The organism is Limnobaculum allomyrinae (genome assembly GCF_016649425.1).
GTDB lineage: Bacteria > Pseudomonadota > Gammaproteobacteria > Enterobacterales > Enterobacteriaceae > Limnobaculum > Limnobaculum allomyrinae.
The window spans coordinates 1-57671 of record NZ_JADRCR010000003.1 but is presented as its reverse complement, the minus strand read 5'-3'; the positions used below and the strand labels follow the sequence as shown (position 1 = coordinate 57671).

At 46.6% G+C, this 57671-nt stretch carries 42 protein-coding genes and 3 pseudogenes; 14 read left to right on the top strand and 31 right to left on the bottom strand.

Features of this window, described 5'->3' with window-relative positions; genetic code table 11:
• The first annotated feature begins 5 nt into the window (after positions 1-5).
• Positions 6-2801: a DNA polymerase I gene (gene polA / locus I2494_RS07955; protein ID WP_218467549.1), complete on the top strand. Its 2796-nt coding sequence runs from the start codon at positions 6-8 to the stop codon at positions 2799-2801.
• A gap of 372 nt (positions 2802-3173) precedes the next feature.
• Here the strand turns inward: polA and yihA are convergent, their stop codons facing one another.
• Positions 3174-3824, bottom strand: a complete 651-nt coding sequence (gene yihA / locus I2494_RS07950; RefSeq protein WP_218467548.1) for a ribosome biogenesis GTP-binding protein YihA/YsxC — start codon at positions 3822-3824, stop codon at positions 3174-3176.
• A gap of 696 nt (positions 3825-4520) precedes the next feature.
• Between yihA and yihI the strand changes: the two genes are divergently transcribed.
• Entirely contained in the window at positions 4521-5069 is a 549-nt protein-coding gene (yihI, locus tag I2494_RS07945; protein WP_218467547.1) for a Der GTPase-activating protein YihI, read from the top strand.
• A 205-nt stretch (positions 5070-5274) separates the two neighbouring features.
• Positions 5275-6648: an oxygen-independent coproporphyrinogen III oxidase gene (gene hemN, locus I2494_RS07940; RefSeq protein ID WP_218467546.1), complete on the top strand. Its 1374-nt coding sequence runs from the start codon at positions 5275-5277 to the stop codon at positions 6646-6648.
• Positions 6649-6915: 267 nt separating this feature from the next.
• Here the strand turns inward: hemN and I2494_RS07935 are convergent, their stop codons facing one another.
• The 5 genes from I2494_RS07935 to glnA all read right to left on the bottom strand — a co-directional run bounded on the left by I2494_RS07935 (position 6916) and on the right by glnA (position 11772).
• Positions 6916-7350 carry a GFA family protein gene (locus I2494_RS07935; RefSeq protein ID WP_218467545.1) on the bottom strand — a complete coding sequence of 145 codons (435 nt, stop codon included), beginning with the start codon at positions 7348-7350 and terminating at the stop codon, positions 6916-6918.
• 51 nt (positions 7351-7401) lie between these two features.
• Complete coding sequence (locus tag I2494_RS07930) at positions 7402-7524, bottom strand: YshB family small membrane protein (RefSeq protein ID WP_140920480.1); 123 nt, start codon at positions 7522-7524, stop codon at positions 7402-7404.
• Between the two features lie 207 nt (positions 7525-7731).
• Positions 7732-9156 carry a nitrogen regulation protein NR(I) gene (gene glnG / locus I2494_RS07925; RefSeq protein WP_218467544.1) on the bottom strand — a complete coding sequence of 475 codons (1425 nt, stop codon included), beginning with the start codon at positions 9154-9156 and terminating at the stop codon, positions 7732-7734.
• An 8-nt stretch (positions 9157-9164) separates the two neighbouring features.
• Positions 9165-10214, bottom strand: a complete 1050-nt coding sequence (gene glnL, locus I2494_RS07920) for a nitrogen regulation protein NR(II) (protein WP_218467543.1) — start codon at positions 10212-10214, stop codon at positions 9165-9167.
• A gap of 148 nt (positions 10215-10362) precedes the next feature.
• Positions 10363-11772: a glutamate--ammonia ligase gene (gene glnA / locus I2494_RS07915; protein ID WP_130590003.1), complete on the bottom strand. Its 1410-nt coding sequence runs from the start codon at positions 11770-11772 to the stop codon at positions 10363-10365.
• Positions 11773-12137: 365 nt separating this feature from the next.
• Here glnA and typA point away from each other — a divergent pair, with 365 nt between their 5' ends.
• Positions 12138-13964 carry a ribosome-dependent GTPase TypA gene (gene typA / locus I2494_RS07910; protein WP_130590004.1) on the top strand — a complete coding sequence of 609 codons (1827 nt, stop codon included), beginning with the start codon at positions 12138-12140 and terminating at the stop codon, positions 13962-13964.
• A 255-nt stretch (positions 13965-14219) separates the two neighbouring features.
• Here typA and I2494_RS07905 read toward each other — a convergent pair whose 3' ends face one another.
• Positions 14220-14624 (bottom strand): YidB family protein, encoded by a 405-nt coding sequence (locus tag I2494_RS07905; protein ID WP_218467542.1) that lies wholly within the window; start codon positions 14622-14624, stop codon positions 14220-14222.
• A 346-nt stretch (positions 14625-14970) separates the two neighbouring features.
• On the opposite strand from I2494_RS07905, the gene yihX reads away from it, so the two are divergent.
• The 4 genes from yihX to fabY all read left to right on the top strand — a co-directional run bounded on the left by yihX (position 14971) and on the right by fabY (position 17990).
• Complete coding sequence (gene yihX / locus I2494_RS07900; RefSeq protein ID WP_218467541.1) at positions 14971-15564, top strand: glucose-1-phosphatase; 594 nt, start codon at positions 14971-14973, stop codon at positions 15562-15564.
• A 122-nt stretch (positions 15565-15686) separates the two neighbouring features.
• Positions 15687-16586, top strand: coding sequence for a virulence factor BrkB family protein (locus tag I2494_RS07895; protein ID WP_218467540.1), 900 nt, complete (start codon positions 15687-15689; stop codon positions 16584-16586).
• Positions 16583-17017 carry a D-aminoacyl-tRNA deacylase gene (gene dtd / locus I2494_RS07890; RefSeq protein ID WP_218467539.1) on the top strand — a complete coding sequence of 145 codons (435 nt, stop codon included), beginning with the start codon at positions 16583-16585 and terminating at the stop codon, positions 17015-17017. The genes I2494_RS07895 and dtd overlap by 4 nt, the downstream gene beginning before the upstream one ends.
• 64 nt (positions 17018-17081) lie before the next feature.
• The gene (gene fabY, locus I2494_RS07885) at positions 17082-17990 is read left to right on the top strand and encodes a fatty acid biosynthesis protein FabY (RefSeq protein WP_218467538.1); all 909 of its coding nucleotides are present in this window, start codon (positions 17082-17084) and stop codon (positions 17988-17990) included.
• Positions 17991-18064: 74 nt separating this feature from the next.
• Here the strand turns inward: fabY and I2494_RS07880 are convergent, their stop codons facing one another.
• Positions 18065-19849 carry an AsmA family protein gene (locus tag I2494_RS07880; RefSeq protein ID WP_218467537.1) on the bottom strand — a complete coding sequence of 595 codons (1785 nt, stop codon included), beginning with the start codon at positions 19847-19849 and terminating at the stop codon, positions 18065-18067.
• 168 nt (positions 19850-20017) lie between these two features.
• The gene (locus I2494_RS07875) at positions 20018-21427 is read right to left on the bottom strand and encodes a uracil-xanthine permease family protein (RefSeq protein ID WP_218467536.1); all 1410 of its coding nucleotides are present in this window, start codon (positions 21425-21427) and stop codon (positions 20018-20020) included.
• 749 nt (positions 21428-22176) lie between these two features.
• Here I2494_RS07875 and I2494_RS20680 point away from each other — a divergent pair.
• Together I2494_RS20680 and I2494_RS07865 are read left to right on the top strand one after the other, a co-directional pair.
• Positions 22177-22353, top strand: a pseudogene (locus I2494_RS20680) (hypothetical protein); the annotation flags it as partial.
• A 751-nt stretch (positions 22354-23104) separates the two neighbouring features.
• Positions 23105-23902 carry an aspartate dehydrogenase gene (locus I2494_RS07865; RefSeq protein ID WP_218467534.1) on the top strand — a complete coding sequence of 266 codons (798 nt, stop codon included), beginning with the start codon at positions 23105-23107 and terminating at the stop codon, positions 23900-23902.
• Here the strand turns inward: I2494_RS07865 and recG are convergent, their stop codons facing one another.
• Genes recG through gmk form a run of 5 tightly spaced genes read right to left on the bottom strand, consistent with a single transcriptional unit; the run spans position 23903 to position 29779 of the window.
• The gene (gene recG / locus I2494_RS07860) at positions 23903-25984 is read right to left on the bottom strand and encodes an ATP-dependent DNA helicase RecG (RefSeq protein WP_218467533.1); all 2082 of its coding nucleotides are present in this window, start codon (positions 25982-25984) and stop codon (positions 23903-23905) included.
• A gap of 1 nt (position 25985) precedes the next feature.
• Positions 25986-26693, bottom strand: a complete 708-nt coding sequence (gene trmH, locus I2494_RS07855) for a tRNA (guanosine(18)-2'-O)-methyltransferase TrmH (protein ID WP_140920493.1) — start codon at positions 26691-26693, stop codon at positions 25986-25988.
• 5 nt (positions 26694-26698) lie between these two features.
• Entirely contained in the window at positions 26699-28810 is a 2112-nt protein-coding gene (spoT, locus tag I2494_RS07850) for a bifunctional GTP diphosphokinase/guanosine-3',5'-bis pyrophosphate 3'-pyrophosphohydrolase (RefSeq protein WP_130590015.1), read from the bottom strand.
• Between the two features lie 15 nt (positions 28811-28825).
• A complete protein-coding gene (rpoZ, locus tag I2494_RS07845; RefSeq protein ID WP_218467532.1) occupies positions 28826-29101 on the bottom strand; it encodes a DNA-directed RNA polymerase subunit omega in 276 nt (91 codons plus the stop codon).
• Between the two features lie 54 nt (positions 29102-29155).
• Positions 29156-29779, bottom strand: a complete 624-nt coding sequence (gene gmk / locus I2494_RS07840; RefSeq protein WP_218467531.1) for a guanylate kinase — start codon at positions 29777-29779, stop codon at positions 29156-29158.
• Between the two features lie 285 nt (positions 29780-30064).
• Here gmk and ligB point away from each other — a divergent pair, with 285 nt between their 5' ends.
• Positions 30065-31765, top strand: a complete 1701-nt coding sequence (gene ligB, locus I2494_RS07835; RefSeq protein WP_218467530.1) for an NAD-dependent DNA ligase LigB — start codon at positions 30065-30067, stop codon at positions 31763-31765.
• Here the strand turns inward: ligB and I2494_RS07830 are convergent.
• Positions 31753-32289 carry a GNAT family N-acetyltransferase gene (locus I2494_RS07830; protein ID WP_218467529.1) on the bottom strand — a complete coding sequence of 179 codons (537 nt, stop codon included), beginning with the start codon at positions 32287-32289 and terminating at the stop codon, positions 31753-31755. The genes ligB and I2494_RS07830 overlap by 13 nt on opposite strands.
• Positions 32290-32847: 558 nt before the next feature.
• A complete protein-coding gene (gene acrD / locus I2494_RS07825; protein WP_218467528.1) occupies positions 32848-35967 on the bottom strand; it encodes a multidrug efflux RND transporter permease AcrD in 3120 nt (1039 codons plus the stop codon).
• Between the two features lie 251 nt (positions 35968-36218).
• Between acrD and I2494_RS07820 the strand changes: the two genes are divergently transcribed.
• Positions 36219-37244 carry a LacI family DNA-binding transcriptional regulator gene (locus I2494_RS07820; RefSeq protein ID WP_218467527.1) on the top strand — a complete coding sequence of 342 codons (1026 nt, stop codon included), beginning with the start codon at positions 36219-36221 and terminating at the stop codon, positions 37242-37244.
• A gap of 58 nt (positions 37245-37302) precedes the next feature.
• Here I2494_RS07820 and I2494_RS07815 read toward each other — a convergent pair whose 3' ends face one another.
• From I2494_RS07815 to I2494_RS07755, 13 genes and pseudogenes are all read right to left on the bottom strand, one after another.
• Positions 37303-38298 (bottom strand): OmpG family monomeric porin, encoded by a 996-nt coding sequence (locus I2494_RS07815; protein WP_218467526.1) that lies wholly within the window; start codon positions 38296-38298, stop codon positions 37303-37305.
• A gap of 140 nt (positions 38299-38438) precedes the next feature.
• Positions 38439-39524, bottom strand: coding sequence for an ABC transporter ATP-binding protein (locus tag I2494_RS07810; protein ID WP_218467525.1), 1086 nt, complete (start codon positions 39522-39524; stop codon positions 38439-38441).
• 11 nt (positions 39525-39535) lie between these two features.
• A complete protein-coding gene (pgmB, locus tag I2494_RS07805; protein WP_218467524.1) occupies positions 39536-40219 on the bottom strand; it encodes a beta-phosphoglucomutase in 684 nt (227 codons plus the stop codon).
• The gene (locus tag I2494_RS07800) at positions 40219-41349 is read right to left on the bottom strand and encodes a glycerate kinase (RefSeq protein WP_218467523.1); all 1131 of its coding nucleotides are present in this window, start codon (positions 41347-41349) and stop codon (positions 40219-40221) included. The genes pgmB and I2494_RS07800 overlap by 1 nt, the downstream gene beginning before the upstream one ends.
• Positions 41327-43582 carry a glycoside hydrolase family 65 protein gene (locus I2494_RS07795; RefSeq protein WP_218467522.1) on the bottom strand — a complete coding sequence of 752 codons (2256 nt, stop codon included), beginning with the start codon at positions 43580-43582 and terminating at the stop codon, positions 41327-41329. Before I2494_RS07795 ends, I2494_RS07800 begins: the two co-directional genes overlap by 23 nt.
• The gene (locus tag I2494_RS07790) at positions 43579-44619 is read right to left on the bottom strand and encodes a Gfo/Idh/MocA family protein (protein WP_218467521.1); all 1041 of its coding nucleotides are present in this window, start codon (positions 44617-44619) and stop codon (positions 43579-43581) included. The genes I2494_RS07795 and I2494_RS07790 overlap by 4 nt, the downstream gene beginning before the upstream one ends.
• A 33-nt stretch (positions 44620-44652) precedes the next feature.
• Positions 44653-45441: a sugar phosphate isomerase/epimerase family protein gene (locus I2494_RS07785; RefSeq protein WP_218467520.1), complete on the bottom strand. Its 789-nt coding sequence runs from the start codon at positions 45439-45441 to the stop codon at positions 44653-44655.
• A gap of 29 nt (positions 45442-45470) precedes the next feature.
• Positions 45471-46523 carry a zinc-dependent alcohol dehydrogenase gene (locus I2494_RS07780; RefSeq protein WP_218467519.1) on the bottom strand — a complete coding sequence of 351 codons (1053 nt, stop codon included), beginning with the start codon at positions 46521-46523 and terminating at the stop codon, positions 45471-45473.
• Positions 46524-46555: 32 nt separating this feature from the next.
• Positions 46556-47398 carry a carbohydrate ABC transporter permease gene (locus I2494_RS07775; protein ID WP_218467518.1) on the bottom strand — a complete coding sequence of 281 codons (843 nt, stop codon included), beginning with the start codon at positions 47396-47398 and terminating at the stop codon, positions 46556-46558.
• Positions 47388-48266 carry a carbohydrate ABC transporter permease gene (locus I2494_RS07770; RefSeq protein WP_218467517.1) on the bottom strand — a complete coding sequence of 293 codons (879 nt, stop codon included), beginning with the start codon at positions 48264-48266 and terminating at the stop codon, positions 47388-47390. The genes I2494_RS07775 and I2494_RS07770 overlap by 11 nt, the downstream gene beginning before the upstream one ends.
• A gap of 27 nt (positions 48267-48293) precedes the next feature.
• Positions 48294-49586 carry an ABC transporter substrate-binding protein gene (locus tag I2494_RS07765; RefSeq protein ID WP_218467516.1) on the bottom strand — a complete coding sequence of 431 codons (1293 nt, stop codon included), beginning with the start codon at positions 49584-49586 and terminating at the stop codon, positions 48294-48296.
• A gap of 15 nt (positions 49587-49601) precedes the next feature.
• Positions 49602-51284, bottom strand: coding sequence for an alpha-amylase family glycosyl hydrolase (locus I2494_RS07760; protein WP_218467515.1), 1683 nt, complete (start codon positions 51282-51284; stop codon positions 49602-49604).
• A gap of 439 nt (positions 51285-51723) precedes the next feature.
• Positions 51724-51942: pseudogene (locus tag I2494_RS07755) on the bottom strand (NAD(P)-dependent oxidoreductase); the annotation flags it as partial.
• Positions 51943-52168: 226 nt separating this feature from the next.
• Here I2494_RS07755 and I2494_RS07750 point away from each other — a divergent pair.
• The gene (locus I2494_RS07750; protein ID WP_218467513.1) at positions 52169-53260 is read left to right on the top strand and encodes a GGDEF domain-containing protein; all 1092 of its coding nucleotides are present in this window, start codon (positions 52169-52171) and stop codon (positions 53258-53260) included.
• A gap of 79 nt (positions 53261-53339) precedes the next feature.
• Here I2494_RS07750 and I2494_RS07745 read toward each other — a convergent pair whose 3' ends face one another.
• Together I2494_RS07745 and I2494_RS07740 are read right to left on the bottom strand one after the other, a co-directional pair.
• A complete protein-coding gene (locus I2494_RS07745) occupies positions 53340-54392 on the bottom strand; it encodes an autotransporter outer membrane beta-barrel domain-containing protein (RefSeq protein ID WP_218467512.1) in 1053 nt (350 codons plus the stop codon).
• Positions 54389-56011 carry a hypothetical protein gene (locus tag I2494_RS07740; RefSeq protein WP_218467511.1) on the bottom strand — a complete coding sequence of 541 codons (1623 nt, stop codon included), beginning with the start codon at positions 56009-56011 and terminating at the stop codon, positions 54389-54391. The genes I2494_RS07745 and I2494_RS07740 overlap by 4 nt, the downstream gene beginning before the upstream one ends.
• Positions 56012-56558: 547 nt before the next feature.
• Between I2494_RS07740 and I2494_RS07735 the strand changes: the two are divergent.
• A pseudogene (locus tag I2494_RS07735) lies at positions 56559-57671 on the top strand (hypothetical protein); the annotation flags it as partial.

Genomic DNA, 57671 nt, shown 5'->3' with positions numbered 1-57671 from the left:
ATTTTATGGCTAAGATTGCAGAAAACCCACTGGTGCTTGTTGACGGCTCCTCTTATCTTTACCGTGCGTTCCACGCATTTCCACCGCTAACTAACCGTGAAGGGGTTCCTACCGGTGCGATGTATGGCGTACTGAATATGTTACGTAGTCTGATAGTTCAATGTCAGCCTAGTCATATTGTCGTGGTATTTGATGCCAAGGGAAAAACCTTTCGTGATGAACTGTTTGCTGAGTATAAATCTCATCGCCCACCTATGCCGGATGACCTGCGTGCCCAGATAGAACCATTACATCAAATGGTAAAAGCGATGGGGATACCACTATTGGTTATTCCTGGTGTAGAAGCGGATGATGTTATCGGTACCCTGGCATTGAGTGCCGCAGCAAAAGGGCGGGATGTATTAATCAGTACCGGTGATAAAGATATGGCGCAGTTGGTTACGCCGCAAGTTACGCTGATTAACACCATGAACAACACCATTCTCGGCCCTGAAGAGGTATGCGAAAAATATGGTGTACCACCTGAGCTGATTATCGATTTTCTCGCATTAATGGGCGACTCTTCCGATAACATTCCTGGCGTTCCCGGCGTTGGTGAAAAAACGGCTCAGGCATTACTGCAAGGGCTGGGCGGGTTAGATACCTTATACAGCCAACTGGATAAAATTGCTGATTTAAGTTTTCGCGGTGCGAAAACCATGGCGGCAAAGCTGGAACAGCATAAAGATGCTGCCTACCTCTCTTATAAGCTGGCAACCATTAAAACCGATGTGGAGCTGGAGGTTAATGAGCAGGATCTGGCACTGCGTGAACCTGAAGTTGATGAGTTACGTGAGCTGTTTGCCCGTTATGAGTTTAAGCGCTGGCTGGCCGAGCTGGAAAGTACCGGCACCCTGAAAGCCGGTAACAAGAGCAGTGTGGCAGGTAAACCGGCTCCGGTTGCCTATCAGGCTGCGGCTGCCGCACCGGAGGTTTCCGCCACCTTATCCCAGGAAGGTTATGAAGTTATCCTCGACGGGGATAGTTTTAATCGCTGGTTAAAGCAGCTGGAGCAAGCTGAACTGTTCGCTTTTGATACTGAGACTGATGGTCTGGATTATATGAGTTCCAATCTGGTAGGCGTCTCTTTTGCTATTGAAGCGGGTAAGGCAGCCTATGTACCTTTCGGTCATGATTATATTGGCGCGCCGGATCAACTGAATGCTGAAGAGGTATTGAAAGCCCTGAAGCCGCTATTAGAAAGTGAAAAGGCGTTGATTATTGGTCAGAACCTGAAGTTTGACCAAAGTATGCTGGCCCGTTATGACATTAATTTACGCGGTATTGAATTTGATACCATGCTGGAGTCATATGTGTTGGACAGCGTTGCCGGACGTCACGATATGGATAGCCTGGCAAACCGCTACCTGAATCATAAAACCATCAGTTTTGATGAGCTGGCGGGAAAAGGTAAAAATCAGTTAACGTTTAACCAGCTCGCCATTGAACACGCAGGGCCTTACGCCGCTGAAGATGCCGATGTGACATTGCAGCTGCATCTGGCGATGTGGCCTAAGCTACAGCAAGAGCCGAGTCTGGAGCGGGTTTTCCGCAAGATTGAGATGCCACTGGTTCCGGTTCTGTCACGTATGGAACGTACTGGTGTGTTGATTGATGCTCAGATTTTAAATCAGCATTCGGCTGAATTAGCTCAACGATTAAAAGAGCTGGAAGATCAAGCTCATGAGCTGGCAGGTGAGCCGTTTAATCTCTCTTCTACCAAGCAGCTACAGGCAATTTTCTATGAAAAGCAGAAATTGCCGATACTGAAGAAAACGCCGGGTGGCGCACCTTCTACTAATGAAGAGGTGCTGGCCGAGCTGGCGCTGGATTACCCACTGCCTAAAGTGATTTTGGAACATCGTGGTTTAGCCAAGCTGAAAACAACCTATACCGATAAGCTGCCGCTTATGGTGAATGCGGTTTCTGGTCGGGTGCACACTTCTTATCATCAGGCGGTGACGGCAACCGGGCGCCTCTCTTCCAGCGATCCTAACCTGCAGAACATTCCTGTACGTAATGAAGAAGGGCGTCGTATTCGTCAGGCATTTATTGCACCAGAGGGTTACCGGATTATGGCGGCTGACTATTCTCAAATTGAACTGAGAATTATGGCTGATTTGTCCGGTGATAAAGGGCTACTGGATGCTTTCGCACAGGGTAAAGATATTCACCGGGCAACGGCAGCAGAAGTATTTGGAACCCCACTTGAGCAGGTTAGCGGTGAACAGCGCCGAAGCGCGAAAGCCATTAACTTTGGTTTGATTTACGGCATGAGCGCATTTGGTCTGGCGCGTCAGCTGGGGATCCAACGGGGCGAAGCCCAACGCTATATGGATCTCTATTTTGAGCGTTACCCGGGGGTACTGGAGTATATGGAGCGCACTCGCGTACAGGCTTCTGAACAGGGCTACGTTGAGACACTGTTTGGTCGCCGCCTATACCTGCCGGATATTAAAGCCAGCAATGGTATGCGCCGTAAAGGGGCAGAACGGGCAGCCATAAACGCACCAATGCAGGGTACCGCGGCAGATATCATTAAAACCGCCATGATAGAAGTGGATAACTGGCTGCAACAGCAAGACAAACCACTGGTGAAGATGATCATGCAAGTACACGATGAACTGGTGTTTGAAGTTCATGAGTCGGTGCTGGATGCTTCAGAACAAACCATCCGCCAGCTTATGGAGCAGTGTGTAAAACTCGCTGTGCCAATGAAAGTGGATGTTGGGGTTGGAATGAACTGGGATGAAGCGCACTAATCACGCACTGAACGCGTCATAACTGACTGCTTAAACTGGCTCCAATGTGATAAACATTGGGGCTTTTTTTATCTTCAAACATCTACATAGATAATGACTTTTCATATCACCGGTGTGGATATCTATGTAACTAAACTACATAAACTCTATTTTTTTGTGATAATAGTCTCGGTATGCAATCAAAGTGCTTGTAATTTTATTACAAAAATTACTTTTCCCAGTGTGAGAAATGGAGTAGAGTTAGCGCTGTAGGGTACAGAGGTAAGATGTTCTATTTTTCAACCCTGTAATAGGATTGGCTTTATATTAGCCGCCCCATTCGTTTGAATGGGGCGTTTTTTTATCTGAAATTCAGGAAAGAAAAGGCGGGGTTTACTCGGCGGGCTGATCGTCAAACTCTTCATCACTACGATCAAAATCCAGATTAAACCATTCATCCAGTTTCAAGCGCAGCTTATCAACTCCCAGCTTCTTCAGGGATGAGAACATCTCGACCTGTATATCCCCCTGAAACGGTAAAATTGCTTCGCGTACCATATTAAGTTGAGCTTTACGGGCGCCGGAGGCCAGCTTGTCGGCTTTAGTCAGTAAAATCATGACCGGTAGCTCTACGTCTACTGCCCATTGAATCATCTGTTGATCCAGATCTTTTAGCGGATGGCGGATATCCATCAATACCACCAGACCTCTGAGGCATTCACGCTTTTGCAGATATTCACCCAGCGCGCGCTGCCATTTACGTTTCATCTCTTCCGGCACTTCGGCATAACCATAGCCCGGTAAATCCACTAAATGAAGATTCTCTTCAACCTGAAACAGGTTAATTAGCTGAGTTCGTCCCGGTGTCTTACTGGTGCGCGCCAGGTTCTTTTGATTGGTCAGCGTATTCAGGGCGCTGGACTTTCCGGCATTAGATCGACCAGCAAAGGCGATCTCAATACCAAAATCAACAGGCAAATGGGTAATGTCCGGAGCGCTGGTGACGAAATGTGTCTTATGATAGTTAAAGTTTTTCAGTGTCAAAACGTTCGTCTCCGCGAATAGCAAATTTGGCTGGCAATTATACTGCCTTCCGTAAGAAAGGGTGAGTTTATTGTCAATTTTCACGCTAGCTAGCAGATATTGTAGTAATAGCCAGCTAACCCTTGTGAGACATTTGCCATAGAAAAGTAGGGCAATGTCCTCTTTTTTAATTAGCCCTGTAATTTAACATGTTTATTATCAGCCAGTTATTTTGTAGGACAGAAAATACCTAGTATTAATACCAGTTAGTTACTTGTTTAGCTGGAGCAGAATAGTAAAGTACACATCAAGCAAGGGGATGCATCAGGACAGAAATTCACAGGATGTGAATCTCATGGAAACATCAGGATGATGTTTACAGAGTCAGAGGGAAATACCTAACGGAATTAGGTAGCGTGATACAGGATAGTAACACGGATAAGGACGTCAGGATACGCAGAAGCGTAGTTCAGGAAGAGCAAGAGCTAAGGACAGCACCAGGGATGAGCATGTTTCTCCAGGAAGAGAACAAGGGCACTACCAGGGACTGGAAAAATAACAAAAGGATAGACCGGGACGTTGTTTGTTCACAGGGATGAGATTAGGAAATAATTTTTCCTTTAATGGTTCGACACTAAGGCGACAGATAACTCTGTCGCCTTTTTTCTTGGTTTCTGCTAGATTCCGACCCAATATCTCCACTTTAGAGAATTCGCTATGAAGCAGCCGCAAAATACCGCTAAGGGCAACAATAAAGTTGTCAAAGCAAAGCGTAAAAGTCGTGAAGAAGTTGATGCCGAGGCTCGGGCGCGTAAGCGTGCGAAAAAACACCGGGGTAATTCAGCGGGTGCGCGTACTAATGTTGATTCCCAGTCCGGGAAAAATCAGAAATCCGGCGGGGCTTTTAAAGATCCTCGTATCGGCAGTAAAACGCCGGTTCCGTTGATTGTTGAAGGTAATCAGGCTGTGGTGGCTAAGCCTAAGGCACCTAAACCGCCAAAAGCGACCAGCGTACCGCCAGAGCAAGAATTAGCCCTGCTGGAAAATGACGATCGCCTGAATGAGTTACTTGATGCGATTGATGATGGCAAAAAACTGTCGGCTGAAGATCAGCGCTACGTCGACAATACCCTCGATCGTATTGATGAGCTGATGTCTATTTTAGGGATAGATTTAGGCGATGATGAAGACGATATGCTGGATGAACCTCAAGAGCAGAAAGAAGATATTGTCAAACTGCTCAAAAGAAACAGTCCCCAAGAATAAATAACCAAAAAATGCAGTTAGTATTCCTGTTACCAGGTGTGATGCTGGCATGTTATCTGGTCTGGTTATTAGGTAGACTATTATGGCTGAACCAACTGAAACACCGTTGGCGTTCAGCCAAAACCCCCGGTATTAGAAAAAGCAGTACTATAAAAAACGTAAATAAACGATCGGGGAGACAAAACAAATAAGACGGAGTGAGCAAATGTCGACGCAGATGATTGATTGGGATCTGGCCCTTATTCAGAAATATAACTATTCCGGGCCCAGATATACTTCTTATCCAACGGCGCTTGAATTTAGTGAGCAGTATGGAGAAAGCGATTTTCTGTCGGCGGTTGCCCGATATCCTGAGCGCCCTCTCTCTCTTTATATTCATATTCCTTTTTGCCACAAGCTCTGTTATTTCTGCGGCTGCAACAAGATTGTCACCCGTCAGGGGCATAAAGTTGAGCAGTATCTTGAGGTACTGGAACAAGAGATTCGTCATCGCGCTCCGCTGTTTGCTAACCGCCAGGTCTCGCAGATGCACTGGGGCGGAGGCACGCCAACCTATTTGAACCAACAGCAAATTACCCGACTGATGGGAATGCTGCGCCAGCATTTTAACTTCCAACCGGATGCTGAAATTTCTATTGAAATTGACCCACGGGAAATCGAGCTGGATATTCTGGATCACCTGCGTTCAGAAGGTTTTAACCGTATGAGTATGGGCGTACAAGACTTTAATAAAGAAGTGCAGCGTCTGGTAAACCGCGAACAGGATGAGGAGTTTATTTTTGCTCTGATCAATCGCGCTAAGGCACTGGGTTTCCGTTCCACCAATATTGACCTGATTTATGGATTACCCAAGCAGACGGCGGAAAGCTTTGCCTTTACGCTACAGCGCGTGGCTGAACTGAGCCCGGATCGCCTGAGTGTATTTAACTATGCACATTTACCCAGCCGTTTTGCGGCACAGGTAAAAATTAAAGATCACGATTTACCTTCGGCAAATGAAAAGCTGGAGATCCTGCAGGAAACCATCAGTTCATTAACCAACGATGGTTATCAGTTTATTGGAATGGACCACTTTGCTCGTCCGGATGATGAACTGGCTATTGCTCAGCGAGAAGGGCATTTGCACCGCAACTTCCAGGGATATACCACTCATGGTGACAGCGATTTACTGGGCATGGGTGTATCTTCCATCAGTATGATTGGTGATACTTACGCTCAGAATCAGAAAGATTTGAAGGCTTACTACGCCAGCGTTGAAGAGAAAGGCAATGCGCTGTGGAAAGGTCTGGCAATGACGGAAGATGACTGCATCCGCCGCGACGTGATTAAAACCCTGATTTGTAACTTCAGCCTGGATTTTGCTCCGATCGAGAAAGCGCACAATATCCGCTTTGCGGAATATTTTGCCGAAGACCTGAAACTGCTGCTCCCGCTGGAAAAAGATGGGTTAGTCACAATCGATGACAAAGGTATCGACGTAACCGGCAAAGGCCGCTTATTGATCCGCAATATCTGCATGTGTTTTGACGTTTATTTACGGCAGCAAGCACGGCGGCAACAGTTCTCGAGGGTTATTTAACTTATTGTTATAGAAATTCAAAGGCATTTGAATTTAGCTCGGAGTAAATTTCATCCACTAACAGAGCAGTGTTTTAATTGGCTGTAGGGTAAGTGGCCGAGCAGGGGCGTTAAGCGAACGCCCCTGCACTGATTCGCTCCCGGCGAAGCAGTGCCTCGCCAAACATCCATGTTTGGCGTGCTACCCTCTCTCAGTTGTCGGCTGAATTCCAGTGCTCAATAAAAGGTCAAGAGATAACACCATGTAGTAAGCACTGAGGACGTAAAACTAAATTTCTTTATTCTCTTGCAGGAGTTTCATCACGTCCTCCCCCGTTAACCTCTTCGTCTTATTCCCAAAACAATAAAACTTCGGTTGGTTATCAACAAAGATCTCGGCGGTCAGTTTTAGCTTATCCAGTTCCGATTCACTCAGTTCCAGAGAAGAGTAAGTCACATAGGTCTGCTCACCGTCTGCGGTTTGCCAGAACAGAGAGGTTCCGCAGTGTTCACAAAAACCGCGCTGCCCCCAGTCTGAGGATTTATAGTGTTTTAAACCTGACGGGTCTCGAATAACAAGAGAGTTTTTGACATCAAGAGAGAGGAAAATTCCTCCAGCCCAGCGACGACACATTGAGCACTGGCAGGCAGATACCTGATAATCTTCCAGAGAAACTTCAAATTTTACGCTGCCGCACAGGCATGTTCCGTTGACCTTTCCCATTATTTTTATCTTCTGTTAATCCTGTTTATCCTCCAGTGAAACAAGAGGAAATCAGGAGAATAGAACAAACATAATCACGCACAAGATAGCTGCAAAAGCGGTTTGAGGTGACTGCCCTGTCATTGCACCGACTTCGGTGCTGAAGTTAAATAAATTAGCTAAGTTTTCCAGCATGATCCTGCTCCGTACTGACCTGGAGAAATAATATTGTCGTCATAATACGCAGGTGATGAAATCTGTAAAGTACAAATTTTCACCAGAAGTATCTGAAGTGTAGGTTTGATGATTTGCGCCAAGAATATCAGAATTTGACGGAAAAAATGCGGACTGGATTACATTAAAAAAACTTTTTAATCCGGCATCCATGCCGGTCAGAACCGGTTATTCAATATCCAGTTCTTTCAGTTTACGCGTTAGAGTATTTCTGCCCCAGCCAAGTAGCTGAGCCGCTTCTTGTTTATGCCCGTGAGTATGGCGCAAAGCAACTGATAACAACACGCGTTCCATATCGGGCAACGCCTCGGACAACAGATCTTCTTTGCCGGAAGAGAGGGCTTGCTCGGCCCATTTTTCCAATACTACTGTCCAGTGGCCATCGAATGTGGCGGCGGAGGCGTGGGATTCCGGGGCCTGCTCATCATAAACAAACAACTCTTCCGGCAAGTCCTGCGGCAATACCTCTTTGCCAGCGGCCATTACCGTTAACCAGCGACAGGTATTTTCCAACTGACGAACGTTACCTGACCAGGTCATTTGGCTCAGGGCCAGTTCGGTATCCGGATGTAGAATTTTGGCCTCAACCCCCAGCTCCTGTGCAGTAATCAGCAGGAAATGGCGTGCCAGACGTGGGATATCTTCTCTGCGCTCACGTAATGGAGGCAAATGGATGCGGATAACATTAAGGCGATGGAACAAATCTTCGCGGAATTTATGTTCTTTGACTAACAGTTCCAGATTCTGGTGGGTCGCGGCAATAATGCGTACATCGACTTTGATAGGTTCATAGCCGCCTACGCGGTAAAACTGTCCGTCAGCCAGAACTCGTAACAGACGAGTTTGAACTTCCAGCGGCATATCACCAATTTCATCTAAAAATAAGGTACCACCATCGGCTTGCTCAAATCGCCCCTGACGAACCTGACCAGCACCGGTAAATGCGCCTTTCTCATGACCGAACAGCTCTGATTCAATCAGATCCTTAGGAATTGCTGCCATATTCAGAGCGATAAATTTACCGTTGGCGCGAGGGCTATGGCGATGCAAAGCATGAGCCACCAACTCTTTACCCGTACCGGACTCACCGTTGATCAAAACACTAATAGATGACAAAGAAAGACGACCAATAATACGGTATACGTCCTGCATGGCAGGGGCTTCACCAATAATATCAGTGGTGGGACGGCTGTTTTGAATTTCCCGTTCCGGCTGGCGAGTCTCCCGGTAGTGGCTGATTGCCCGCTCGGTTAGCGCAACGGCTTCATCAATATCAAAAGGCTTAGGCAAATAGTCGAAGGCGCCAAACTGATAGGCGCTGACAGCCGCATCCAAATCAGAATGCGCCGTCATAATAATAACCGGTAGCAAAGGGTGCTTTTGTTTGATGGTTTGCAGCAATGCCAGCCCATCAATACCCGGCATGCGGATATCAGATATCAATACATCCGGTGCTCGCTTTTCCAGCGCAATCAGAACTTCGTCAGCAGAATCAAAGCTGGTGCACTGCATATTGGCGCCGGTTAGTGCCCGCTCCAATACCCAGCGAATGGCGCTGTCATCATCAACAATCCAGGCTGTACCTTGACTCATAGTAACCCTCACTGACGAATGGGCAGGAACACCGAAAATTCGGTGTGGCCTGGCCAACTGTTAAACTCAATTTTTCCCCGATGTTGATCAATCAGACTACGGGCAATGGATAAACCAAGGCCGGTGCCGCCTTCACGTCCGCTAACCATCGGGTAGAAGATAGTATCTTGTAACTGTGGCGGAATACCGGGGCCGTTATCTTCAATATCAATTCGGGCACATAAGCGATAGCGAATGCCGTGCAGCGTCATTTGTGAGGCCGTGCGGGTTCTTAAGGTAATGGAACCACCGGATTGCCCCAGCGCCTGCATGGCGTTTCTGGCGATATTTAACAGCACTTGTTCAATTTGTTCCGGGTCGTGGATTAGTTCCGGCATACTTGGGTCATAATCGCGAACGATAGCGACATTATCCGGCTTTTCCAGTACCAGTAACTGATACACTCGTTCGGAGACCTGATGAATATTCTGTACTACCCGTTGACCCGGATGCTGTGGCCCAAGCAACCTGTCTACCAGGTTACGCAGCCTGTCAGCCTGTTCAATGATAACTTTGGTATATTCTACCAGTGCAGGGTCGGGTAAGGCTTTCGCCAGCAGTTGAGCCGCCCCGCGAAGTCCCCCTAATGGATTTTTAATCTCATGAGCCAATCCACGTACCAGCTCTCTTGCTGCGGTTTGTTGTGAGTGCTGCAATTGTTCCTGACTCAGACGTCGGTGATTATCCAGCGCCGACAGTTCCATCAGAATATGCTCATCTGCCAGAAGTTGGGCGCTGAGGGTCAGTACATGGAGATGGCTGTCCACCACCATAGTCACTTCGTTATCGGTAAACCCCTGGCCTTCGCGCAGGCTTGACCACATCAGATCAACATCTAATGAAAGATAATCGACCAGATTGGGTAGTGGGGTACCAAACAGCTTACGGGAACTTTGCACCAGCAACTGCTGAGCAGCAGGGTTGGCGTATTGAATGGCTAATGAAAAATCCAGAATTAATACACAGGTGATCTGTGAGTTAAGAATTTGCTCGGTATCCGGCAGCGCTGGGTTTTCCATTAGTGGCTCCTTTGCACTAAATTGGGGCATCATTTGATAAGCTGTATTAAACCTTCAAAAAAGCCCCGCAATGTGGTCAGGTGAAAAAAGCCCATCAAATGATGGGCTCAAACCCTAACGTAGATAACAGCGATATGATACTTCGCTATTACACACTGTAGTACAGTTCAAACTCCAGTGGATGCGGAGCCATACGTACGCGGTTCATCTCTTCTTGCTTCAGCTCGATATAAGCGTCGATAGCATCGTTAGTGAACACACCGCCACGGGTTAAGAATTCACGGTCAGCATCCAGCGCGTTCAGGGCTTCTTCCAGAGAGCCTGCAACGGTAGGAATGTTTTTCGCTTCTTCTGCTGGTAAGTCATACAGGTTCTTATCCATGGCTTCACCCGGATGGATCTTGTTGATGATACCGTCAAGACCGGCCATCAGCAGCGCAGCAAATGCCAGATATGGGTTAGCCGCAGGATCCGGGAAACGCACTTCAATGCGGCGCGCTTTCGGGCTGGCAACGACTGGAATACGGATTGATGCAGAACGGTTACGCGCTGAGTAAGCCAGCATAACCGGTGCTTCGAATCCTGGAACCAGACGCTTATAAGAGTTGGTGGTTGGGTTCGCCAGTGCGTTAATCGCTTTAGCATGTTTGATAACACCACCGATATAGTACAGCGCCATTTCAGACAGGCCGCCGTATTTGTCGCCGGCAAACAGGTTAGTGCCGTTTTTAGCCAGTGACATATGGCAGTGCATACCTGAACCGTTATCGCCCACTAATGGCTTAGGCATAAAGGTGGCTGTTTTACCAAACGCGTGAGCAACGTTATGCACCACGTATTTGTAGATTTGGGTTTCGTCAGCTTTTTTGGTCATGGTATTGAAGCGGGTAGCCACTTCGTTCTGACCAGCGGTTGCGACTTCGTGGTGGTGAGCTTCAACTACCAGACCCATCTCTTCCATGGTCAGACACATGGCAGAGCGCAGATCTTGTGATGAATCAACCGGTGGAACCGGGAAGTAACCACCTTTAACCATAGGACGATGGCCTTTGTTGCCACCTTCGTATTTGGTGCCGGTATTCCACGCCGCTTCGATATCATCGATATGATAATAAGCACCGGCAATAGAGTTGCCGAAACGAATATCATCAAACAGGAAGAACTCAGGTTCTGGCCCGAACAGTACGGTGTCGGCAATACCGGAAGAACGCAGGAAATCTTCAGCACGTTTAGAGATGGAACGCGGGTCACGCTCGTAGCCTTGCATGGTGCCTGGCTCAAGAACGTCACAGCGAATAATCAGCGTTGTGTCGTCAAAGAATGGGTCGATAAGTGCAGTGCTTGGATCTGGCATTAATACCATGTCAGATTCGTTGATACCTTTCCAGCCGCCAATGGATGAGCCATCGAACATTTTTCCGTCTTCGAAAAAGTCTGCATCAACCTGATGAGCCGGGATAGTAATATGTTGCTCTTTACCTTTAGTATCGGTAAAACGCAAATCGACAAACTTCACTTCGTGCTCATTAAGCATCGTCAAAACATGTTCTGTGGACATTGGTGTTCTCCCGCTGGCTGTTATTATCGAGTCATAATTTGGCATCGGTGCCATGGGCTAAAGTTATGCTATAATCGTGCCAGTTTTTATTCCGGTCGATTAAATAGCAGTCTGTAGCGGCTATGACTTCTGAGTATGAACGAAAAACAATTTTTTGCACCAAATAATGCACTAAATTAGTGCATTGACCATGACTCATGACTTAATTTGGTGCAAATCGCTTTTTATATAGACATTTTCTACCGTGAATGAGATCACAAACTGTCCAGCCGTTGGTTGTTTTTGACAGATCTTTGTGATCTTGTTTAGTAGTTCGTCTAAAGTGTGTACAATAACGCGCTATTTCTAATGCCTGAGGCAAATCTGTGATTGAGAATCTACGTAACATCGCTATTATCGCGCATGTAGACCACGGTAAAACGACCCTGGTTGATAAGCTACTACAAATGTCAGGAACTTTAGGGGAACAACGTAACGAAGCTACCGAGCGCGTTATGGACTCCGGTGACCTCGAAAAAGAACGTGGGATCACCATTCTGGCTAAAAACACCGCCATTACCTGGAACGGTTATCGCATCAATATCGTTGATACTCCGGGACACGCCGACTTCGGTGGCGAAGTAGAGCGCGTAATGTCAATGGTTGACTCGGTGTTGCTGGTTGTTGATGCAATGGACGGCCCAATGCCGCAAACGCGTTTCGTGACCAAAAAAGCATTTGCTAACGGTCTGAAACCTATCGTGGTAATTAACAAAGTTGACCGTCCTGGCGCGCGTCCTGACTGGGTTGTTGATCAGGTGTTTGACCTGTTCGTTAACCTTGACGCCACCGACGAACAGCTCGATTTCCCGATTATTTATGCTTCTGCATTAATGGGTATCGCGGGTAACGACCATAACGAAATGACGGACAACATGGATCCCCTGTTTGAAGCCATCGTTAAACACGTTGCTCCACCGGACGTCGATAGTGACGGTTCGTTCCAGATGCAAATTTCCCAATTAGACTACAACAACTATGTTGGCGTTATTGGCATCGGTCGTATCAAGCGCGGTAAGGTTAAACCTAACCAGCAAGTCACTGTTATTGACAGTGAAGGTAAAACTCGCAATGGTAAAATCGGTAAAGTACTGGGCCATATGGGTCTGGAACGTATCGAATCGCAAGTTGCTGAAGCGGGCGATATTATTGCTATCACCGGTCTGGGTGAACTGAATATTTCTGATACCGTTTGTGATGTTCAAAGCGTAGAAGCTTTACCAGCACTGTCCGTTGATGAACCAACCGTTACCATGTACTTCTGTGTAAACACCTCTCCGTTCTGTGGTAAAGAAGGTAAGTACGTGACTTCACGTCAAATCCTCGACCGCTTAAACAAAGAGTTGGTGCACAACGTTGCACTGCGCGTTGAAGAAACTGAAGATGCTGATGCATTCCGCGTATCAGGCCGTGGTGAACTTCACCTGTCAGTTCTGATCGAAAATATGCGTCGTGAAGGTTTCGAAATTGCTGTTTCTCGTCCTAAAGTTATCAACAAGGTAATTGATGGTCGTAAACAAGAGCCGTTCGAAAACGTGACGCTGGATATTGAAGAACAGCATCAGGGTTCAGTCATGCAAGCCATGGGTGAGCGTAAGGGCGATGTGAAGAATATGGTTCCGGACGGCAAAGGTCGTATTCGTCTGGATTATCTGATTCCGGCTCGTGGCCTGATTGGCTTCCGTACTGAATTCATGACCATGACTTCAGGTACCGGTTTACTGTACTCAACCTTCAGTCATTATGATGATGTGCGTCCGGGTGAAATCGGTCAGCGCCAGAACGGTGTACTGATCTCTAACGGTCAGGGTAAAGCAGTCGCGTTCGCACTGTTCAGCCTGCAGGATCGCGGTAAGTTATTCCTGGGTCATGGCGCAGAAGTGTATGAAGGCCAAATCATCGGTATTCACTCACGTTCTAACGACCTGACAGTGAACTGCTTAACCGGTAAAAAACTGACCAACATGCGTGCGTCAGGTACTGATGAAGCAACAATTTTAGTTCCTCCTGTGAAGATGTCTCTGGAGCAAGCTCTGGAATTCATCGATGATGATGAACTGGTTGAAGTAACACCGACTTCTATACGTATTCGTAAACGTCATCTGACTGAAAACGACCGTAAACGTGCTAACCGTGGCCCGAAAGAAGACTGATTAGTTACCTGATTATCGGTTGTTCAAATAGCGGCAATGAATATTGCCCGAAGTATTAAATCTGAAGGGGCAATATTTATTGCCCTTTTCTTTTTTTAATTTTTTTTCGCGAACAGCAATCACCACTCTTTCACCAAACAGATTCAGGTATACGCAGTGATATTATGATTTTTGGGAGGAATAGAGGTGATGTAGCGAAGGAAGGATTTCGTTGCGGCAAGTATAAACCTATACCGCAACGATGATTCAGTTGAATTAACCGAATAGTTTGCTTTTCAGCAGGCTCATACCCAGAGACATTAAGTCAGGGTTAGCGGGTACCTCGCCTTTTGGCGACAGTTTATCAACAATATCCGGTAAGAATTGAGCAATAATGCCGGAAGTTTCCTGACTGCCCATACCTAACTTAGAGGATAACTGCTGCAAAGCGACCTTGCTGATAATATCCTGAACTTGCTGTCCGGAGATTGGCAGGTTAGCCCCAGTACCGATCCATGACTGAACCACTTCAGACAGGCCGCCCTGACGGAATTTGTCTAACAGGCCGGAAATGCCGCCTTGCTGTTCAACCCACTGAAGAATTGCCATGTAATCAACGGAACCGCTATTGTTACTGCTGTTACCGCCCAGCATACCGCCTAATTGATCTAACAAACCCATTACCTGTTACTCCTGAATTATATGAAACCGTGGGTATAAACCAGTGCGGAGTTATACCCTAATCATCCTTAATTTGTCCGTGTGGTGCCTGTATTGCACTCAAATTAACCTATCTTGAGTCACCCCATGGAGCGAGTATTAATTATATCCTAACGAGCCAATATGCATTAATTATTATCGCTAAATAATTAATCCGGATGATTTACTCTTGTCTGACTAACCAACTAATATAAATAGAAAGATTACTGATTTTTATTTAGATTTTACTGACATTGTCATGCTCAGTTAGGGATAACTGTGGTAGCGTAGTATTGGGACAAACCATCAAATCATGCAGGTGCACATCATGTTGTATATCTTTGATTTAGGGAATGTGATTGTCGATATAGACTTTAAACGCGTACTGGGAGTTTGGAGTAACTTAAGCGGTGTGCCTTTAGCCACCTTAAGCGAGCGTTTTACTATGGGTAAACCGTTTGAGTTGCACGAACGTGGTGAAATCAGTGATGAAGAGTTTGCATCACAATTGTGCGAAGAGATGGGACTAACGCTAAGCTTCGAACAGTTTGAAGCGGGTTGGCAAGCTATCTTTATCGGTCAGCGTGATGAAGTGCTGGAGATTATGCGTCGCCTGCGTAAAGAGGGTAATCGGGTGGTCGTTTTATCGAACACCAACGCGTTGCATTGCCGCTATTGGCCGGAACAGTACCCGAAGGTGAGTGAATCTGCCGATCGTGTCTATTTATCTCAGGAATTAGGCATGCGTAAACCTGAGGTTGATATTTATCGTCATGTTTTACAACAGGAAGGCGTTGCTCCTCAGCATGCGATTTTCTTTGATGATAACTACGATAATATTATTGCTGCCGAAGCGCTGGGAATTAATACCGTGCATGTGGTTGATAAGACAGTTATCCCGGAATATTTTGGCACAAATTAAGTTAATATCTTGAATGCTAAACGGGTCAGTTTCTTTACCTTATTGGTGAAGTAAGCTGGCCTGTATCGTCATTATCCGACTATCTTAAAGGAAAAGGCGATTCGATAGAAAGCGAGTATCTTATGTCACATCTATCCCATGTCCGGGGTCCAAAGAGAATTAAACCAATAGTTGCTTATGCGCAACTGCTTTGGGCCAGGGCCAATGAAGATCGCCTGCAAATGATGGCAGGTAATTTAGCCTATGTTTCCCTGTTGTCTCTGGTACCACTGATTACTGTGGTGTTTTCTCTGTTTGCCCTGTTTCCGATGTTTGCTGAAGTGAGTATTCAGCTTAAAGCCTTTGTGTTTAATAACTTTGTTCCTGCCGCCAGTGAGACAATTCAGGCCTATCTGGAACGGTTTGTGGCTAACTCTAATAAAATGACGGCAATTGGTATCTGTGGATTGATTGTCACCTCACTGCTATTGATTGGCTCGGTAGATACGGCACTCAATGCAATTTGGCACAGTGAACGTCAACGGCCGATGATCTATTCTTTCGCTGTGTACTGGATGGTTCTCACCCTCGGGCCGTTAATGGCAGGGGCGAGTATGGCGATCAGTTCTTACTTCCTTTCCCTGAGCTGGTTTCATGATGGTGATATGGGTAGCATCGTCGATCGGATATTGCGAATTTTTCCGCTGATCCTCTCTTTTGTTTCATTCTGGATACTGTATTGCATTGTGCCAACGGAACGGGTTCCTACCAGAGATGCTGGCATTGGTGCACTGGTAGCCGCACTACTGTTTGAACTGGGGAAGAAAGGGTTTGGTATGTATGTCACCATGTTCCCTGCCTACCAGTTGATCTATGGCGTGCTGGCCGTGATTCCGATTTTATTTGTTTGGGTATACCTTAGTTGGTGTATTGTACTTTTTGGTGCAGAAGTGACAGTTACGCTAGGGGTATATCGCAAGCTGCGTGAAGATTATGAAGCCAATAACAACACTAATAATGATTCAGGAACAACAGAGCAATGATGGCATTAATTCAACGGGTAACTCGTGCTGATGTGGTGGTCGGCGGTGAGGTGGTCGGCGCAATAAATAAAGGGCTGCTGATATTACTGGGTGTAGAAAAAGACGATACCAATGAAAAAGCGGAACGTCTGTGCGAACGAGTATTAGGCTATCGTATTTTCAGTGACGATCAGGGCAAAATGAACCTTAACGTACAACAGGCTGGTGGTAGCGTATTGGTCGTTTCTCAGTTTACGCTGGTGGCTGATACCCAGAAGGGCATGCGGCCCAGTTTCTCTCGTGGCGCGACTCCACAGGATGCTGAACGGCTATATAACTACTTCTCAGACTGCTGTCGCCGAATTATCACTACTGAAACCGGTATTTTCGCCGCAGATATGCAGGTATCGTTAGTGAATGATGGGCCAGTCACTTTCAGCCTTCAGGTTTAGTATCAGCAGTTATTGATGAAATAAAGCATTTCACTATAAAACAGATAAAACTAAGAGAGCTTTTATGTACCACCTGCGAGTACCGCTAACGGAACAGGAATTAAATGACTACTATCAGTTTCGCTGGGAGATGCTGCGAAAACCATTGAATCAACCGGTCGGCTCTGAAAAAGATGGCTACGACATGATAGCTCACCATCAGATGGTGGTGGATACTCAGGGTAAAGTGGTTGCCGTTGGCCGTTTATACATTAATGCCGATAATGAAGGCTCTATTCGCTTTCTGGCCGTGGCAGCCAATGTACGCGGTAAAGGGTTAGGAACCTTGATTGCGATGACTCTGGAGTCTATTGCGCGTCAGGAAGGGGTAAAACGGATCGTCTGTAGTGCCAGAGAAGAGACAGTGACCTTCTTTGATAAACTGGGATTTACCAATCAGGGTGAGATAACTACCCCGCAAACCACGCCAGTACGCCATTTCCTGATGAGAAAACCTATTGTAACGCTGGATGATATTCTTCATCGCCCGGACTGGTGTGCCCAACTGCAAAATGCCTGGTATCAAAATATTCCCCTGAGCGAAAAAATGGGGGTTCGTATCAGCCAGTATACCGGCCAGCGTTTTATTACTACTATGCCGGAAGGGGTAAATACCAACCCTCACCATACGATTTTTGCCGGTAGTCAGTTCTCTTTAGCCACGTTAACCGGCTGTGGATTAATCTGGTTGCTGTTACAGGAGCGCCAATTAGGAGGCTCTATCGTGCTGGTGGATGCCCATATTCGCTATCAGAAACCGGTCGTCGGTCGACCAACGGCAGTAGCCAGTCTGGATTCAATGAAGGGGGATCTGGATCGACTTGCCCGTGGACGCAAAGCCCGGGTTCAGTTAGAAGTAACGGTTTCTGGTGAACAAGATGTAGGTTGTGTGTTTGAAGGAACCTATATGGTTTTACCGGAAGGGCATGAATAATTTAAATTTTATAACAGAATACCGGGATTCAGCCGACAGCTGGATCCCAGTGTTTTTGTAAATAGGGTAGAGAATTACCCAAACGGCGAGGCCTCCGGGGTATCCTGCTCTGGTACTGGCGCTACCGGAGGATCAATAATCGGTGCTGGCGTTACCACCTGAGGCTCTTCGGGAATATCCTTCTGTCCTACCGGATATTGCGTTAGTTGTTGCCCGGTATCATTAGTCATTTTCAAACTGCCTTTCAACTCGGGTTTTCCACTTTGTTTATCAATCAAATCACCGTTGAGCTGCAGGGCAATAGTACCGTTGCCCTGTAGTGGGATGGCCTGCCATCCCCAGCTTTGCAGAATATCAACTGGTACCGAACGACCATTAAGGGTCAGGCTCAGTGCTCTTTCCGGCTGTTGACTGAGCGTGGCGTTTGCTTCGATTAATCCTTCTTTAGTGAAAGCACTTACGTCACTGATAGTAATGGTTTCTGGCGTAGCGTTAAGGGTGAAAGATGGGTGACGCAGGTCGATCTTATTTAGCGTGGCATCAGAGGCGTTAAAACTTAGCGTACCTCCCCATAGCCCTACCTGACGGTTTTTCACCAGATACAGGTTACTGCCGTTACTGTCGATGGAGGTGAACTGGAACGGGAAGTCAGGGGTAATATCAATCAGGATATTGCGGTTTGCCGCCAGCTTAGTGATGTGTAGTTCACGCAACCATTCAGGCTGAACCTGTTTTAACTGGCTCAGCCACGCTTTAGGCAAGGTATAAAGTAATGCGGTAAACGCCACGTCATCCAGCGTCAGAGTTTGGGTATCCCGCTGCCAGTTACCGGTCGCGCGCACTAAACCATCCTGCCAGCGGCTGCTAAACTGTTTGATTTTGACACTGTTATTTTCCAGCTCGAGGCTAAGCACCGGACTGACCAGATGATTATCGTTATAGATCATGTCAGCGGCGTTCATTAACGCACTACCGGATGTTGCCTGCCAGCGGCCTTTAATAAACTCCAGGTCTTTCATCGACAGCGTGAAATCACTGAATGCCCATTCCGGCCCCTGAATATTGGTATTAATCAGGTCTAAACGGTTCAGGCTAATATCGGTATTACTGATACGCTGATTAATCTGATCCAGTAATTGCTCTAACTCCAGATGGCTCTGATATTTCACTTCGCTAAGGCGCAGACTCTCTATCTGCCATTTGCCATCGGCGGTGCGTTTTCCGTTGCCAGTGAGCTGCCCGTTAGCTAAATCAGCGCCAACGTTGTTAAACAGAATCTGACGGTCTTTTACTTCACCCTGAACCAGAACTTTATGGGTATCAATACCGTTAACGACCAGCGTATCGGCGCTAAACTCAAAGCGATTATCTTTTTCTGGCAAAAAGTTATTGGTTAATGTCCAGGGAATAATACCGCCGTTGACCTTCTCCCCTTGCAGGCTGAGCTCAGGACTATCAACATTTAACGTCATATTTCTTAGCTGGAAGCGATCGCTGCCGGGTGCCAGTTCGATGGCATTTTTAGACGATAAATTTAGGGTGCCATCTTCCAATTCCAGCGCGGAAAAGTACATTGGTGTTTGCCAAAATGATGAAGTCAGTTCCAGCGTTACTTTTTTTGCTTTTAATAGTGGTGACTGTTTTTGTTGGCTGAACTCAACATCATTGAGCACTAACTGATAGGGGGAGGTAATACTGTAATCCAGATGGTCCAGTGAGAGTTGGTAAGGGGTATTGTCGGTTACCCACTGGCTGACCCATCTGGCGGCATAAGAGGTCTGGGCAATAAAGTAGGTAGCAATTGCCAGCACCAGAATCAGGGCCAGTAGGGTATACAGTGATTTCCGAATAAATCTCATGGTCTGAATCCGTATGACAAAATTAAGCAAGGTCTCTTTATGCCGTATTTACTCTACAATCTCAATGAAAATAGTAAGAAATATGCGTTAAGACATATTATGAATCATGCGCCTGAATAAGCAAAAAGCCCACCGTAAAGGTGGGCTTGATACAACATATTCTGTCGGTTACTTCTCGTGAGGGAATACCAGATTCAGCACGATTGCCGTAATACCACCGGCAGCGATACCGGAAGATAACAGCGTTTTTAACCACTCTGGGGCAAACTGCAGAATCTGCGGCTGTTGAGAAACGCCAAGGCCAACGGCCAGAGAGAGCGCCATAATCATAATTGCCCGGCGATTCAACGTCTCACGGGAGACGATACGTACTCCGGAAGCAGCAATGGTACCAAACATTACAATGGTAGCTCCGCCTAATACCGGCTCCGGAATGCTTAATACAAAGCTACTGACAATAGGGAACAGACCCAACAGTACCAGCATCAGGGAAACCACATAACCCACATAGCGGCTGGCAACACCAGTCAACTGAATAACGCCGTTGTTCTGGCCAAAACAGGAGTTAGGGAAGGTGTTAAACACCGCTGATAGCATGGAGTTCAGACCATTAGCCAGCACGCCACCCTTCAGACGCTTCATATACACAGGGCCCGCCACCGGTTGCTCTGATACATCGGAGGTTGCGGTAATATCGCCAATAGTTTCCAGTGAGGTGATCATAAATACCAACATCAGAGGGATAAGCAGCGTCCAGTCAATGCCAAGGCCATAGTAAAGCGGAGTGGGCACCATAATCACTTCGCTCTCTACATTGGCACGCTCTGGCAACATACCCATAGCCCAGGCCAACAGATAGCCAATCGCCATGGCGATGACCAGCGAAGAAACGCGCAGGTAAGGATTACGCTGGCGGTTAAGTAAAATAATCGTGGCTAATACGACGCCCGCCAGCAACAGATTACTGGGTGAGCCAAAAGTATTATTGGTTTCTGACATGGCGCTGTAGCCACCGCCAATAGAAATAAGGCCAACCTGAATCAGCGACAGGCCAATAATCATCACCACAATACCGGAAACCAGCGGCGTAATGACGCGTTGAGCCAGATGCAGAACACGCGACAGGAAAATCTCGGTACAGGAGGCCAGCATCAGAGTGCCAAACAGGGTTGCCATCATGGTGGGAACATCGGCTCCGCCATTTTTCAGCGCGGTTCCACCCATAATCAATGGTGCAACGAAGTTAAAGCTGGTGCCCTGAATGGACAATAAGCCAGAACCCACCGGGCCCCAGGTGCGAATTTGCAATAACGATGCTAAACCTGAAGCAAACAGCGACATACTGATAATGTGTTGAGTATCTTTTGCCGGCAGACCAAGCGCCTGACAAATCAACATAGCCGGCGTGATAACAGCAACGAACATCGCCAACAGGTGCTGAAGTGCGGCAAACAGCGTTTGCGGTAGCGGTGGGCGATCTTCAAGATGATAAATCAGTTCACTGTTGGAAGCCGGTGCTGGCGTACTGATTTTTTCGGCATTACTGACAGCATCGTGTGCGGGATGTAGGCTGGTCATGATAAAAGTGAAGAACCTCTGAAGCTGCAAAGAGCGCATTTTAATGATTTTAAAATTTATCGCAACCGTTTGCGTTATCGTTTGCTTATGATTGTTTATTCAAACTGTCATCTTGATTACCTACAACAGATTAAAAGGCAGGTATAGTGCAGCCTGTACAGCACCCTACGTATTGGATCAAAGCGAGTTTCCCCATGAAAAAAATCATGATGATTGGTTTTGGTGCCATGGCTCGTTTGTTGCGATGTATGATTGTTGGTTGAGCTAAACTGTATTTCTATTGGATTGTGCTACTACATTTTATTTTGCTGCGAGTGTTTATATTGCAAAATTGATATATAATTCTTTGGATAGTAATGGGGGATAGAAAAATCAATTAAGGATATCGTCTTGTGAAAGTTATTGAGTATATAAAAAAGGATTTATCTCGTTATGTTGGTCCTGAAAACGTAAATATTAGAAATTTTCTTAGATATTATTTTTTTAACTCAGGATTTAAATTTATAGTTTGGCTAAGGTTAGGGCGAGCAAACAATAGTATTTTGAGAGCTATCGCGAAAATTCAGAATAAACGATTTAAAGTAAAGTATTCATTAGATATTCCGATTGAAACTACAATCGGTTATGGTTTCTATTTGGGGCATGGCATGTCTATTGTAATAAATCACACTGCGATTATTGGGAATAATGTTAATCTCAGTCAGTTTACTACAATCGGTTCAAATAAAGGAAAAGCAGCTACTATTGGCGATAATGTTTATATTGGTCCGTCAGTATGCATAGTTGAAGATGTTGTCATTGGTAGCTATGTAAAAATAGGAGCAGGCTCTGTTGTTACTAAGGATATCCCAGATAACTCAGTGGCGGTGGGTGTCCCTGCCAAAGTGATAAAACAAAACACAGTAAGCGTTCGGAATCCTGCATAATTATAGTATCTGGTATAGTCGTTGTAATAAATCGCATGGTAGTTATTGATAATCATGTAACTATAAGTCAATTTACTGCGTTCAGTTTAAATAAAAGAAAGATCGCGACTTATTGGTGATTACACTTATATCGGCCGGTTTGTATGCATAGTTGAAGATGTAATAATTGATAGTAATGTAAAGCAGGGCAGGTTTGTTGTAAAAAAGGAAATATAAGGTAACTCTGTTGCGACAGGGATTCCGGTAAAAGTGATAAAAACAGATGTTAGATGAGTGTTGATATTTTTATTTAATTAGATAATTTGAATTTAACTTTAAATAGGCCCTATTCAATGGGGCATTTATCTGGATGTGAGTAATGGTACCAGATATAGATAAAGTGGCGAGAGTGGAATGTGCTTCAAATATTTTTAGTCTTGGTACCTACTCTATGGATTTTGTTTCTCTTTTTCCCTTCATTGTTTTTCTGGTTGTAATCTTATTTTTAGCGTTATCCGTTCAGAGCGTACTTTTGGCTTTTAACCTAATAGTCAAAGATGAGCTTGTTAAGTAATTAAGCTCTCAGTGAACGCTAGTAAAAGGAACTAATTATATTTTTGTAATACACTATTCCGGTTTATGCGTACTTGCACAGGAACATGTTGATTTGAAAGCAGGAATAGTTATTGCAGTTTCCCTGAGATAGTAAAAATACAGGTATAGTGTTGTTTTTACGTCTCCTAAGTGGCATTGAAACAGAAGCGAGTTCCCCATGAAAAAAATAATGATGATTGGTTTTGGCACCATGGCTCATGAAGTTATGGCCCGTTTGCCTCAGGGAGTCAGTGTGGGTTGGATTGTTGCTCGCCCCCATCACCATCAGGTCATTTCACAGCTATGTGATGGTCAATCAATACCATTAGCGCATCCTGATGAGTGCCAGGGACAACCGGACTTGGTGTTGGAGTGCGCCAGCCAGAAAGCGGTAAGTGAATATGGCGAGTCAGTGTTGAATAAGGGTTGGAAGCTGGCACTCATTTCTACCGGTGCACTGGCTGATGCTGGGCTATTCCACCGACTGCGTCAGGCAGCACTTCAGGGTAATGGGGAGTTGATTATCTTATCCGGTGCCGTTGCCGGTATGGATGGCCTGTCTGCTGCGCGTGAAGGTGGATTGGATAACGTAACCTATATCTCCCGCAAAAGTCCCGCGAGTTGGCGAGGAAGCCCGGCAGAGCAGCGGGTTGATTTGGATAAGGTCTCTCAGGCAACGGTATTTTTTGAAGGGAGTGCTCGCGAGGCTGCCAGCTCTTTTCCGGCGAATGCTAATGTGGCGGCAACCATTGCGTTAATGGGTATCGGTATGGATAAAACCCGGGTGCAAATGATTGTCGACCCCCATACCCAAAAGAATACCCATAATATTCATGTCGCTGGGCGTTTTGGGGAATTTGATATTGAGTTGAATGGTCAGCCTTTGGCGACGAATCCGAAAACCTCTACGCTGGCAGCATTAAGTGCGGTACAGATTTGTCGACGTTTGGTCAGCGATGGTCTGGCTGATGAATAATCAGGCGTGAGTGTATCTTGAACTTTCTGGCAGCCAGCGCTCAATAAGTGCCTGAGCGTGCTGCGGATGTTTTTGGTGGATGTAGCGGGCGGTGCGTTGTACTTCCGGGATCATACTTTGATCCCGCATCAGGTCGGCTACTTTAAATTCGGTAATACCGGTTTGACGGGTGCCTAATAGCTCACCGGGGCCGCGGATCTCTAAGTCTTTCTGGGCAATAACGAAACCATCATTACTGTCGCGCAGTACCTGAAGGCGCTTCTGTGCAGTTTTACTCAGAGGAGCTTTATAGAGCAGGACACAGTGAGAGGCGACGGCACCACGACCAACGCGACCACGCAACTGGTGAAGCTGAGCCAGGCCTAAACGCTCAGGATTTTCAATGATCATCAAACTGGCGTTTGGTACGTCAACACCAACTTCAATGACGGTGGTGGCAACCAGCAGTTGAACTTCGCCCCGTTTGAAAGCATCCATCATATCCTGCTTTTCCTGCGCTTTCATACGGCCATGAACCAGACCAATATTCAGCTCCGGTAGCGCTATTTTGAGCTCTTCCGTTGTTGCCTCTGCGGCCTGAGCCTCCAGCACTTCCGATTCTTCAATCAGGGTACAAACCCAGTAAGCCTGACGACCTTCCTGCTTACAGGCATCTCGTACCCGGCTGATAATCTCTTCCCGTCGGGAGTCAGGGATCGCGACGGTAGTGACAGGCGTACGGCCTGGTGGCAGCTCATCAATAACGGAGGTGTCCATATCTGCATAGGCCGTCATCGCTAGCGTGCGGGGAATAGGGGTGGCGGTCATCACCAGTTGATGAGGATGAAAACCTTGCTCTTCACCTTTCTCCCACAGTGCTAATCGCTGATGCACACCAAATCGATGTTGTTCATCAATAATGACCAGCGCCAGACCGGAGAATTTCACCTGCTCCTGAAAAATCGCGTGAGTACCAACAACCATAGATACTTCACCGGTAGCAATCGCCTCCATTTGCTGTTGGCGTGCTTTACCTTTTTGTTTACCGGCTAACCAGCCTACATTAATCCCCAGCGGTTCAAACCACTGGCGGAAATTATTGGCATGTTGTTCTGCCAGCAATTCGGTTGGAGCCATCAGGGCGACCTGCTTACCGTTTTCAATGGCAACCAGTGCAGCCAGTGCAGCAACCAATGTCTTACCTGAACCAACGTCCCCCTGTACCAGACGCATCATGGGTACCGGTTTTGCCATATCCTGCTCAATATCAGCCACTACCCGGCTTTGTGCTCCGGTAGGTTTAAACGGCAGAGAGGCCAGCATGTTTGATTTCAGGGAACCATTGTCAGTTAGCGGCCAGGCGCTATAGCTTTGTGCTCCGGCGCGTGCGGCCAGCATACTCAGATTATGCGCCAGCAATTCTTCCATAATCAGACGGCGTTGGGCTGGATGCCGCCCTTGCTCCAGATCGGTAAGCTGAGTATCTGGTGGTGGACGATGCAGTATGCTTAGCGCTTCCGGCAGGCTCATCAGTTTACCGCTCAGTTCTGCAGGCAATAATTCACTGATAGCACAGGTTTCCAGCAGTTTTAATGCCTGATCGGTTAGCTTACGCAGTGTTGCCTGACGAACACCTTCGGTGGTCGAGTAGACCGGTGTTAGTGTATCTTCCAGTTGGATAGCGCCGTAATCGCCCTGAATACTGTATTCCGGATGGATTATCTCTGCATTATGGCTACCGCGTTTCACTTCGCCGTAGGCTTTCACCCGTTTGCCTGCGGACAGGCTATTTTTCATGGCGGCGTTAAAGTTAAAGAACCGCAGGGTTAGTACTCCCGTACCATCGGTAATCTGGCAGGTCAGCATCCGGCGGCGGCCAAAGGCGATATCACTACGGATCACTTCCCCTTCCACGGTGACATGTAAGCCGGGCAGTAAGTCACCGATAGGATAGAGTTTGGTGCGATCTTCATAGCGAAGTGGAAGATGGAATAACAGATCCTGAATGGTAAACAGGCCAATTTTGGCCAGTTTTGCAGCCTGACTGGCGCCAACCCCCGAAAGGGTATTCAGCGGCACGGCGTCCAACAGGCGGCCTTTCATCTCAGGCCTCTTGAGCTTTAGGTTTCAGCGCTTGCATCGCTGTCCACCAGGCTTCATCGGCAACGATTTCACCGTTGTCATCAATATGTGGACGCGGCAGATTTTTGCGTTTGGCAACGTTAGCCAAGACCGGATAACCGCCTTCAAACAGAAAACGCTGTTGTTCCTGATAGCTTAAGGGGCTGCCTTCCCGCTGATACATACCGGCCGCCTGACGCTGACGTTGTGCTTCATACAAAATCAGGGCAGAGGCTACGGAAACGTTCAGCGACTGAACCATGCCAATCATTGGAATAATAATATCGCTATCGGCCAGTGCCAGCGCTTCGGCGGTAATACCGGTTTTTTCCTGACCCAACAGAATACAGGTTGGCAGGGTATAGTCGATCTCGCGGAAGTCCACCGCCTTTTCTGACAGATTAGTCGCCAGAATTTGCATTCCCTGTTGTTTCAGATGGCTGACGGCAGAATGAATATCGCGATGAGTTTTGACTTGCACCCAGCTGTTGCTGCCGGCGGCGCTGGCAACCTGAGTTCTCATTCGTTCATGGGGCCAGACGGCGTGAACTTCATGTACGCCAACGGCATCCGCAGTGCGGATAATGGCGGAAACATTATGAGGTTTATGTACCTGCTCCAGACAGACGGTTAAATCAATCTGTCTGGTTGCAAGCATATGGCGGATCCGGGCGTAACGTTCGGGCGACATAGCAATTAATTTCGGTTGCGGGTGACTTTAATCACATCCGGCATGATGCGAATTTTACGCATAATATTAGCCAGATGAACGCGGTTGTGCGTGGTTAAGCGAATGTAGGCAATATAAACCCGGCCGTCTTTCTCTTCCGTATTCAGGCTCTGAATATTGGATTTTGCCGAGTTGATCTCAGCGGTCAGATTGGCCAGCACGCCCTGGTGGTTAAACATCTCGACTTTGATCTCAGCAATAAACTCTTGCTCAGTATCTTCTGCCCACTCAACGGCCATGAATTTTTCGGGCTCTTTCTGGTAACCGCGGATGTTGCGACAAGATTCATGGTGAATAACCAGACCTTTCCCCGGACTAACGTGGGCAATGATCGGGTCACCGGGAATCGGGCGACAGCATTTGGCAAAGGTCAACAGAATACCGTCCGCGCCACGAATCGCCAGTTTACGACCATTAACCGCCGGTTCATCATCGCTGTTAGAACCGTCATTGAGCAGGTTTTTGGCAATCATTACGCTCATCACGTTGCCTAAACCTACTTCTGCCAGTAAATCATCAAGGGTTGCCAACTTCAGGCGCTTCAGCTCCCGACTCAGGTTCTTCGGATCGATATCGGTGACTTTACGCCCCTGACCCAGAGCATGGTTCAGCAGACGGCGCCCCAACCCGATAGAGTCATCGCGCTTCAGGTTTTTTAACATCTGGCGAATTTTGGTACGGGCTTTAGAGCTGACAACAAAGTTCAGCCAGGCTGCATTCGGGCGAGCACCCGGCGCAGTAATAATTTCGACGGTTTGGCCGTTATGCAGCTCTTGCGATAGCGGATAAGGCTGGCGATCTACTCGCGCCCCAACGCAGGCATGGCCGATATCGGTGTGCACCGCATAGGCGAAGTCAACCGGCGTAGCCCCAGCCTGAAGTTCTACAATACGGCCTTTTGGCGTAAACACGTAGATTTCATCCGGGAACAGATCGGACTTCACGCTTTCAATAAATTCAAACGAACTACCGGCGCTTTGCTGTAGTTCAAGCAGGCTTTGCATCCAGCGCTGGGCGCGGATTTGTGCTGCGGTTCCGGACTCACCTTGCTCTTTATAGGCCCAGTGAGCCGCGACCCCCATTTCTGCCATTTGATCCATGTCTTCGGTACGAATTTGTACTTCAACCGGTACACCATGTGGCCCAATCAGAGAGGTGTGCAGCGACTGATAGCCGTTAGCTTTTGGAATGGCGATATAGTCTTTCACTCTGCCGGGACGCGGTTTATACAGGCTGTGTGCCTGACCCAATGCCCGATAACAGGTATCGACTTCATTAACGATAATGCGAAACGCATAGATATCCATAATCGAGTGAAAACGCTGCTCTTTATGGTGCATTTTCCGATAAATGGAATAGAGATGCTTTTCCCGACCACTGACGCGGCAGGGAATACCCGCCTCTTTCAGACGACCATCGATTTCTGACAGGATCTTTTGAATCATCTCTTTACGGTTACCGCGAGCGGCTTTCACCACCTCTTTGAGTACGCGATAACGGTTAGGATAGAGCGCTTCAAAACCAAGCTCTTCCAGCTCGATTTTTAAGTGATGAATGCCGAGACGGTGGGCCAAAGGGCTATAGATCTCGAGGGTTTCACGGGCAATACGCCGACGCTTGTCCGGACGTAGCGAACCAAGGGTACGCATATTGTGCGTACGGTCGGCCAGTTTGATCAGAATGACGCGGATATCTTGCACCATCGCCATGATCATTTTGCGAAAGTTTTCTGCCTGAGCTTCTTTCTTGTCGCGAAACTTAAGCTTATCCAGTTTGGATACGCCATCCACCAGTTCAGCAACGCTTTTTCCAAAGCGTTGTTCTACATCCTGATAAGTAACGGATGTGTCTTCAATAACATCGTGTAGCAGCGCAGCTATCAGCGTTTCATAATCCAGCCGCATGCCTGCCAGAATGCAGGCCACAGCAACAGGATGGGTGATATAAGGTTCACCACTGGAACGTGATTGCCCTTCATGGGCATCGCGAGCAACAACGTATGCCTGTTTGAGGCACTCAATTTGCTCATCCGGCAAGTATTGTTTAGCCAGTATATTAAGGCTTTCAAACAGGTACAAAATAGGCAGCCTTGATTAACGACGACCTTCAGCAATCGCGGTGACAGCGTGCATTTCTGCGGCATCCTGCTCTTGCTGTTCCTGACGAGCGTGAGAATCCAGAATCTGAGCGTTGATCAGACCTTCTTCAATTTCACGCAGTGCAATAACGGTATATTTGTCGTTCTCTTCAGGAACCAGAGGATCTTTACCCTGAGTCTGGATTTGACGAGCCCGACGTGCTGCGACCAGAACCAGGTCAAAGCGGTTACCAATTTTTTCAACAGCGTCTTGTACGGTTACGCGTGCCATAAGTGTGTAGCTCCACAGATAAAGAAAAGACTGGGCATGATACTGAAACCTGCTTCAGTCTGCCAATAATTTGCTGATTAATGCTTCATTTCGCATTTTTTGGCGGTCTAAACGCAAACGTTCAGTACGAATGATTGCTTTCAGGTCGTGTAATGCCAAATCAAAGTCATCATTAATGATCAGATAATCATATTCATCATAGTGAGAAATTTCCTGTACTGCTTTATTCATGCGGTTAGCAATAATTTCATCACTATCTTGTCCACGCCCCTGAAGGCGACGGACTAATTCGTCTTTTGACGGAGGTAAAATAAAAATGCTGCGGCTTTGCGGCATTTTTTCCCGAATCTGACGTGCTCCCTGCCAGTCAATATCGAGAAATACGTCAATTCCCTGAGAGAGAACCCGTTCAATCATTGGCCGGGAAGTCCCGTAATAATTACCAAAAACTTCGGCGTACTCTAAAAATGCATCTTCTGCGATTAAACGCTGAAACTCGTCCACAGAGACATAATAGTAGTGCTCACCTTCCGCTTCACCAGGGCGTTTCTCTCTGGTGGTATGAGAGATCGACACTTGCATATCGTAAGTCGGTTGCGTTTTTAACAGCGCCTGAATAAGGCTGGATTTTCCCGCACCGCTGGGTGCCGAAATAATATAAAGAGTACCTTTAACCATTATGATGTCTGTTTACTGTCGTTGAATTATCAGAAAAGAAGCGTACAAAATCCCTGCATAGTATACACCGCTGCCGTCTGGCTTACATCCTTGTCACACCATAACGGATCAATTTTATTTATTGTTGGGTTGATTAAAGCTATTTCGAGCCCCCTCACAAAATAATTATCCATTGCAGAAAGAATTAATCCTTTTCTCGAGTTTGTTTCCAGAGCTTACGTTTGGTGCTGTTTTTGATTTTCGTTTCCCGTTGAAATGAGCCTTCTTGTATGGAGGGTAAATGGAATGTTTTTTCTTATCAAACTGTTAGTTGGATGGTTATTGCTCTATCTGAGCGGAGGTATAGCCTGGGGGCAAGCTTTAACCAAGTGTCCGGAGTGGGATAATGTTCAGGCAGTACGTGAAGTTAAGGCATTAGATGCTGAATTACATCGCTGGAATGAAGCCTACTATTTTCAGGGTATCTCGTTAATTGATGACAATATTTATGACCATTTGCTTGAGCAACGACGCCAGTGGGCTACTTGTTTTCCTGATGTTGTGGAGAACCCGGTATTTAGCGAAGAGGAGCGAAACCTGCCAATGTTTCATCCCGTTGTACAAACCGGGCTGATAAAACTGGCTGACAGGCAGGCAGTTGCGGATTGGATGAAATCTCGAACTAACCTGTGGATACAGCCAAAAATTGATGGTGTGGCGGTTACGCTGGTATATCAAAACAGTCACCTGGTGTCTGCTATCAGTCGGGGTGATGGTATTAAAGGGGAGGACTGGACCGCCCATGCTTTGAATATCAACGGTATTCCCCGACGAATTAGTACTGATTTATCAAGAGTGGTGGTTCAGGGAGAGTTGTTTTGGTATCTGGCGGATCATATTCAACATCGGGATGGCGGGCAGAATGCCAGAGCTAAAGTTGCCGGAGCTATGATGGCGAAAGCGTTGTCACCACAGGCAGCGGCGAATATTGCTTTTTGGGCCTGGGATTGGCCTGATGGATCGGAAGATATGGTATTTCGTCTGCAACAGTTAAAAAGAATGGGGTTTGAGTATGGGCCAGATAATACCCACCAGGTGGCAAATGTTGATGAAGCGGAAAGCTGGTATCAATACTGGTTCGATAATCCTTTGCCGTTTGCCCGTGATGGGGTTGTTATTCGTCAGGGGACTCGTCCATCGGGCAGTCGTTGGCGAGCTCAGCCACCTCTTTGGGCTGCTGCGTGGAAATATCCGACAGAAAAGGTCATCGCTGAGGTGCAGGCCATCAATTTTAATATTGGGCGTACCGGTCGAATCTCGGTGGTAGCACAGTTAAAACCCGTCAAAATTGATGATAAAACGGTACGCCGAATTGCTTTAGGGTCGATAGCACGCTGGAAAACATGGAATATCGTTCCCGGCGATCGGGTGGTGGTGACGTTAGCGGGTCAGGGGATTCCAAAAATAACCGAAGTGGTCTGGCGTGTAGCTGAGAGAATTCCACCGGAAATTCCGAACCAAGAACAGCATCATTCTTTAAGCTGTTGGAACACAGAAGGGGAATGTGAGCAGCAGTTTATCGCCCGACTGGTATGGCTTAGCGGCAAGAAAGGTTTGGATTTGAAAGGCATAAGTCAGAAAACCTGGCAGCGATTATTGATTGCAGGAAAAGTTACGGATTTAACATCGTGGCTCTGGTTATCAGAAGCTGACCTGTTGGCGATACCCGGTTTTGGCAAGGCCAGCTCCCGGCGTGTGCTGCAACAAATTGCCATTGCCCGTCAGCGTGATGCTGCCCAATGGTTGGCAGGATTGGGGATGACGTTTATTTCTTCGGAAATCATACGGAAAGTGGGTTGGGATAATGTACTTCGCTGGACAGCAACCGACTGGCAACAGAACGGGATGGGAGAAAAAAGTGCCAAGCGGGCAGTAGAATTTGTTCACTCCCCACCGCTGTTAGATTTAGTTGCGCAGCTTAAAGCGGCAGGTGTTCAGGGTTTCTGACTTAAATTATCGCCAATAGAATTATTAACGTCCTGATACATGTAGCAGGCATTCTCGCCATACGCTGCAAGTTTTTCGCTAAGTTGTGGTGTCTGATCAACGGGTAGATAGCCCTGACTGCGCCAGTAGCTGTTTGCCTGAGCCAGAGATACCAGACTGGTATGCTGAAAACCTTGTTCCAGTGCGTTTTCTTTTGCAGAGGTAAACAGTGTCTTACCAACGCCGAGCCCCTGAGCGACAGGAGAAATAGCGCAGTCGTGCACAAACCAGCTGTCGGCTTCTTGAGGCAGGTTATTTAGCATACCATCGAGAGAAGGTGGGAAAGTACGAATCCATGGATAAGATACCAGATAGCCCAATAAACGGTCTGGTGTAGCAGCAACCCAGCAGGTTTCTGCGGACAGCGCCAGACGGTTTTCAAAAAATTCGGGACTTTCCAGAATATCGGAAGGATAAACCGATGCCTGAATATCAAGAATGGCGTCCAAATCAGACGGGTTCATACTGCGAATATGGTAAAACACGAAAAAGCCTTTATAAATTAATTCTATAGGTAAATTCTGAAGCCAGTATACCTGATTTTGGCGGTAGTTTGGACAGGGAGTTTCTCTTTAGATCGCCATAAAGAATATTTTGCAGCTAAATATGGCTTTTTCCCGACGGTATCAGGGTAGGTTTAAGCACCTTACTTTTAAGGGTGGCGTTACTGTAGATACCCATTTATTCGGATTGTGATTAATCTGACGTAAAACCCGATAGTTTAGTTTTATACCTTGAGATAGCTAATCGTTGGGAGGGACGGGTGTTGGGGTCGCAGCAGCTTTAGCTGCCGGACAAACAGGCAAAGCCTGTTTGAACAACGCTTGCGTTGGCCCAAAGGGTGAAACACCGTCAGGTGTTTCATAACTGCCCCTAACCCGGCCAGGCCCAACGCTCTCAGTAGCTGAATACTGATGGTTTACCGACCGTTCCCTGTGCAGATATAAGCATAGTGTTTTTACGGTCGGAATATTCACAAGTGCTGATTTGTCTGGTTTATGAAGTACCTTCCAAATCACCACCCGTAATACCCCATAACCCAATTACTCTTCAGCAATATATTTTCTTCCCGGAAATCTTTTTCGTACCAGCACAAAGAATACCGGTACAAAGAATATAGCCAGGAAGGTGGCGGTTACCATGCCGCCCAGTACGCCAGTACCAACAGCATGTTGGCTGCCGGAGCCTGCGCCGTTGCTGATAGCCATTGGCAGAACGCCAAACATAAAGGCCAGCGAGGTCATCAGAATTGGGCGTAATCGATAGCGGCAGGCTTCAAGGGTGGCAGAGATGAGATCTTTACCGCTACGATTCAAGTCATTAGCAAACTCGACAATCAGGATAGCATTCTTTGCCGATAGGCCGATGATGGTCAAAATCCCTACCTGGAAGTAAACATCGTTCTCCAGCCCTCGCAACCAGGTGGCACAAATAGCACCCAGAACGCCTAACGGAACCACCAGCATAACGGAGAATGGAATCGACCAGCTCTCATACAGAGCGGCCAGACAAAGGAATACCACTAACAGGGAAATCGCATACAGCGCTGGTGCCTGGGAGCCGGATAAACGTTCCTGATAGGACATGCCGGTCCACTCCAGTCCAAATCCTTCGGGTAGCTGAGCCACCAGTTTTTCCATGGTGTCCATGGCTGTACCGGTACTGACACCCGGTGACGCTTCACCTACAATTTCTACCGCAGAACTACCGTTATAGCGTTCTAATCGTGGCGAGCCGTAAGTCCAGGTGGAAGATGCAAATGCCGAGAAGGGAACCATTGCTCCATTGCTGTTATTCACATACCAATGGTTGATATCTCCTGGCTGCATACGGTAAGGCGCATCACTTTGAACGTAGACTTTTTTCACCCGACCACGGTCGATAAAATCGTTAACGTAAGTAGAGCCCCAGGCGGTTCTCAGAGTACTGTTGATATCATCAATTTTTATGCCTAATGCCTGAGCTTTTCGCTGATCGATATTAACCTGCAACTGTGGGCTGTCATCCAGACCATTATGGCGAACCCGAGTCAGACTGGGTTCTTTAGCGGCTAATTGCAGCAGGGTATCACGAGCCTTCATCAAGGCATCATGACCCAGACCTGCATGATCTTCCAGCTCCATATCAAAGCCTGATGAACTGCCCAATCCAGAGATAGCCGGAGGGCTGCTGGCGAAAACACGGGCTTCGGTGATTTGGCTAAAGGCTTTAGTGGCGCGTTCAATAATGGCGAAAGAGCTGTCTTCGGAGGCAGTACGTTCTTTCCAGTCCTGCAGGCGAACAAACATTCGTGCTACGTTTTGCCCGTTACCGCCCGGGCCGGCACCAACAATGGAAAATACCGAGCGAACATTTTTCTTCTCGTCTTCCATCAGATATTTTTCAACTTTCTCTACCACTTTCAGCGTTTGTTGCTGAGTGGAACCTACCGGTAGCTGAATTTGAGTCATGAAGACGCCACGATCTTCCAGTGGCAGGAAGGAGGTCGGGAGCTTCATAAACAGCCAGGCCATACCGCCAATAATCAAGATATAGACCAGAATTGTGCGGCTGCTGCTGCGAATAACCCTGGCGACTCCCCGCTCATATTGGCTGGCGCTACGTTCAAAGGAGCGGTTAAACCAACCAAAGAAACCCCGTTTGGCATGAAGCTGGCCCTGAGGAATCGGTTTTAGCATGGTGGCGCAGAGTGCGGGTGTCAGAATCAACGCCACTAACACAGATAGCACCATGGCGGAAACGATGGTGATAGAGAACTGCCGGTAAATAGCCCCGGTGGTACCGCCCATAAAGGCCATAGGAACGAAAACAGCAGACAGAACCAGGGCGATACCAACCAGAGCACTCTGAATTTGCCCCATTGATTTTCGGGTTGCTTCTCTGGGTGATAACCCTTCAATTGCCATAACCCGCTCTACGTTTTCCACCACCACGATGGCATCATCCACTAACAATCCAATGGCCAGCACCATGGCGAACATGGTTAGGGTATTTACACTAAAACCAAAAGCATACAGGATGGCAAAAGTACCCAGCAACACCACCGGTACGGCGATAGTTGGAATCAACGTGGCACGGAAGTTCTGTAAAAACAGATACATCACCAGAAACACCAGTAAAATAGCTTCCAGTAACGTTTTTACCACGTCTTTTATTGATGCCTGAACAAAGGGCGTGGTTTCATAGGCATATTCAGCTTTTAGCCCGTGGGGGAAGTAAGGGGAGAGTTCTTCTATCTTCTGTTTTACCAGTTTATCGGTTTCTAATTCGTTGGCGCCGGAAGCCAGTCTTATCCCCATACCAAAGGCAGGCATGCCGTTATAACGGCTTAAATAATCGTATCTTTCTGCACCCAGCTCTACGGTAGCCACATCAGCCAGAGTGACAACAGAACCATCCTGATTAACCCTTAACGTAATCGCGCGAAACTGTTCCGGTGTTTCTAACTGCGCCTGAGCATTCATGGTGGCGTTTAATGTTTGTCCGGGTACCGATGGCGTACCGCCAACCTGACCTACCGCAATTTGCTGGTTCTGGGATGAGATAGCATCAACCACGTTTTTAGTGGTCAGTTTGTAGTTAACCAGTTTGTTAGGATCGAGCCAGATACGCATCGCATACTGTGAACCATAGGCATCCACGCTGCCGACGCCATTAATCCGGCTCAACGGATCTTGCAGATTACTGGCCACATAGTCGGAAATATCCTGCCGATCCATGCTGTGATCCGTGGAGACAAACGCCACCGTCATCAGGCTACTGTCGCCAGATTTTGACACGGTAACCCCTTGTTGCTGTACATCCTGAGGGAGCTTTCGTGTGGCGCTTTCTAACTTATTTTGTACCTGCTGCATGGCTTCATTGGGATCGGTTCCGGCCATAAAGGTTAAGGTAACCGAGGCGCTACCGGTGCTGCTGCTTTGTGATGACATATACAGCAGATTATCCAGCCCGGTCATGCTCTGTTCGATAATTTGGGTAACCGAGTTTTCCAGCGTTTGGGCAGAGGCACCGGGATAACTGGCAGAGATTCTTACCGTAGGCGGAGCCAGATTAGGGTATTGCTCTACCGGCAGAGAGTTGAGAGCAAGCAGTCCTGACAGGCTGAGAATAATCGCAATAACCCAGGCAAAAATTGGGCGATCGATAAAAAAGTTAGCCATGAACAGCGCCTCTCATACGTTTACTCTCTGTTTTTATTGGTTTGATGAGCCGTGGTGAAAAGGACGGCAATACTAACGTATTTTAACCTGTTAATGAGAGGGAAAGTTGGAGAAAAGATGGAGATACTGTAAAGAAATGTCGTATATCTGGATACTCATCCGATTTTACTCAATGTTAAATAGACAGCTCTGAGAATTAAGGTCTATAGTGACCGCTGTTTCTGATATCAGATTAGCGGAGTTGTTTATTAGTGGCTTCTACTATTTATGACATAGCCCGACTGGCAAACGTCTCAAAATCGACGGTATCCCGCGTATTAAACAAGCAAACTAACATTTCAGATGAAGCGAGAGAGCGCGTGTTGAAAGCCATCGAAGAGGTGAACTATCAACCGAATAAGCTGGCTCGGGGTCTCACTTCTTCCGGTTTTGATGCCATTATGGTGATTTCAACGCGTTCAACTAAGACGACTTCGGGTAACCCTTTTTTCTCTGAAATATTGCACGCTATTGCATCACGTTCAGAAGAAGAAGGATTTGATGTTATTTTGCAAACGACTAAAAATAGTCAGGAAGATCTGGAAAAGTGCATCAGCAAAATTAAACAGAAGATGATCAAAGGCATCATTATGTTGAGTTCGCCTGCTGATGAATCTTTTTTCCGTGAATTAGACAGTTATGATGTTCCGGTAGTAGTGATCGGAAATGTAGAAGGTCAGTACCGTAATGTCTATTCGGTTGATACTGATAATTTTCAGGACAGTTATCGTTTAACTGAATGTCTGATTAAACAAGGTCATAGAAAGATTGCCTGCCTACATGCCTCGCTGGATTATCACGTTTCTGTGGATCGTCTGGCGGGCTATAAAGCGTGTTTGCAAGCGCATAATTTATCGCTCAATTCCCATTGGATTCAGGATGGCGGCTATACCACTGAGAGTGCTTATGCTGCTGCGATGCAACTTATTTCTCAACAAGACGCACCTACTGCAGTATTTGCCACCGATGGCCTGAAAGTGATGAGCATTTATCGGGCAGTTTATGACAGCGGCCGAACTATTCCTGATGATATTTCCGTGATGGGTTACAGTAATGACAATATTTCAATGTTATTGTCACCGCCATTAAGCGGAATTGAAGTTCCTACTCGTGAACTGGGTTGGACGGGTAGCGATATTTTGTTTGATAAAATCTCAGGTAAAGAGCAAGTCGCGACTAAAACCCTGGTTTCTACTCATTTGACACAGGCTCGCTCGGTATTGGCGCGCGAAGAGTAAGTGACTGGTTCCTGCCAATAGCGAGTTATTGGCAGGAGAAGGGCGTTAGTGTGTAACATTAAAAGCTATAACTGATTCCTACGCCGGTATAATGGAATTTAGTTTTCCCTGCTGCATCATCTGCAATGTGGTCGTGCAGTTGCAATTCATAGGCATATTCCAGAGAGACAGCAAAGCCGTGAGGCAACTCCTGATTCAACAGTAAGCCAAATCGGGTATCGGTTTCCCCTTCCCGTACACCGCGATCTTCATTGTAGTGATAAGTATCCAGCGTGCGGCGAGCATAAGGAACCACTTCCGAGGCACCAGCTGACCAGACGTTAAAGGTTAGGGGGACATAAGCACGTACTTCTTGTTGGGCATATTCACCGCGTTGGCTACCGCCCAGGTTCCATCCGCGTTTCAGGTAATAATTAACCTGTAAGGCGACGGTATCATTAAAGGCATATTTCAGGCCGGTTTCCCCTTCAAGTTCTTTATCGAGATAGCCATTGCCTTCAGTATGATTGTAATAGTTAAATAATGCGGCCCAGCCGTTATAGCTCAGTTTTGGTGTAATAGTGACGCGCCAGTCCGGTTGAATAGTATAACGTTGAGTATTTCCCGGTGAGTTTTTCCCGTCTTCCTCATAGTGCCAAACGTAGTTACGGAATCCGAGCATTAGCCCCAGTGCATAATCTTGATCATCAATAAATTGATAATGACCATCAAGCTCATACTGATCGAACCAATCGGTACGATTCTGACTGCTGTAATCAACGCCCTGGTCTTCCTGATAAAAAGAACCATAAATATCCCATTTACCATGAGACATATTCAAATAAACCGTTGGCTCAAATGCGCCATCTTTGTCACCCTGACCTTCCACGTTTTCAGTTTCAATCATGGCTCCAATTTTTTTTCTCCACTGATTTTTGTCACCCTTATCGTTATCTCCCGGAGCAACATCTGTGGATAAAGTTGTATCCTGATGAGGTTCCAACGCCGCTGTTTCTACTGCCTGAGTTGAGGTTAACGGTAATAAAAGACCAAGTAATAAACCGGATTTTTTCATTTTAACTCCATGTAATTTATATCAATATTATGTTTTTAAAAATTTATTCAGTGCGCACGATCCCCCAGCCGAGTGATCCGGCTGTAAAACAGGCACTGCTTTTAATTAATTCTGATTATGTGTTGTATTGTCAGAGGGCTTTATTGTTGAATGACCTCCTCACTGTCCGGATCGAAGAAATGGCATTTATCCATGTCGAAGTTCAGGCTGATATGCTGTCCGGCATGACGATCATTTTTAGCATCGGCGCGTACGACCAATTCGTGGCCACCAACGGTGCAATACAGCATAAATTCAGCTCCGGTTAATTCAGCGACTGAAATGGTGGCGGCAATGTCCTGTTCTGTTTGCTCTGAGTTGAAGATATCTTCTGGTCTGATGCCCATAATCACGCCACGACGCTGATAGTTTTTAGCGGTCAATGCATTGTATTTATCTTCAGGGATGGCGATACGTAAGCTCTCTGTAACGAAGTAACGACCATCAATGGCTCCGCGCAGGAAGTTCATGGAAGGTGAGCCAATAAAACCGGCAACGAACATATTGCATGGGTGGTTATAAACGGCTTTAGGAGCACCCACCTGTTGAATGATACCGTCTTTCATAATCACAATACGGGTTGCCATGGTCATGGCTTCGGTTTGGTCATGGGTGACGTAAATCATGGTGGTATTCAGCTTGCTGTGAAGCTTGCAGATTTCCGCTCGCATCTGTACACGTAGTTTTGCATCAAGGTTGGATAATGGTTCATCCATTAAAAACACTTTAGCGTCACGTACAATTGCCCGACCTAAAGCAACCCGCTGACGCTGACCGCCAGAAAGGGCGCTGGGACGGCGTTTTAAATACTCTTTCAATCCCAAAATTTGGGCAGCATAAGCAACCCGACGATCAATTTCATCGCGTGAGACTTTCTTCATTTTCAGGCCAAATGCCATGTTGTCGTATACCGACATATGGGGATAGAGCGCATAGTTTTGAAAAACCATGGCGATACCGCGGTCTTTCGCCGGTATGTCATTCATCCGAACGTTATCAATCAGTAAATCACCGTCGGTAATATCTTCCAGACCGGCGATCATACGTAACGTAGTGGACTTTCCGCAGCCCGATGGCCCGACAAAAACGATGAATTCTTTGTCTTCAATTTCCAGATTGAAGTCTTTTACTACGTGAACCCTGTTGTCATAAATTTTCTGCAGATGTTTTAATGAGATATGGGACATAGAGCAGTTCCTTAGGTACGAGTAGACAGCGATGCAACGTGGCGTTTCCACAGGGCTTGCAGCGCGTTCAGATTCAAATATTGGGTAGAAGGAATTAACCAATCGGTGTGTGTAAGCGCCTGCCCAACGCCGATAGCTAACATACCGCTGGCTTTTATTGCCTCAATACCGGCCTGAGCATCCTCAATGCCAATCGCGTGAGAAGGTTCGATTTCCAATCCGGAACATGCGGTGAGGAATATTTCCGGGTCGGGTTTTGAGTGTTGAATTTTGTTGGCATCAGCACAGAAATCGAATTGATTGGTGAGACCCAGCGCCGCTAAAACCTGTGGAGCATTACGTGAGACAGAGGCCAGCCCGATGCGGATCCGCTGTTGGCGTAGTTCTTTTAATAAGTTACTGATGCCGGGGAGAATGGCCGCAGGGGAGAGTTGATCCAGTAGGGCGACATAGATCTGGTTTTTATGTTCGGCTAATTGAGCTATCTGCTCTGTGGAATAATCGAAGCGTTTGCCGCCGTGAACTAAAATACGGTGCAAAGAGTCCAGTCGACTAATTCCTTTAAGCTGTTCGTTAAATTGTTCATCTATCTCAATACCAATTTCACCGGCGATTTTTTGCCAGGCGATAAAATGGAAATGGGCCGTGTCGGTGATAACACCATCCAGATCGAAAATGACGGCTTCAAGTTTCATTATTTTTTTCCTGCCAGCAAGGCTGCGACATTACGGGCTGTTTGCTCCACATTATGGTAAGCGTTGGCAAATAGCGTTTCGGTAGGGAGCAGTGCGGGAATAGTGGGAAATATGGCATCAAAACCATGTTGATACAGCGGAGTCAGATCGCTACCGATGCTACCGCAAATAGCAATGGTACGAGTTTTAGTGGTTGCGTAACGCAATACGCCTGAAGGACCTTTGCCGGACAAAGTTTGTCCATCCATTCTTCCTTCGCCCGTGATCAGAATATCGGCATTGGCACAGGCGGTTTTTAAACCAATGGAATCAAATATCAGTTCTGCACCGCTTCTTAATTTCGCTCCGGCAAACAGCATCAGGGCAGCGCCTACCCCACCTGCAGCACCAGCTCCGGGAATATCTTTTACACTACGACCTAACGTGTTTTCTGCAATGCGATAAAAATGGGCCATATCGCGATCGGCTTTTTGGCACAAAGAAGGGTCTAATCCTTTTTGCGGGCCAAATACATAGCTACAGCCTGACCCTCCCAGCAGCGGGTTAGTGACGTCGGCAGCAACAGTAATGGTGATCAGCGACAGTCGGGGATCGCAGTTTTGGCTGTTAATGGTATGAACCTGCGCCAAAGCATTCCCATCCGGTCGTAGTAGTGCTCCTCTGGCATTATAGAAGCGATAGCCCAAAGCACTGGCCATACCGATACCGCCATCATTAGTGGCGCTACCGCCGATACCGATAACAATATTTTTAACGTTCATATCCAGAGCAGCGCGAATTAGCTCTCCCAGGCCCTGACTGGTGGCTTGCCAGGGATCGCGCTCTTTGACCGGAACTAAATGTAGCCCGCAGGCTTCTGCCATCTCAATAAAAGCCGTATCACCGTATGGTGTTACGGCAATACTGGCATTAACTTGTTCAAAACGTGGACCGCAAACTCGCCGGGTAGTAAATATGGCATTGGTCTTACGTCCCAGTATGTGCAGTGTTCCTTCTCCGCCATCAGCGATAGGTAACAGGTGATACTCGGCGTGAGGCAATATGCTGTGAAAACCGGCGTGAATGGCGGAGGCAACTTGTTCCGCCGTCAGACTCTCTTTGTAAGAATCAGGCGCAATAACAATTTTCATTGTTTTCATTCCGGTTAATGGTGGATGGTTGGGTGATGGTATGGGCCTGACCGGCGATATAAATCGTTAAGGGTTCAGACCATACGCCATCAATTTGAATTTGGTTTTGCGTCAGGGTGAAAAACAACTGCTGTCCACGCCAGTTAAGTGGAAAACGCAACTGCTGCCACTGGATCGGTAACCGGGGGTTAAGATGCAATTCACCTTGCTGGTAATGCAGCCCTGCAAAACCGAACAGTGCGCCTAGCCAAATAGCGCCAAGGGATGCGGCATGAATACCTTCGTCAGAGCTGTGAGGATCCGGGCCTAAATCTATCAGACAAGCCTGTTGATAAAGCTGATAAGCTAATTCAGATTGTTGCTGGCTGGCGATAATGGCGTGAATCGCTTTACTCAATGATGAGTCATGAATAGTGCGTGGTTCATAATAAGCAAAGTTAGCGGCTTTGATCTGAGCATCAAACAGTTCTGGCAATAAGTGCAGCAGCATAATCACATCCGCCTGCTTGAGAATTTGCATCTCATTAACTTCAGCGCGTGAATAATCCAGCAAAATAGATTGGGAACCCTGGTGGGCTTTATAACGGCTCAGATCGATAGTGGGTTTGCTGAAGAAGCTGTCATCTTGTGGGATAACATGATGGTCGTCAGGCTCAGGCAAATAGAGGCGATGAAGGAAATCGTTGGCCTGTATTTCAAAGGCCGTATCGATTTTTCCATATTGCTGCATAAAGGCCAAAGCCTGTTGCACATTGTAGTGCGCCATATAGTTGGTATAGGCGTTGTTATTAATGTGCTCGGTATATTCATCGGGCCCGATAACATTGAGAATTTCCCAGCGGCCATTCACTTCTGTTGCACGGCTGAGCCAGAATTCCGCCGTTTTTTGCAACAGTGTTACCCCCTCCTGCCGCATAAAATCATGGTCATGGGTCGCCTGATAATAACCCACGGTGGCATAGGCAATATCTGCAACAATATGGTGTTCTGCAATGGCAGAAGCCACGCGCTGGCGCAGACCCGTACGAATATTGATAGCGGCGAATTCCGGTGTTTCTTCCTCACCGCTAAAGGCACTCTCCCAAGGGAATAACGCGCCGCGATAGCCATTACGATGGGCTTTTTCTTCTGCCTGTTGTAGATGCAGATAGCGATAGCGCAATAACTGACGGGCAATTTTGGGCTGAGTTAACAGGTGGAACGGCAGCAGGAAAATTTCCGTGTCCCAAAACACATGGCCTTTATAGCCTTCACCGGTTAAACCTTTGGCGGCAATACTGCATAGCTCGCTGTGTGCCGGGGTCATTCCGGCTAAGTGATAAAGCGCGAAATCCAGTGCCTGTTGATCCTGTGGCTGGTCGCTGTCTAATTCAACGCGGGCTTTTTGCCAGTAGGTTTGCCAGCATTGTTCTGAGCGAGCTGTGATGGTGCTATAACCATGCTGAACCTGCTGTTTCAGATGATTCAGACAATCGGTAGCAAAGGTTTCAGCGCTATAACCATTGTCCAGCGAACTGGCAACCCAGCTAATTTTACTCATCTGAAAAGTGTGATGACTCTCCAGACTCACATCAATATGCTGCATCAAACGGCGGTTTTTAGCTGAAAAGCTGCTTCGGACGTTATCCGGTAGTTGGCAATAGCTGGTGATAACCACTTCTTGCTGGTTATCGGTAGTGCGGTAGCTCCCTTGCAGATACTGTTGTTCAAACACCCGAACTTCAGTTTCATTCAGATGTTGTCGACCAAAGTTAGTCTGAGTGGCATCAATGCCGGTCATAATTTGTAGATGACAGGGTATATCAAGGGGGGTGATTTCAAGCTGACTGATCACTAATTGCAACGGGGAGGCTGCCATCTGGCGTCGACTGATAATGTGATAACGCCCACCCAGAGGGGATTGCCATACTAAATCCCGCAGCAGCTCGCCATTTTTCATCTTCAGTTCACGGCGATATTCAACGATAGTTCCGGCTAACAGTGAGAAAATTTCACCGTTTAGCTCAATGCGCATGCCAATGATATCCGGCAGATTAATCAGTTCATTAATGTCATCTGCCGTTGCGCGATGATAAATACCCGCCAGATACATACCGCGAACTTGCTCAGTATAATCTTCTTCATGGCTGGCCCGGATGCCCAGGTAGCCATTTCCTCCCGCCATTAAACTGGCGTACTTATTCAAAAAGTGAGGATCAAATCCGTGTTCCGTTAAGGTGCCTGGATGACTCATAGATAGATACTCTTACGCTGTTCTGCTGCCTGATAAATTGCATCAACCAGCTTTTGGATAATGTAACCCTGCTCACCATCGGCAATACTGGCTGGATGACCAAGCACCCGATCAACAAAGGCGGCCATACTTTTGTGATGGCGTATATCGTCTGCTTTTTCACGCTGGTACAGCGTTAAGAGCTGACCGCCATCATCGGTATAGATATGGGCTGGAAACAGAGTGGCTCCGGCACGATCGCCGCAAAACTCGACGTTCATCACCGACTGCGGTTGAATATTGAGGGCAAAGGAGGTTTCAAGACGCAGAATGCTACCGCTGGTGAATTCCAGCGTGGCAAACAACGCATCTTCCACGGTAAAGCGGGATGGATCCCACTGACCAAACTGACCGTTGTTTTTGACCGTGCCAATCTTTTGGTACATGTGGGCATCCACTTTATGTACTTGAGGAAAACCCAGCACGAACATCGCTGCATCCAGCATATGGATACCAATATCAATCAGCGGGCCGCCTCCCTGTTGGGCTTTATCGGTAAACACGCCCCAACCGGGAACGCCACAGCGTCGTAGCGCTTTGGCGTTCGTGACATAGACTTCGCCCAATTCACCGTCAGCGACTTTATCGCGCAACAAGCGAGCATCATCAGCAAAGCGATGGTGAAAATCATAGGCGAGCACTTTTTGTGCCTGTTTAGCCGCCTGCCACATCTGGTTAGCCTGATCGGGGGTCATGGCCGGTGGCTTTTCACACATCACATGGCTGCCGTGATGCAATGCCTGTAATACGTGTTCACAGTGCATTCTGTTTGGTGTACAGACGCTAACCAAATCGGGCTTTTCTGCCCGATACATGGCTTCGCTGTCGGTGTAATAACGTGCAATGCCGTTACGTTCAGCAAACTCTTTTGCGCGTTCAGTCTGGCTGTCAACCACGGCCACCAGTTCAAGTTCTGGTCTGGTGCTGTAGTAGGCAACATGGACTTTTTCCGCCACCTGTCCGCCACCAATCAGCGCGACTTTTAGTTTTTTGCTCACCCGGTTTTGCTCCTGTTTTACGTATCGGTAAAATTACAGCGTGCGTAAATGGTTCAGGGATTGCTGATAGGCAGCCGCCGGATCTTCAGCGCGGACGCGGCACTCATAGACGATATAACCGTCGTAGCCATCATGGCGTAGCTGGTCAGAATGCGTTTTAAAATCGATGCTGCCGCTACCCGGTTGATAGCGATGATTGTCAGCGATATGTACGTGGCCGAGGAGGTCGCGGTGCTGGTGAAATGCAGTACTCAGGTCGTCTTCTTCAATATTCATATGGTAAAAATCACCAATGATTTTGACGTGTTTGAGTTGGTTTTCTTTGATATAGCGATGGGCATCCGCCAGTGTGTTGATCATATGATCCTGATAACGATTGAGCGGCTCTAAATAGACGGTGGTGCCGGTACGAGCGGCAACGTTATCCAGGTAGCATAAGGAATCACTGATAGCCTTGTAGTCACCTTCTTTACTGCGAGGGGAGTTCATTGGTGGCAGACGGTAAGTAAACATTCCCCAGGCTGCGGGTACAATAATGCCTTTACCGCCAACTTCTACCAGTGCTTCCAGAATTTTTTCAATTTGTGTCAGACCATTGAGGCGGCGCTCTTCGATAAAATCGCCGATCCAGCCATCATAGCCGCCACAGGCGGTAATGACGGGTAATCCAGTTTCTACGATGGCTTGTTTAACTTCTTCCAGATTATTGACTAATAGCTTGCCGTCGATTTCAAACCCATCGAAGCCCATCTTCTTAACAAAGGCGAACTTTTCTTTAATATTTTCAGGGAAAAATGCCTGATTTTGCGTACCGATTTTCATAGTAAAGACCTTGATTAATAGTTAGTGAATCAGAATTCAACGCCCATCTTGATACTCAGATCGGGCTGGCGATCGACAAGCTTCATATAGCTGTCCGGGCTATCGCTGAAGCTAACCACTGGGTCGATCAGGTCTTCACAGTTCAGATAACCATTCATCAGCAATTGCCAGCAGGTCTCTTCGATACGTTTACGGTTCCAGCGTGGGTAGTCCGGGTTAGGCTCACTACTGGCACGGGAGAAAATGATTTTGGCATTATTGAAGTGAGCTTCCCGGCCGAGGTTGAAACCTTCCGGAAAAGGTTTACCAAAAGCGACGTAAGAAATGGTTCCGCCATAAGCGATACCGCGCAGAGCCGACTGAAGTGCTGATGAGCTGCCACTGGTTTCGATAATGGAATCTGCGCCCAGTTTGCCGGTGAGTTTTTTAATCTCCAGCCCTACATCGGTACCAATAGGATTAAGGCAATAATCCGCGCCATGTTTGAGTGCAATACCATGACGTTGCTCCAACGGATCGATACCGATCACTACGGATGCCCCGGCTCTTTTTGCCAGTTGCACCGCAATTTGGCCGATAGCGCCTAAACCAACCACCACCACAAAATCACCAACGCGTACGTTAGCATCACGCACACCGCTCATGGCGAATTGTGCCGGGTCATAGCATACGGCGTTTTTCCAACTTGCTCCGGCTGGCATCTTGCGTAATTTGTAGTTATTGACGCCATTGATAATCACCGTTTCTTGCAGTGGGCCATAGCTACATACCCGGTCGCCCATTTGGTATTCAGTAACCTCATTGCCCATTTCAATAATGGTGCCAACGACCATATTGCCAAGTTGGAATTTGCCAAACTCAATGCCGCGCGGCGCATCCGCCGGGCGCGGTACAAACATGTTCCACTCGCTGGAAAACTCTTCGTCAATAAATGGGCTAACGCCGCGAAAATCTACTACTTCGGTACCATGTTTTGGTGAACCAAACTCAACGCGGATTTTGACTTCATGGCTCGTCACCGGACGATCCTGATATTCCACCAGTGCGGCTACGCGCGGTTCCGTTGCAACTAACTTTTTCATTCAATAACTCCATTAACTATGTGATGACCGGATTAGCCTTTCACGCCACCGGCGGTCAAATTGCCTTTAATAAATCGTTCTGAGAGGGCATACATCACCACTACCGGTAAGGCGGTAGCCAGTGAAGCGGCCATCATGCGGCCCCAGATATAGTCAGGGGTGCTGAATAGGGTGTTTAAGCCAACCGGTAAAGTGAAATTGGCAGAGCTGGACAGGAAAATTGAGGCGAACAGATAGTCATTCCACGCCACCATAAAGCAGTAGACGAACACCGAAATAATCCCGGATATTGCCAACGGCACCGTAATATAGAAGATGATTTGCAGACGGTTGAGCCCATCCATCATTGCTGCTTCTTCTATTTCGTCCGGAATGGTGTCGAAATAGCTTTTCAACATAAAGACCGCTGTCGGCAGGGTTTGCACTACCATGGTAATGATCAGCGCGGTTTCGGTGTCATACAGCCCTAAGCTGGAGATGATTTTGAATAACGGAACCACCAGCAGAATACCGGAGAACATATAGACGGTATAAAAGCTGGCGTTGATGGTCAGCCGTCCTTTAAAACGTAGTTTTGACAGGGCATAAGCGCCGAGAATACCGATGAATACGGCGATGCAGGCCGAGGTCATGGAAACCAGAAAACTGTTTTTAAAATAGGTCAGAAATGGAAAAATGTCCGGATTGAAGATATCGATATAGTGTTTCAGCGTCCAATTCTGCGGCAGGAGCGTAGGGTGACGTGCAATCGCCTCTTTAGTGCCTTTGAACGAGGTCATCAGCATAATAAAAAATGGGAATAGCATGGCGGCTAAAAACGCGGTCATGCTGATATAGAAGCCTGCTCGACGTAAGGTATGACGTTTAGTTGCCATTGATATTGACTCGTTTTCTGGCGATCAAAATGACCAGGAAGATAATGGCGAACAGCACAACCGATACCGCTGCTGCTTTGCCCAGATCATTGAACGCAAAGGCCGTTTTATACAGGTAGACGCCGAGGATATTGACTTTGTTGGTTAACAAATAAACATCGGCAAACATATAGAACATCCAGATGGCGCGCAGGGTAATTACCGTTGCCAGAACCGGCATAATGGCCGGTAGCGTAACGATACGAAAACGCTGCCAGACATTGGCTCCATCCATTTCAGCTGCTTCATACAACGACTTATCAATGGTTTGTAGGATGGCCAGAAAGGAGATAAAGGCATAAGGGAAGTAGCGCCAAATGGCAAAAATCACCACCAGGAAAAAGCTACTGACCGGGTTGTCAAACCATAGCGGAGCCTGATCAAATAAGTTGAATACATCGCTGCCCAGATAGTTAACGATGCCATAGCCGTTGTTGAACATATATTTCCAGGCAAAAACCAGAGAATTAGAGGGAGTAACATAAGAGAGAATCACTAACGAGCGGGCGGTTTTGCGAAAACGAAACTCGCGATTGAAGAACATCGCCACCGCCAGCCCGAGTCCGGTGCTGCCCAGCACGACCAACGTGGTATAACCGAATGTCACCCACAGTGAGTGATAGAAATCCGGATCGGATAAGATGCTGATGTAGTTGCTTAATCCCACAAAGCGTTCGCTAATACGTGGATTAAGAGGAACCTGCAGAAAGCTTATCTGCAGGTTAGATAACATCGGATATATCACTAACAGCCCGAGTAATATCAGACTCGGGGCAAGCAGTAATATGGCAAAGGGCGTATCCGACTGGCTAAAAAAACGCTTCTTCATAACAATACCTTGGGTGGCTGCGATCGATTAAGGCCGTTGTTGCATCATGGCTTCAATACGCTGTTGAGCCTGAGTGAGCGTAGTGTCGACATTTTTCTTACCAACGGTCACGTTATTCACCATTTCGCCAATCACGGCGGAGCCGGTAATGTCACCCATACGGATAAAATTCTTCTCACCAACAGAACCGAATACCTGTACGTTCTTGAACTCATTCACCAGGTCATTAGGGAGGGTGCCGAAAGCTTTAATGACCGGATTGTTGATATAGGTTGTGTTAGAGGTCACCAGTTTAGTGACCGGTAGTGCGGCACCTGGTGACATCAGTACCCAGTCGGTGGCGTTATCGGATTGTTCAATAAATTCAACGAACCTCTTCGCTGCTTCAATATTGTTTGATTCAAGGCCAGCAGAGATGGTCAGAGAAGTGATGGTGCCGTAAACCGCAGGCATTTTTTCTGTTGGTACGGCAAAGCCGAGGTCTTGTGGATCGCCATCGCTATATACCGCCGGAAGAATGTAAGTGGAGTAGATTGCCATCGGAACAGTACCGTTCATAAAGGCATCTTTAATTTCCATGACATCGTTAGAGCCGGGCATAGTGCTATGAGCCAGCTGTTTATAGTAATCCAACGCCTGGCGCATCTGGTTGGTATCAACGGTGATCTTACCGTCGGCATCAAAAATGTTAGCGTTATTGGACAGTGCAAACTGAGAGAAAGCCTGTTCAGTCATGACGCTTTCTGCGGTAGGCAGGGCAATACCGTACTTTTTCTTTGCCGGTTGAGTAAACTTCGCTGCAACCTCCATCAACTGTTGCCAGTCTTGTGGTTCAGAAAAGCCTGCCTGCTCCAGCGCTTTCTTGTGATACCAAATGCCCTGAATCCAGCCGCTAACCGGAATGCCGGTATAACCTGAACCATCTTCAGTACGTACGATGCGTAGTACGCCATCATAGAAGTTCTCAGGTTTTACCTGATCAATAACCTCAGAAATGGCTTTGCGATCGATCAGCAGCTCTTTATCCATCACTTTGGCGTAATCATGGCTCACTTCAATGACTTCAGGCAGTTTTCCGGTGCGGGCAAGGGTAATGACTTTGGTGTTATAGGCATCTTCTTCCACCGGTACTTGTTTCACCTTAATGGTCGGGTTTGCCTGTTCAAAGCGGGCAATCAATTTAGAGATGACCGCCTGACGCTCCTGTTCTACAGAGGAGTGCATAAATTCGATGGTGACATTCTCTTGTTTTTCAGACTCGCAGGCGCCAAGCACCAAACTGCAAAGCAACACCGGAGCAATGAGCAATTTTTTATTCATGTCAAAGATTCCTGATTAATAGTTAAGCCAGAGGAATTGATAAGGCTGCATAACATAAGGGGATGTCGTGCTCAGCGTTTCGGCGGTGAGCAAATTGATATATTCAGCGGCCGGTAAATCTACCGGGCACTCTGCGGGGCTGAGATTAAACAGCGCCATCACTCGTTTACCGTTTGGCGCTTCGCGGCTAAAAGCCAGCACTTCTTGCGGTGACGGGTGAATAATCAGCGGGCTGTTAGGATGAAATGCGGGATGGCCTTTTCTTACTTCAATGAGCTGTGATAGTCGGTGAAATATCTGATGGCGTAAGTAATTTTTGCCTGCAATCGCCTGATTAATATCGTCCAGTGAATATTTCTGGCGATTAATGGCACGATTGTGTCCGGCACTTTTCACACCGTCATTATCATTGCGCGAGCCCAAAATGCTTTGGATGTAGATCGCCGGTACGCCCGGGAATGCCAGCAAGATAGCGTGCGCCAGCAAGAAACGGGCAATTCGTTCATCGTCCTGACTGTCCTGGCGATTCAACGCATCCATATAGGTCACGTTGATTTCATAAGGGCTGCGGCTGCCATCGGGATTATTCTTGTAAGAAACCAGAGCCCCTTCACGCTGTAAATCTTCGACTAACGACAGAATCTCCTCTTCCGGCAGTAAACCCCGTAATGGGTTAAGCCCGATACCGTCATGAGAAGCAAGAAAGTTGAAGAAGGTGGTATCTGTGGTATTCAGATCCAGACTGGTTGCCCACTGGCGTAGTGTATGAGCACTACCGGTATGAATAGCGTGTAAAACCAGAGGGGGTAGTGGAAACTGGTAAACCATTTGCGCTTCATCATGACCATTACCAAAGTAGGCAATATTGTCCTGATGAGGTACGTTGGTTTCAGTGATGATCACACAGCCCGGCGCTACGATATCCGTGACAGCCCGAAACAGCTTGACCAACTGATGCGTCTTTTCAAGATGGAGACAGCGAGTGCCGGGTGTTTTCCACATAAAGCCAACGGCATCCAGACGGATATAGTCCGCACCCTGTTTCAGATATTCCAGCAGCACATCCAGCATGGCGATTAACACCTTTGGATTGGCAAAATTCAGATCTATTTGATCTGCGCTGAAGGTAGTCCAGATATGGCGAGTGCTGCCATCTTTCAGCGTGAATGGCGTCAGCAATGGCGAAGTACGAGGACGCGTTACTGCGCTGAGGTCTATGCCGGGATCCATACTGACAAAGAAATCGTCATATTCCGGTTGTTGAGCCAGATAGCCACGAAACCACTCACTTTGAGCGGACATATGGTTACAAACATAATCAAACATCAGGCGAGTGGAACGATGAAGTTTGGCGATATCCTGCCAGTCACCGGCAATGGGATTTACCTGATAGTAATCAATAACTGAAAAGCCATCATCGGAAGAGTAGGGATAAAACGGCAGCAGATGAACGATATTAAATACCGCAGAAAGCCCGGCATTATAGAAATCAGTCAGGCAAGTTAAGGTATTTTTTTCAGGCTGATAAAACTGGTCTGCATAGGTAATTAATACCACATCTTTTTCATCCCAGCGCTGTTTTCTGGTGTGATTAATATGATTTTTTGCTTCAATTATTTTTTGATGAATTTGCTCAGTTAGCTGGTCATCGATTGAGTCGTTATATATCGAGCTAAGCAGTGAATTAATCACGTTCATTCCCTTTTGATTTTTTGTGGTACCGCTCCCACGAAAAGAGAGGCTACTCTTGAAAAATAAGAGTGTCAACGAGGTGAGAATCAGTGTGATTATAAAAAATGCAGTAAAATTATGTATCTGTGAGCTGAGTCAAATTTAATGACGGCGCTAAACTAATTAGCCTTGACCATTTTTGATATTAATGTTTGTGGAGTAAATAAATATTAAAAATAGCGTATTTAAAAGGGAGTAAAATAATGAAAATGCTATTTTATGGTTTATTTTATTAATCGATTTCTAATTGATAAACCACCTGGTTATTAAAATTAATTGTGGGATTTGTTTTTATGGAATAGCGATGGAATAGCCATGGAAGATGAGGTGGCACTCACTAATTAGTAAGGCGTGATTATATCTGCCAGAAAATTATTTTGGCCTCTGACAGATATAAAAACAGCAATTAAGGTTGTTTAATCACCTGAGGATTAACGCAATTAACCGTGACTTTCCCGGTCTGAGCGGTAATCAGATTATCTACTGCGCAGGCGGCCATATTGTAGCGGGTTTCATGGGGCGCCGATCCGATATGGGGCAGGGCTACGACGTTCGGTAAGCGAAACAGCTCAGAATCGGCGGAAAGCGGTTCTTTTTTAAACACATCTAAACCTGCGGCATAAATCTGATTGATACCGGGCGCAGTTCTCTGATATTGATGAGTAAGCGCTGCATTTTTCCTTGAGAGGTACATTTGTCAGTCAGTACTACTGAAATGTTTAACGCTAGCTCGTTGCATTGAAATGCTTTTTTGAACTTTTGACGCTACACTTACGATGATAAAGCGTCTTAAGGATGAGTGACGTAGCCCGTAAACCTGATTATATCCATCCCTTACAGATAACGTGACTATGATAGAACTCATCATCAGAATTGCTAAACGATTCTCTACCCGAATTGAATACCCGACGTCATTCAGCTGCCTTGATGATGAAAGAAGAACCCGGCATGTTATTGGCACACATGCCTGTACCATCACTGGGGCATTAATTTTTATTCCGGTTCACCTCTTTGTCAGCGATCTGCCTTTGGGGGCGCTGTTTAACACCATCTGTATTGTGTTGTGTTTGCTGTCACTGATTGATTTATGGTTCCGTGGCAATTTGAATCAGACACTATGGATTACCGTCTTGCTTCCTTCTGTTTTGGTGATCTCGCTGTTTTGGCTGTTTCAAGGACGGGCGCAAATCAGTGCTTTTCTGATTATTCCTCCTGGATTTGCTTTTTTGCTACTGGGGCGTCGTCAGGGAACGCTGTTTGGTCTGGGATATGGCTTAACCATCATTGCCATAGTACTGATTCACCTGAAAAGCTGGCCTGAGTTCTCTTCTACCCCGGCCGCCATGGTTAATATGGTAGGGGCACTGGTGCTGGCACTATTTTGGGGTTTTATTGGCGAGCGCATCCGTGGCGAAACCTTTCAGACTATCGAAACCATTGCTGAAACTGATGTACTCACTGACTCCATCAATCGCCGTCATTTTTTTGAAGAAGTGCAGCGGGTTCATAAAATTACCCGCTATCAACGTTCATCATTTGCCATGATGATGATGGATATTGATTTATTCAAAAGTATCAATGACCAGTATGGCCATGATATGGGGGATAAAGTACTGATAGAACTAGTACATATGCTGAAAGGACAGGTTCGGGCGGGTGACATTATTGGCCGACTGGGCGGTGATGAGTTTGGTCTGCTTTTCCCCAATATTACCGTTCAAGAGGCTGTGGGCCGGGCGAAGAATATTTGTCAGCAGGTGGAGAGCTATCAGTTTATCAGCTCTGACGGCCAGCATGTTCCGGTAACCATCAGTATTGGTGTGGCGATGTTTTTACCGGATACTTCACTAACCGCAGAACAAATCTATAAAACTGCTGACCAGCAGTTGTATCGGGCTAAACAGGCTGGAAAGAATCAAGTAGCGGTATCCGACGGAGTATAAAAGCTACTCCGTGTGGTAAAAAATCAGCCCGTCGGGATAAGCAACGGGCTGATTGGGGTGTAAACCGAATGTTTTCTAACTACCAGTTATAGCGTAGGCCTGCGGTGCCGGTTAAGTGAGTATCGGTTCCGGTATCTCCGGTTTTCGCGCCGTAGTTAGCGGTGACATAAGCACCGAAGTTTCGTTTGATGGTATATTCCAGCCCCGCACCGACTTTTCCTCCGGAACCATCAATATTATTACTGATGGTATAGTGGTTAACGTCGAGCGTGTTGTTGTCCTTAAACTCCTGTTGATAAGCCACTTTCACATAAGGGCGCAGGGTTTGCTCCAGTGCATCACCGAGGGCAAAACCCTTACCGATATCGACGCCTAACTCTCCCTGTAATGATTTGTACTGATTGTTGGTGACGTGAAGGCCATTATCCAGCGAGTAGCTTTTGTCTGCGATGTTAAGCATTGAGGCGCGAACATAAGGCTCAATAAAGGCGGTGTTGGGTAGAATATAGTGGTATCCCCCTTTCAGCGATGCGCCAAATCCGTGCGTGTCCAGGCTGCCGTCAGAATGTTCGTCATCCAGTGAAATCGTGGTGATTTTGCTATTGATAACAGAATAGGAAACCAGGCCATCAAGGAAAAATCCTAACTGATTACTGTAGGAAGTATAAGCCTGCATATTGACGTCATGGCTGTTACCGTAGCTGCTGTTAATCATATGATCAATATTGGAAATACCGCGGCTGACGGCCACACCCAGTAAATAAGAGCCGAAATCAGTATTAAGACGTTTATCTACGCCAAGACTAAAACCATTAACACTCTGGCTGGCTTTTTCTCCGTTAGACAGTTGGGTGCTGGTATGTGCTCCCAAATAGCTTCCCCAGGCAGAGCCCTGGTCGTTATCTCGCCGGGAGACGGTCATACGCTGATGTACTGAGTCGGTTTCAGCATTCCAACTGGTTAACGATGCCTGGCTTAAACTGGCTACAGCACGAGCCGAAGAGGAAAGATCATGTTTTCTCTCCTGCAAATACCAGCTATTGCCTTGCTGTACTAAATCATAACGAAAGATACCCAGATCATAGCCATCACCATCGTCAAAAATAGCGCCACCGCCGCTGGTGGTGATCATTTCCCGTCCATCATATTGACCAACAGAGCCAATGCCAGCGCCGCAGTATTCAACGTACTGCCTGACGCAGCGGTGAGTGCAGAGCCAGTTAACAAAGCGTTTCCACTGGTTTCCAGGGTTGCAGTCGTAAGGTTCAGGTTGCTGTTGGCCGCCAGCGTTATATCCGTAGTGTTAAGCGTATTACCCGCCAGAAGGTTTAATGTTCCGCTGTTTAAGGTCATCCCTCCAGAGGAGGTCAGAGCCGACTGACTGTTTAGCGTCAGGTTGCTTCCGTTGATAATACTCAGGGTGCCCGAGTTGATCTTGCTGCCCGTACCAGTGGTGAGTGTGGCATTATCTAATGTGAGAAGGCCACTGACATCGAATAAACTATTATCTGCCATAGTGACTTGAGAGGCGCGGACATCACTATCGGAAGTAACCGTAAGCGTACCGGCATTACCCAGATTAATTTTACTGTTGGTTGCTTTGAGCTCATTGACGGCTAACGTAGAGCTACCGATGTTAATCTGGCTGGCATCAATATGCAGTCGGTTGCTGGCGGATCTATCCCCGGCCAAATTCCAGATACTGTTATTGGTAAAACCGATGGTTGAAGTTTGATCGGCCTCGGCCATGATGGCACCGGTTAATGTGCTATTACTGGTGATAAAGGAGTTTCCTCCTTGTGGGGTTAAATCCAAAAAGATATAACCTTGTCCGGTATTGATGGTGGAGTTAGTCACATTATCATGTGAGTTAATGCCTCCGGAGATAACCACCAGCGCAGAATCATTGGCGGTTGCTGGGTTATCATCGTGAAACGTGCTGTTGATGATATTAAAGGTATTATTGGCGCCCGATTTATTTAAGTAAAGGACATCAAAGGTAGATTCGTCAACAGTATTCAAAATAGTGTTTGATATAGTCGTTGTATTATTATTGCTTTCTAATGTATTGCCGCCAAGGATAACCAGAGTCTTTGGTATTTTATCTGACGAGATAAGATTGTCGATGTTGTAAGTGTTATTACTTCCGTTAAGGGATATGTTGTACAGTATCTCGCTATTTTTAAAATTTAATGTGTTGTTATTGCCAAATAATGAAAGGTCAGCCAGGATTTTAGTGTCTTCAACATTTACTCTGGAGTTTGAACCTTCCAGATTTATTACGAATGCTTTATTCAGATTCTTTATATTAATGGTGTTGTTGTTATTATTGAGGTTTGTCAAATGAATAATACTGTTATTAGCATTAGATTCAATATTTGTTAAGTTAATAGTAGAATCTGTCACTAAGTCGGAAAAATTCAATGTGGATATCGTGCTGTCACTCATACTAAAGTTTATATTAGATGCACTTTGTTTCATATTGATATCACCAGAAAAGCTTGATTTATCAATAGTAATACTTCCCCCATTCATCTGACCAATAACCGTCAGTGAACCTTCGCTCCCCGTATACAGAAGTGATGATGAGTCTATGCCTAAGCTGTCGTTATCTCGTAGTGGTGTCCAGTAGAGAGGCTCATTGAGAGTGATATGGTTATAGGTAATATTCGCAAAAGAGGGGAGGCTAATAGCACTTAAAATGGAGATAGATAAAATTTTAAATCGCTTCTTATTTATTTTCTTTGACATGTATGCCACCTCGGAATTTAAACGAATCTGATTAAATTAATCAGATGAAGTATATGTATAAAATAATTTAAATAAGTATATGAAGAGATGATTGAGTGATTTATAAATGTAGGATTAAGTTATAGATTAAGCGTAGTGGGAGTAATTGCTGTGTCAATAATACTATTAGATATATTTTTTATTGCTCTGCGGTATTGATGATTTTTTATTTAATTTGTTGTTATCTATCGATATTGTTTTTTGTTTTATTTTTCTTTCAAAAAAATAAAATCAGGAATCAATAACATATTGCTATTTGTTACTTATACTATTTAATTAAAACACAAATAAAAACTTATAACTCATTAAAATTGAAGGGTTATGTGTTGTAAATCAGAATGGTTGTTCGTTATTAATCAGGTAGTGAGGTGGTATCCATGTTTATGAAGTATAATTGAGTTGATTCTTATGCCTTATTTTAAGGTATACATCTGTTAATCAATCGATTTTTTACTTATTATACGGCGATTATATATGCTGGTGTCTCTGATATGGGTATGTTGAGGGAATGATGAAATGCAATGATAAGAGTCGTTATAGATTTTTTTTCGCTCTAATTTTACCTTTGGTTTTACCTGTTAATGCGGCTTCACTGGATGAAGGCATTATTGGGGTGAGGGTTCGGGGTGAGTCTTCTCACAGTAAAACATCGACACCCTCTTCTGAGACAGAATCGCTAAATAGCCAGTCTAACTCTGAACAGAAAAAGGCCTTACCTGAGGCTACTACCAGAACATCCTCTAAAAAACAAAGCGATCAACAGCAGGTGCGGCAGCATCAGGTTGACTCTGCAAAACAGATTACTGAGCTTGAACGGAAAATATCGACCCTTGAGTCAGAGTTAAAATTAGCTAAAGCCAAACGGCCTGTATCTGATGGCAGTGGGGCTCTTTCCCAGGAGAATCAGCTTAATCAACAATTAACCACGCTGAAATCACAGTTATCAGATACACAATCGCGCCTGCAAGCATTACAAAAAACGGCAGATGCGGAGAAGAAGCAACTGGCAGAATTAAAAGCTCTGAACGAGACATTGCGGGGCAATAAATCCGAAGAGCAGAAAAGTCAGTTATCTATTTCTGGTGCACAGGTCGCTCAAGTTGCCGCACTGGAAAAGCAGTTGGCGGACGCTAAAACACAACATGACAAACAACAGGGTAGCAGCGCCGAAGAGCTGAAAAAGCAGCAAACCGTAGCAGCGTCTCAGGCGAAGCAGATAGCCGCACTGGAAAAACAGCTGGCAGAATCCAAAGCCCAGCATGACAAACAGCAGGGCAGCAGCGCCGAAGAGCTGAAAAAGCAGCAAACCGCAGCAGCGGCTCAGGCGAAACAGATAGCCGCGCTGGAAAAACAGCTGGCAGAATCCAAAGCCCAGCATGACAAACAGCAGGGCAGCAGCGCCGAAGAGCTGAAAAAGCAGCAAACCGCAGCAGCGGCTCAGGTGAAACAGATAGCCGCGCTGGAAAAACAGCTGGCAGAATCCAAAGCCCAGCATGATAAACAGCAGGGCAGCAGCGCCGAAGAGCTGAAAAAGCAGCAAACCGCAGCAGCGGCTCAGGTGAAACAGATAGCCGCGCTGGAAAAACAGCTGGCAGAATCCAAAGCCCAGCATGATAAACAG

Bases quoted from the DNA above. Each gene is read 5' to 3' on its own strand.
- acrD (WP_218467528.1), bottom strand. From the start codon at position 35,967: ATGGCTAACTTTTTTATCGATCGCCCAATTTTTGCCTGGGTTATTGCG.
- trmH (WP_140920493.1), bottom strand. From the start codon at position 26,693: ATGTCGCCCGAACGTTACGCCCGGATCCGCCATATGCTTGCAACCAGA.
- fabY (WP_218467538.1), top strand. From the start codon at position 17,082: ATGTACCACCTGCGAGTACCGCTAACGGAACAGGAATTAAATGACTAC.
- dtd (WP_218467539.1), top strand. From the start codon at position 16,583: ATGATGGCATTAATTCAACGGGTAACTCGTGCTGATGTGGTGGTCGGC.
- I2494_RS07815 (WP_218467526.1), bottom strand. From the start codon at position 38,298: ATGAAAAAATCCGGTTTATTACTTGGTCTTTTATTACCGTTAACCTCA.
- glnG (WP_218467544.1), bottom strand. From the start codon at position 9,156: ATGAGTCAAGGTACAGCCTGGATTGTTGATGATGACAGCGCCATTCGC.
- I2494_RS07750 (WP_218467513.1), top strand. From the start codon at position 52,169: ATGATAGAACTCATCATCAGAATTGCTAAACGATTCTCTACCCGAATT.
- I2494_RS07930 (WP_140920480.1), bottom strand. From the start codon at position 7,524: ATGCTGGAAAACTTAGCTAATTTATTTAACTTCAGCACCGAAGTCGGT.
- I2494_RS07905 (WP_218467542.1), bottom strand. From the start codon at position 14,624: ATGGGTTTGTTAGATCAATTAGGCGGTATGCTGGGCGGTAACAGCAGT.
- I2494_RS07785 (WP_218467520.1), bottom strand. From the start codon at position 45,441: ATGAAAATCGGTACGCAAAATCAGGCATTTTTCCCTGAAAATATTAAA.
- hemN (WP_218467546.1), top strand. From the start codon at position 5,275: ATGTCGACGCAGATGATTGATTGGGATCTGGCCCTTATTCAGAAATAT.
- I2494_RS07875 (WP_218467536.1), bottom strand. From the start codon at position 21,427: ATGACCAGCCTACATCCCGCACACGATGCTGTCAGTAATGCCGAAAAA.
- recG (WP_218467533.1), bottom strand. From the start codon at position 25,984: ATGAAAGGCCGCCTGTTGGACGCCGTGCCGCTGAATACCCTTTCGGGG.
- yihX (WP_218467541.1), top strand. From the start codon at position 14,971: ATGTTGTATATCTTTGATTTAGGGAATGTGATTGTCGATATAGACTTT.
- I2494_RS07810 (WP_218467525.1), bottom strand. From the start codon at position 39,524: ATGTCCCATATCTCATTAAAACATCTGCAGAAAATTTATGACAACAGG.
- I2494_RS07800 (WP_218467523.1), bottom strand. From the start codon at position 41,349: ATGAAAATTGTTATTGCGCCTGATTCTTACAAAGAGAGTCTGACGGCG.
- ligB (WP_218467530.1), top strand. From the start codon at position 30,065: ATGTTTTTTCTTATCAAACTGTTAGTTGGATGGTTATTGCTCTATCTG.
- glnA (WP_130590003.1), bottom strand. From the start codon at position 11,772: ATGTCCACAGAACATGTTTTGACGATGCTTAATGAGCACGAAGTGAAG.
- I2494_RS07895 (WP_218467540.1), top strand. From the start codon at position 15,687: ATGTCACATCTATCCCATGTCCGGGGTCCAAAGAGAATTAAACCAATA.
- I2494_RS07775 (WP_218467518.1), bottom strand. From the start codon at position 47,398: ATGGCAACTAAACGTCATACCTTACGTCGAGCAGGCTTCTATATCAGC.
- I2494_RS07780 (WP_218467519.1), bottom strand. From the start codon at position 46,523: ATGAAAAAGTTAGTTGCAACGGAACCGCGCGTAGCCGCACTGGTGGAA.
- I2494_RS07745 (WP_218467512.1), bottom strand. From the start codon at position 54,392: ATGATCACCACCAGCGGCGGTGGCGCTATTTTTGACGATGGTGATGGC.
- I2494_RS07765 (WP_218467516.1), bottom strand. From the start codon at position 49,586: ATGAATAAAAAATTGCTCATTGCTCCGGTGTTGCTTTGCAGTTTGGTG.
- I2494_RS07740 (WP_218467511.1), bottom strand. From the start codon at position 56,011: ATGTCAAAGAAAATAAATAAGAAGCGATTTAAAATTTTATCTATCTCC.
- I2494_RS07770 (WP_218467517.1), bottom strand. From the start codon at position 48,266: ATGAAGAAGCGTTTTTTTAGCCAGTCGGATACGCCCTTTGCCATATTA.
- gmk (WP_218467531.1), bottom strand. From the start codon at position 29,779: ATGGTTAAAGGTACTCTTTATATTATTTCGGCACCCAGCGGTGCGGGA.
- rpoZ (WP_218467532.1), bottom strand. From the start codon at position 29,101: ATGGCACGCGTAACCGTACAAGACGCTGTTGAAAAAATTGGTAACCGC.
- I2494_RS07760 (WP_218467515.1), bottom strand. From the start codon at position 51,284: ATGAACGTGATTAATTCACTGCTTAGCTCGATATATAACGACTCAATC.
- yihI (WP_218467547.1), top strand. From the start codon at position 4,521: ATGAAGCAGCCGCAAAATACCGCTAAGGGCAACAATAAAGTTGTCAAA.
- I2494_RS07880 (WP_218467537.1), bottom strand. From the start codon at position 19,849: ATGAGATTTATTCGGAAATCACTGTATACCCTACTGGCCCTGATTCTG.
- I2494_RS07795 (WP_218467522.1), bottom strand. From the start codon at position 43,582: ATGAGTCATCCAGGCACCTTAACGGAACACGGATTTGATCCTCACTTT.
- polA (WP_218467549.1), top strand. From the start codon at position 6: ATGGCTAAGATTGCAGAAAACCCACTGGTGCTTGTTGACGGCTCCTCT.
- glnL (WP_218467543.1), bottom strand. From the start codon at position 10,214: ATGGAAAACCCAGCGCTGCCGGATACCGAGCAAATTCTTAACTCACAG.
- I2494_RS07865 (WP_218467534.1), top strand. From the start codon at position 23,105: ATGAAAAAAATAATGATGATTGGTTTTGGCACCATGGCTCATGAAGTT.
- I2494_RS07935 (WP_218467545.1), bottom strand. From the start codon at position 7,350: ATGGGAAAGGTCAACGGAACATGCCTGTGCGGCAGCGTAAAATTTGAA.
- pgmB (WP_218467524.1), bottom strand. From the start codon at position 40,219: ATGAAACTTGAAGCCGTCATTTTCGATCTGGATGGTGTTATCACCGAC.